The organism is Chryseobacterium sp. c4a (genome assembly GCF_009900745.1).
GTDB lineage: Bacteria > Bacteroidota > Bacteroidia > Flavobacteriales > Weeksellaceae > Chryseobacterium.
Window position 1 is genome coordinate 1 of the sequence record NZ_WXVU01000018.1, and the last position, 57,671, is coordinate 57,671.

Genomic DNA, 57,671 nt, shown 5'->3' on the forward strand with positions numbered 1-57,671 from the left:
ATATTTATACTTATCCACAATGGTGGAATTGTTTTGGGAAAGTTATAAAAGGGCATTTTAAGCATCGTATAACACGGATTTATACCTATTATATATGAGTAATGAGCAATGGGCAATGAAAGTTATACTATATATAATATACATATATATGGTTTCATAAAATATCTGAAAATAGGTTTGGGCTAAAGCCAAAGGAAGAGGCTTGGTGTATGTAAACGGGCTAAAGCCCGTTTCTATTGATGGATGCTCCGTTAAAATGGATTCTACTTATTATATTAAATATGGTAACTATTATATATGCCAACATCTATTCCCTATTCCCTATTCCCTATTCCCTATTCCCTATTACCTATTACCTATTACCTATTACCTATTACCTATTACCTATTACCTATTATTGCTCATCATTTATAATTAACGTTCCCTACCCTAGCCCCGATAGAAACGGTTACCCCGCAGCAAGAGTTGGAGAGCGGGAGGGTTGGAGCATTGGGGAAAAAATGGCGCGAGGAGTATGAGTGGATAGCGGGATTAAGCTCCTCAATACGTTGAAAGGTATGAGCCTGCCAGAATTGGAGAGAAGAAAGTAGAGAAGCAGGAGGTAAAGGTTTGATGCCTGAGGGTTGAAGAGCTAAAGACTTTATTTTGAATAAGAGCAAATTCGAAAAGGAAAATAAAAAAAATTCCGTAAGAATCCTTTCTTGTAGGTTTCTTACGGAATGATTGTAAAACCGAAGTTTATATTTTTAGTTCAGAACGTAGGATGTTCCGTCTCTTCCATCTTTTAATTCTATCCCTTCGGCAAGCAGTTTATCTCTGATTTGGTCTGAAAGTTCGAAGTTTTTGGATTTTCTTGCCTGATTTCTCAATTCGATTAAAACTTTTAAAGTCTGATCCAATTTTTCATTATTGTTTTCCTCTACAGTTTGTAATCCCAAGACATCAAAGATAAAGGCATTCAATGTTGACTTTAAATCTTCAAGATCTGCTGTTGAGATTGTTTCTTTCCCATCATTTAAAGCGAAAATGTATTTTACAGCTTCAAATAAGTGAGCGATCAGAATTGGAGAGTTGAAATCATCTGTTAATGCATCATAACATTTATTTTTCCATTCTGTAAGACTGAATTCTGATTGCTTATTATCATCAGGAGTAATGTTGTTCAACACTTTTACAGCTTCCATCAATCTGATAAATCCTTTTTCGCTGGCCATCATTGCATCATTGGAAATGTCTAGAACACTTCTATAATGTGCCTGTAAGAAACAGAAACGTACAATTGACGGGTGGAAAGATTTTTCAAAGAAATCATTATCACCTGTTACCAACTGCATGGGAAGAATATAGTTCCCTGTGGATTTACTCATACGTTGAGAATTCATTGTCAACATATTAGCATGCATCCAGTAATGTACCGGAGCTGCTCCGTTGCAAGCTTTTCCTTGAGCAATTTCACATTCGTGGTGTGGGAATTTCAAGTCCATTCCTCCGCCGTGAATGTCAAAAGTTTCACCTAAATATTTAGTACTCATTGCAGTACACTCTAAGTGCCATCCTGGGAAACCTTCTCCCCAAGGAGAGTTCCATCTCATGATGTGCGCTGGAGATGCTTTTTTCCAAAGCGCGAAATCCTGTGGATTCTTTTTCTCCCCTTGCCCGTCAAGATCACGAGTGTTTGCAAAAAGCTCTTCTATATTACGTTTTGATAGTTCGCCGTAGTTCAGTCCTCTTTTATTGTATTCAAATACATCGAAGTATACTGAACCGTTGCTTTCGTAAGCGAAACCTGTATCGATTAATTTCTGAGTAAGCTCAATCTGTTCTACAATGTGTCCTGTTGCTGTAGGCTCGATATTAGGAGGAAGAAGATTAAACATCTCAAGAACTTTATGAAAATCCACGGTGTACTTTTGTACAATTTCCATAGGTTCCAATTTTTCAAGACGAGTTTGCTTAACAAATCTATCGTTATTTACATCTCCGTCGTCAGTAAGGTGACCAGCATCCGTAATGTTTCTTACATACCTTACTTTATAACCTAAATGCATTAGGGTACGGTAGATAAAATCGAAAGAAAGGAAAGTTCTTACGTTCCCTAAATGCACATTACTGTACACCGTCGGTCCGCAGACGTACATTCCTACATTTCCTTCTAAGATGGGTTTGAATATTTCTTTTTCCGCTGTAAGCGAGTTGTATATTTTTAGTTGCATTTATTTTTTATTAAAAGATTCAATAGTTTTAAGATTCAAAAATTAGTTAAAATAAAGATCTGTCACAACAGATAATTGTCGTGATAAAAATTTTATGTGAAACTTTTTTAAATTTTATCATAATTAAATCGATTCTAAATGATGCTGCAAATGATCTACATAATCCTGGATCAGAAACTCGAGTGTAAATCTCTGAGGTTCTGTTTTTGTTGTATCACAAGTTCTCTGTAATGCTTCATCAGGAATATTTTCAACGATATGAACAATCTGGTAGTTCAAGGCTTTCCAAAGACTGATTATCTCAGCAGTTGGAACATTCTGATAGTTCTGAGCCTTTACCCAAGCGTTCTGATCGTATACGATATTCTCGTTCTCTTTATATTGAGTGACTACAAATCTACGGATATTTGTAAAAGCACTGTCACAAAGATGGCCAATAATTTCTTTTTTTGACCATTTTTCCGGTGTTGCTTTGTAAGTCCACTCTTCTTCAGAAATGGTCTGGTATCTCTGAAGTTCAGCATCTATAATATTTTTAAGGATCTGGTAGTTCATGGTGTTAGTCTAGTTTCGCATGGCTTCCTACATAATGTAAGAATTCCTGCCTTGTAATTGGGTTCGTTCTGAAAATTCCACTTAATTCTGCTGTAATAGTAGAACTTGCAGTGTCTTTAATCCCTCTGCAGTTTACACAAAGATGTTTTGCATCGATGATACAAGCTACATTTTTTGTTCCTAATGCTTCTTTCAGAGCTTCTACAATCTGCATAGTCAGTCTTTCCTGAACTTGTGGTCTTTTTGCGTAGTAATCTACAATTCTGTTAATTTTTGAAAGACCAATTACTTCTCCATTGGAAATATAAGCAACGTGCGCTCTTCCTATAATGGGTAAAAAGTGGTGTTCACAAAAAGAGTATACTGTGATATCTTTTTCCACCAACATCTGGCGGTATTTATATTTATTGGAAAATGTAGAGATTCCCGGTTTGTTTTCCGGAAGAAGTCCGCCGAAAATTTCGTTCACATACATTTTGGCTACACGTTTTGGTGAGTCTTTCAGGGAATCATCGGTCATATCCAGGCCTAAAGTTTCCATGATTTCTCCAAAAAGCTCAGTAATTTTTTCTATTTTTTCCTGTGGCGATTTATCAAAAGCATCTTCCCTTATAGGCGTATGTTCTTTTCCAGTGAAAATATCATCGTCGTTATCAGTAAAATCAACCATTTTTATTATTTTGCAGCAAAAATACGGATAATATTGTTTCATCTATTTGTTCCGAAAAGTTTTTATTGATTTTTTGGATCGTCAAAAACCTCTATAATCTCCATATTTATTGGATATTTTTTGAATAGTAGAATTTTGGCCAGTATAAAAAGTATTATCTTTTATAACCTGCTCTGATTAAAAACTATATGATTATTGTCGAAGAAGTACACAACAAAGACCATAAAAGGGAATTTCTGGAATTTCCCGCACAACTTTATCAACACGACAAAAATTATATACGTCCTTTAGACAAGCATATTGAGGAGATTTTTGATCCATCAAAAAATAAGTTCTTTAAGAATGGAGAATGCAAAAGGTTTTTATTTAAAAAAGGTAATAAGACTGTTGGAAAAGTAGCTGTATTCATCAACAATTGTTATGAACAGAAGCAACCTACCGGAGGTTTCGGGTTTTTCGACTGTATCAAGGATCAGGAAACGGCTAATTTCATTTTTGATCATTGTAAAAACTGGCTTCAGGAAAAAGGAATGGAAGCGATGGATGGCCCTATTAATTTCGGAGAGCGGGATAAGTTTTGGGGACTTTTAATAGAAGGCTTTATAGAGCCTTTGTATGGAATGAATTATAATTTCCCTTACTATAAGGAGCTGTTTGAGAATTATGGATTTCAAGTCTATTTTGAGCAGCTTTGTTTTACCAGACCTGTATTTGCTGAAGTTTCACGCGTTTTTACCATTGCTCACGAGAAGAATAGAAGAAATCCGGCTATTTCGGCCCAACCTATGAAAAAGAATAACCTTCCCAAGTTTGCTAAGGACTTTACAGAGGTTTATAATAAAGCTTGGGCTGCTCATGGGGAAGGAAAGCAATTGGAGGAAGGCAAAGTTTTGAAAATGTTCAACACCATGAAACCCATTATGAATGAACATATCTCATGGTTTGTATATGAAAATGATCAACCTATTGCGATGTGGATCAATCTTCCGGATCTCAATCAGTGGTTTAAATACCTCAACGGAAAATTTGGAGTTCTGGAGAAAATTAAGTTTTTATTTTTAAAACGATTTAAAAAGAATGAAAAAATGGTTGGGCTTGTGTTCGGTGTGGTTCCGGAATGGCAAAGAAAAGGGATCGACGGGTATATGATCTGGGAAGGTACCCAACATTTGAGAAAGCATACTGATTTTACAATTACTGAACTTCAGTGGATTGGTGATTTTAATCCAAAGATGATTAAGATTGCAGAAACGCTGGATACTACTGTGACGAGGAAGCTAGCGACTTACCGATATTTATTTGATCGGAATAAGGAGTTTGAGAGGCATGTGATTCTTTAGAGTAAGGAAGAAGGAGGCTGGAAGATGGGAGTTATTGAACTGGGATAATTGACTAAAGGTTTAGTTTACATTTTTATATATTTAAGGGAGTGAAAGTGGAATCAACTTCGTTGATTCTTTCTAAGTGCGTGTATAGCCTACTGCTTTTTTCTTGATGTATTCTATTTTTGATTGAAATTTTTCTCTATATAATTCTGGTAAAATAAAAAGCCCTGTCGTTTAAGACAAGGCTACTTTCATTTTTGGTACTTTTATTAGAATAGCTCACCGGCTACTTTTTTAATATTATCACTTTTCCCCATAGAATAAAAGTGTAAAACAGGAACTCCGAAATCCAGAAGTTCTTTGCACTGGGCAATGGCCCATTCTATTCCGATCTGCTTGACTGCTTCATTATTTTTTGCGTTTTCCACTTCAGTGATCAACTCTTCCGGAAGATCTATTTTGAATACCTGAGGTAAGATTTTCAGGTGTTTCTTAGTTGCGATTGGCTTAATTCCCGGGATAATTGGAACGGTAATTCCCATCTCCCTTGCTTTCTGAACGAATTCTATGTACTTTTTATTGTCAAAGAACATTTGGGTTACAATATAATCTGCTCCGGCATCTACTTTTTGCTTTAACCATTTTAGGTCGTAATTCATAGAAGGTGCTTCCATGTGTTTTTCAGGATAACCCGCTACTCCGATGCAGAATTTATTCAGTTCATCACAAACCTGTTCTTCATTGTGGAGATATTTTCCTCTTCCCAGATTGTTGATCTGGTTCACAAGATCCATGGCACTGGCATGCCCACCCTGAGTAGGTTCAAAATACTGATGCCCTTTCATCGCATCTCCTCTTAATGCCATTACATTTTCAATACCAAGATACATACAGTCTACCAAAAGATATTCTGTCTCTTCTTTGGTAAAACCTCCGCATAATAAATGTGGAACTGTATCTACATTATATTTATGTTGAATGGCTGCGCAAATTCCAAGAGTTCCGGGACGCATTCTTGTGATACGGCGCTCCATCAGTCCATTTCCTTTATCAAGATAGATGTATTCTTCTCTTGAAGTGGTAACATCAATGAATGGCGGCTTGAATTCCATCAACGGATCAATATTCGTGTATAGATCTTCAATACCAATTCCCTTTTGTGGCGGAACAACTTCTAAGGAGAATAAAGTTTTTCCATTTGCATTTTTAATGTGTTCTGTTATCTTCATATCAATTTTAATCTGCTAAATTTGGTGACAACCATTTTTTCGCTTCCTGGATGCTACAACTTCTTCTGTCAGCATAATCCTTAAGCTGGTCTTCTGTAATTTTTCCTAATCCGAAGTACTTTGCATGTGGACTTCCGAAATAATACCCTGAAACGGATGCTGTTGGGAACATGGCCAAGCTTTCTGTAAGGAAAACACCTGTATTTTCTTCTACTTTTAAAAGATCCCAGATGGTTTTCTTTTCCAAATGGTCTGGGCAAGCCGGGTATCCTGGTGCAGGACGAATTCCTTTATATTTTTCTGCAATCAGTTCTTCGTTGCTTAATTCTTCCTGAACGGCATAGCCCCAATATTCTGTTCTTACTTTTTTATGTAAAAATTCAGCATAAGCTTCTGCAAAACGGTCTGCTAGAGCCTTTACCATGATGGCATTGTAATCATCATTAGCTTTTTCATATTCTTCTGCCAGCTCATCTGTACCGAAACCTGTGGTTACACAAAATGCACCCATATAGTCTGTCTTCCCTGAACTTTGTGGTGCTATGAAGTCGCTTAATGCTAAATAATCTTTTCCTTTTGACCTTTGAGCCTGCTGTCTTAGGGTTAAAAACTTAGCCTGTTCATTATTATTTTCATCAAGAATCAGAATATCATCGGTTTCATTTGAATTGGCTTTAAAAATTCCGAAGATTGCTTTTGCAGTCAATAGTTTTTCGTCCAGAATTCTATTTAAAATAATCTGTGCATCTTTGAAAAGTTCTGTAGCCTGTACGCCTACCACCTCATCTTCTAAAATATTCGGATATTTCCCATGGAGATCCCAGCTTCTGAAGAATGGTGACCAGTCGACGAAAGGTAACAGTTCTCTCAAATCCTGGTTTTCAATTACAGTGATTCCTAAGTTATTCGGAGTGAAGATTTCTTCGTTTTCCCAATCTATTTTGAATTTACTTTCTCTTGCTTCTTCAATGGAGACATAATCTTTATCCACCTGTCTGTTCAGGAACTTTTCTCTAAAATCTGAGTAGTCGTTCTTCAGATCAGAAACATATTCTTTATTTCTGTCTCCCAATAACGAACTCACCACATTTACTGCTCTTGAAGCATCGTTAACGTGAACTACTGCGTTTTTATATTTTAAATCGATTTTCACTGCGGTGTGTGCCTTTGAAGTCGTTGCACCACCGATCAATAAAGGAAAATCTAAATTTTGTCTTTCTAATTCTGAAGCGATGTACACCATTTCATCTAAACTTGGTGTAATCAAGCCGCTTAATCCAATAACATCTACTTTTTCTGCGATGGCAGTTTGGATAATCTTTTCAGCTGGAACCATTACCCCAAGGTCAACAATTTCATAGTTGTTACAACCTAAAACTACACTTACAATGTTCTTTCCGATATCGTGAACGTCTCCTTTTACGGTTGCCATCAGGATTTTTCCGTTTGCTGGTCTTGATCCGTCTTTTTCAGCTTCAATGAAAGGTTGTAAATAGGCTACTGCTTTTTTCATTACCCTTGCAGATTTTACCACTTGTGGCAGGAACATTTTTCCGCTTCCGAATAAATCTCCTACTACTCCCATACCGGTCATCAAGTTTACTTCAATAACATGAAGTGGTCTTTCCGCTTGTAGTCTGGCTTCTTCTACATCTTCTTCAATAAAACGGTCAATTCCTTTTACCAGCGCATAAGTAATTCTTTCCTGTAATGGGTTGTTTCTCCATTCCAGATCTTCAGTCTTTTCTTTTTTGACTGATTTATGTTTTTCGGAATAATCGAGAAGTCTTTCTGTGGCATCTTCTCTTCGGTCAAGGATTACATCTTCTACAAGTTCCAGCAATTCTTTATTAATCTCATCGTAAACCTCCAACATGGCAGGGTTTACAATACCGATATTCATTCCGGCCTGAATCGCGTGATAAAGGAATACGGAGTGCATGGCTTCTCTTACCGTATCATTTCCACGGAATGAGAAAGAAACGTTGCTTACTCCTCCACTTACGGATGCATAAGGAAGATTTTGTCTTACCCAACGTGTCGCTTCAATAAAATCGATAGCATTTTTTCTGTGCTCATCCATTCCTGTAGCTACCGGGAAGATATTTAAGTCGAAAATGATATCTTCTGCCGGAAATCCGATCTGGTTTACCAGGATATCATAAGATCGTTTTGAAATTTCGATTCTTCGTTCAAGATTGTCAGCCTGCCCTACCTCATCAAATGCCATTACAATCACTGCTGCGCCATATCTTTTGATGGCTTTGGCGTGTTTGATAAATTCTTCCTCACCTTCTTTTAAGCTGATAGAGTTTACCACACATTTCCCTTGTGCCACCTGAAGACCTGCTTCCAGAATTTCCCATTTGGAAGAGTCTACCATGATTGGGATTCTTGCGATATCCGGTTCTGAGGCAATTAAGTTCAGAAATTTAATCATCGATGCTTTTCCATCGATCAAACCGTCATCAAAGTTGACATCAAGAATTTGTGCTCCTCCTTCAACCTGATGGCGGGCAATGTCTAATGCTTCAGAGAATTTTTCCTCTTTGATTAGTCTTAAAAACTTTTTGGATCCGGCAACGTTAGTTCTTTCACCCACATTGATGAAATTACTTTCCGGCGTTATGATAAGAGGCTCAAGGCCTGATAATCTTAAATATTTCATTTTATTCTTCTAAAATATAGTAGGCATTATTTGCATTCTGCCTCAATAAATCCCTGTGCTTACTTAAAGCGGTAAACAGAGGAAACCTTTTGTATGCCAAGCCATGTTCTTTAGCAAATTCTTCTATCTCTTCTGTGATCTCATTGTAATACATATAACTGTAATTGGGAAAAAGGTGATGAGCCACATGGAAATTAAAGTTCCCTAATACATTTCTTACCAACCAGTTATTTTCTTTTAAATCATTGGTCACCTCAAACTGGTGATGAAGCCAGCTGAATGGGAGACCATTATCTTTATCCAATCTTGGAAAGGCATTATCAGGAAGTGGATGCAAAGGCAATAAAACAAACAGTGCAAAAATACTTGCTGCAATTACCTGTAAAAACCAAGCTCCTAAAGCCAACCCAATGGATACTTTAAAGAACACAACAGGAACTACAATCTGATAAAAAAAGTAAAACAGCTTATAACTCACCATTTTCACTTTTTCAACGACTGGGATTCTTCCCTGCGTTTTCAAAATCACTCTTTCCTTGTCAAAGAAGTCTCTGAAATCTCTTATGAACATCCAATTGAACAGATACAACGGATATACTAAAAAGAAAAACCTATGCTGGTACTTCTGTACTCCTTTTGCCTTAATCCAAGGCACTATTAATAGCAAACCACTCTGCTCAATATCGGTATCCCAGCCATCCACATTCGGATAAGCATGGTGACTTGCGATATGTCTTTTTTTCCAGATATAGGAATTGGCTCCTATGAAATCAAAAATGTGCAGCACCATCCCATTCAGTCTTTTACTTTTAAAGATGTTGTTATGGGCTGCTTCGTGAATCAGATTTAAATAAATTAAAACCAGAGAAATTCCCATTAAAATAAAACTCAGAATATATATCCAATGTCTTTCAGCATTTAATACGGCGAAGAAATATAAACCTACATACATCAGTGGCAGAAGAATCGCTTTAATCTGAATATAGATATCTCTGTTTTCAGGAATGGCTTCTACCCGTTGGTTCACTTTCTTTCTCAGTTCATTAAATAACTTGGCATCATCTGAATCTTTTAAGTAACTCGGCTTTTCCATTATATTAAATTTTGTGGTTTACTTAAAGTTAATATTTATATCCCAGCCTACATTCTTGATTTTAATTAAAAAAATCTATCTAATTACACAAATTCCTTCAATTTCCTAGGTTCATATTTTTCTACAAGCTCTGCAATCGCCTTGATATGTTCAGGAGTTGTACCGCAGCATCCGCCGATAATATTGATCAATCCTTTTTCTGCATACTCTTTGATCTGTCTTGCCATATCTTCCGGAGTTTCATCATATTTCCCAAAAGCATTTGGCAATCCTGCATTCGGATAGGCTGAAACATAGAATTCTGAATTATGAGCCAGGGTTTCCAGATAAGGAGTTAACTGATCTGCCCCTAGAGCACAATTAAAACCAACGCTTAATAAATTCAAATGAGAAACAGAGATCAAAAAGGCTTCTGCAGTCTGTCCGCTTAATGTTCTTCCGGAAGCATCGGTAATGGTTCCTGAAACCATGATTGGAATTTTAATTCCTCTTTCTTCCTGAAGCTCATCAATAGCAAACAAAGCAGCCTTAGCATTCAGGGTATCAAAGATGGTTTCAACCAACAGAATATCTGATCCGCCGTCTAATAATGCTTCACACTGTTGTTTGTAAGCAACTCTCAGTTCTTCAAAAGTAATGGCTCTGTATCCCGGATCATTTACATCAGGACTTAAACTAGCTGTTCTGTTGGTAGGCCCAATTGATCCTGCTACGAATCTTGGTTTATCCGGAGTTTTGGCGGTATATTCATCACAAGCTTTTCTAGCGATTTTTGCAGATTCATAGTTCAGATCATAGACCAATTCTTCCATGTGATAATCTGCCATGGCAATGGTAGTTCCGGAAAATGTATTGGTTTCAATGATATCCGCTCCTGCTTCCAGGTATTTTTTGTGCACTTCTTCAATCGCCTGAGGTTGCGTCAGGGAAAGCAAATCATTATTTCCTTTTACCGGGTGTTCCCAGTCTTTGAAACGTTCACCACGGTAGTCTTCTTCTTCAAATTTGTATCGCTGAAGCATGGTTCCCATCGCTCCGTCCAGAACGAGGATGCGTTCTTTGAGGGCTTTGTTTAGTGATTCTATATTTGTCATCTCTTTTATAGTTGTTGAGTGAGACTGATAGTTTGATAGTTGGTTGATAGGACTTCGTTCTATCTTGGGTTAAATCGCCCCTTTGGGGCTTTTTATGATTAATCTAAGGCTTGTTTTAAGTCTGCGATGATATCATCTACATTTTCTAAACCTACTGAGCATCGAACTAATCCTGCTGTGATTCCTACTTCGTTTCTTTCTTCATCTGACAGTTTGGAGTGCGTTGTAGATGCCGGGTGAGTAACGATCGTTCTTGTATCACCTAGGTTTGCAGAAAGTGAGCACATCTGGATTTTATCAAGGAAATTTCTTCCTCCTTCAATTCCTCCTTTTATTTCAAAAGCAACAATATTTCCACCCAATTTCATCTGCTTTTTAGCTACTTCATAGTTTGGATGGGATTTCAGGAATGGATATTTTACCAGTTCCACATTAGGATGGCTTTCTAAAAACTCTGCTACTTTCAATGCATTCTCACAGTGTTTTTCTACACGGATTGCCAATGTTTCAAGGCTTTTCGATAATACCCATGCATTAAAAGGAGATAATGCAGGCCCAGTATTTCTTGCGAAAAGATAGATTTCTCTGATCAGGTCTTCTCTTCCTACTGCGATTCCTCCCAATACTCTTCCCTGTCCGTCGATCAACTTCGTTGCCGAATGTACAACAACATCCGCACCATATTTTATTGGCTGCTGAAGATAAGGCGTTGCAAAACAGTTATCTACAATAAAAATCAGGTTATGCTTCTTAGCAATTTGTCCGAAAAACTCCAGATCCAGAATTTCAATGGCCGGATTGGTAGGCGTTTCAAGATATAGGATCTTTGTATTCGGTTTTATATATTGTTCTACATTCTCAGCATCTTCTGCTTTGAAATAAGTTGTTTCAATATTCCATTTCGGGAAATATTTTGTGAATAAAGTGTGGGTAGATCCGAAAACCGACTGGCAGCTTACAATATGATCTCCGGCACTTAACAAAGCTGCAAATGTAGAATAGATAGCGGCCATTCCCGTTGCAAAGGCATATCCGGCTTCTGCTCCTTCCATTTTTGCAATCTTCTCTGTAAACTCAGATACATTCGGGTTAGAGAAACGGCTGTACAGGTTTTTAGGTTTTTCTTCAGCAAAACTTGCTCTCATATCTTCAGCATCCTGAAAAATAAAGCTGGAGGTAAGATATAGCGGCGTGGAATGCTCATCAAACTGAGATCTCTCCGTTTGGGTTCTTATTGCTGATGTTTCGAAATTTTCCATATAGTTTTAATTTGTCAATTTACCAATGTATCAATCTAACAGTTTAACAATGAGATTCTTCGCTTTGTTCAGAATGACAATAACCAACATTGGTAAACTGTTACATTGCTAGATTGTTACATTAATTTTATTTTGTTTCACTTAGTCTTAAAATATCACCGAATACTCCTCTTGCAGTTACTTGTGCTCCGGCTCCGGCTCCCATAATTACGATTGGGTTTTCACCATAACTTTCTGTATAGATTTCAAAAATGGAATCTGATCCTTTCAACTGTCCTAAAGCTGATGTTGCAGGAACAGAAATAAGTTTTACATCCAACTCGCCTTTGTCTTTCTGTAGATCTCCATGTAAGTCTCCTACATATCTCAACACATGACCAGGTTCTTGATCTTCTTTGATCTTCTGGTATTCTTCATCCAGCTCCTCTAATCTTGAAAGGAATTCAGATTTTGAAACTTCAAGTAAGCTTTCCGGAACAAGGTTTTGGATGTTAATATCTTCGAATTCATTAATCAGGTCTAATTCTCTAGCCAAGATCAATAGTTTTCTTGCTACGTCATTTCCTGATAAATCTTCTCTTGGATCTGGTTCTGTGTATCCTTTTTCCAGAGCTTCGTTGATAATTGTGGAAAACTTATCATCTCTCAAAGAGAAGTTATTGAAAACATAACTCAATGTTCCGGAGAATACTCCTTTAATTCTTGTGATATTTTCTCCTGAAAGGTGTAATAATTTGATGGTATCAATTAACGGAAGACCAGCTCCTACATTGGTTTCATACAGATAACGTCTGTTGTTTTTGCTCAACGTATATCTTAGTTTTCTATATTCTTCAATAGGAAGAGTATTAAAAATTTTATTGGAAGAAACTAAGTCGAAACCGTTTTCTGCTAATGCATGGTAGTTTTTAACAAAATCTTTACTTGCTGTGTTATCTACTACGATTAGGTTTTCCAATTGATTGTCATTGGAGAAATTAATTAATTCCTGAACATCTGACGAATGTTCTGCTGTTAAGACCTCATCTGTCCAATTGTTATCAAACCCTTTTTTATTGAATGCTATTTTCTTTGAATTAGCAACAGCCACAACTTTAAGGTCTATTTTCTTACGTCTTTTAATCTCTTCTGAAGATTCAAGAACTTGTTCGATTAATGTTTTCCCTACATTTCCATGACCGATAATAGCCAGATGAACGGTCTTTGGATTTTTGAAGATCTCAGATTCTATGATGTTTCTTGTTTTTTCATCCTGTGAAGATGTCACTACAATGTTTACTCTGTTTTCACCTGCCACTTTATTTAAAAGCAATGGGAAAACATTGTTTCTCGCCAGTTCTGCAAATACTTTGTTGGAATCCTCTGCGACAAAACCGATTACAGAAACATTGTTGATGCTGTATATTTGGGATACTTTCCCTGATATTCTTTCTGCTTCAAATTCATCAATAAGACAAGCTACTGCTTTTTCAGCATCATTTTCGTGAACCAAAATAGAGATTCCGTTTTCTATGGCTTGCTGAGAGATTACTCCTACGCTGATACGCGCTAAAGTAAGTGCTTTAAAAATTCGTCCGTCAATCCCAATTTCTCCTAAGAAATCTTCTCCTTCAAATTTGACGATTGATCTGTTCTTCAAAAATTTTATTTCGTTAGCATTTTTCATTACTCTATAAAATGTTTTTTATGATATTATTTAATTGTTGATATTCCATTAGGAAGGCATCATGCCCGTGTATAGATTGGATCTCGTGATAAGAGATATTCTCCTTTTTCTTTTTCAGCTTTTCAAAACACATTCGGATTTCAGAAGCTGGGAAGAATAAATCTGTATCTACGGAGATCATGTGCATTCGTGCTTCTATGCGCTCCAGAGCTGTTTCATCAGTATTTATATTCATGAGCAAATGGTTCATCAGCTTGTATGCTTGTAAACTAAACCTTTCGTTTAGCGCATTACCATGATAAACCAACCAATCTTCTGATTCTAAGCGTTGCTTTTCCTGATTGTATTTATTTTGAAATCTGTCGTTAAGCGATTCCGGAGTTCTATAGCACAACATGGCATGGATTCTCGCTTTTTGCAATGGCTCATCTTTATCATTCAATAAAAATTTCTGAACCAGACATTGCGCATGCAGCCAGTCATGAGTTCTGTAATCACAAGCAATAGGAATAAAAATTTCAGCCAGCTTTGGTTGTTTTGCTAGCATCTCCCATGCAATTCCTCCTCCAAGGGAGCCTCCAATAATGGCGTATAAATTTGTAATATGTAAAGCTTCTAATCCTTTCAGAAATATATTGGCTATATCTGAAGGCGTGAAGTCTTCATAGTCTTCAATTAAAAAATGATCGTATCCGTTTCCGGGAATGTTGAAACACAGAACGGTGTACTTTTCAGTATCAACAATCTGGCCCTTGCTTACCAATTGTTTCCACCAGCCTTTTTCTCCGGATACTGTTGAGTTTCCGGTAAGAGCATGATTGATTAAAATGATGGGAGCTGTAAACAGGTCTTTCCCGAAAAGCTCATAGCTTAACGAGATATTGTATTCCTTTTGGGAATAAGTTTGATACGAAAGATTAATATAGTTTAGTTCTGTTTTCAATTCTATTAAATTTTAATACAATTGAAAATGCCACAGGAAATGGCTGAAAAGAACTTCAGTAAGTTATCTGTCCAAAATTTCTTTGGTAGAACGTAGCACCTTCTTTGCTTGCGCAAAGGGTTGCTAAGGTTTCATAGGGTCTAATCCCTCAACCTTTCTTGATAACATTTTCAATATTTGAATGAACGAATGGTGCAAAGGTAGTTCTTTTCTTTTAAAATCAAAAAAAAATTAATTTAATATTTAAAAAAGCTCTTAAACACAAGTCTTTCAAGGGTATATTAATTATTCTTCAGACAAAAACAATTGGAATTATTTTACAAAAAAACTACCTTCGTATGGAAAAATGATGATATATGATCGCCGAAAAAGAAAGATTACAAGATACCAAATGGAAAAACTGGGGACCTTATGTAAGCAACCGGCAATGGGGAAATGTACGGGAAGATTATAGCCCGAATGGAAATGCATGGAACTACACCAATCATAATAATGCTGAAAGCTATACCTACCGCTGGGGAGAAGAAGGTATTGCAGGGATTTCCGATGTAAAGCAACTTTTCTGCTTTGCTCTTTCGTTCTGGAATAAAAGGGACAAAATTGTTAAAGAACGTTTCTTTGGCCTGAGCAATCCTCAGGGAAATCATGGTGAAGACATCAAAGAAATTTTCTATTATCTGGATAATACCCCTACTCATAGCTATATGAAGATGGTATATAAGTATCCAATCAATGAATTCCCTTATGATGAGCTTGTAGCTGAAAACGGAAGACGGAGCAAACAGGAGCCGGAATATGAAATTTTTGACACTGGAATTTTTGATAATGATGCGTATTTCGATATTTTTATTGAATACTGTAAAGCTGATCATAATGACATTCTGGTGAGGGTAACCATTTGTAACCGAAGCCAGCAAGATGCCCCCATTGTAGTAGCTCCTACAGCTTGGTTCAGAAACAACTGGAAATGGGGATACAATACTTACAAAGCAGAAATGCATGCTTCCTATGACGGAAGCATTAATATTGAACACGACAGTATTTCTATCAAGAAATTTTACTCCAGAAGGGATAATACCCAAAGAGTATTTTGTGAAAATGAAACCAACACCCCAAAGCTTTATGGTGCTCCTCAGGCAGAAAATACATACTTTAAAGATGGAATCAACGATTTTATCATTCATCAAAGCAATACGGTAAATCCTGAAAAAAGAGGAACAAAAGCTTCTTTCTTAATTGATGAAATAATCGGTGCCGGGCAATCTGAAATTTTTGAATTCAGACTTTGTCCCGAGGCAACTGCCGAACCTTTTGAGAATTTTGATGAAATTTTTACAACAAGACAGGCTGAAGCAGAAGAATTTTATAATGAAATTCAAAACGATACCACCAACGAAGATGAAAGGAATGTTCAAAGACAAGCCTTTGCCGGACTTCTGTGGAATAAGCAGTTTTATCACTACAATATCGGAAAATGGCTCAAGGGTGATCCGAATTTTGAAGCTCCAAGAAACTTTAATGAGTATGTAAGAAATACAGAGTGGAATCACCTTCACAATAAGGATATTATTTCTATGCCTGATAAGTGGGAATATCCTTGGTATGCAACCTGGGATCTTGCTTTTCATTGTGTCCCTTTATCCATCATTGATGCTGAATTTGCTAAAGGACAGCTATTACTTTTAACTAAAGAGTGGTATATGCATCCTAACGGGCAGCTTCCGGCCTACGAATGGAATATGAGTGATGTGAACCCGCCAGTACATGCGTGGTCTTGCTTCAGAGTTTTCAAAATTGATGAAAAGAGCAATGGAAAGCCTGACTTATTATTCCTTGAAAAGGTTTTTCAGAAACTTCTTCTGAATTTCACCTGGTGGGTGAACCGAAAGGATAAAAACGGAAAGAATATTTTTGGTGGCGGTTTCCTTGGACTGGATAATATCGGAGCTTTTGACCGAAATATGGTTTTAGAGGATGGACAACATCTTGAACAGGCAGACGGAACAAGCTGGATGGCTATGTATGCCTTAAACATGATGCGAATTGCCATGGAATTGGCTCAGTATTACCAAGTGTACGAAGATATGGCCATCAAATTCTTTGAACATTATCTTTATATCGCAGAAGCCATGGAAAACCTGGGTGAAGGAACGAAAGGTCTTTGGAATGAAGAAGATGGTTTTTTCTATGATGTACTTCAGCTTGGAAATGGAAACAGTGTTTCTTTGCGTTTGAGAAGTATTGTTGGATTAATTCCATTATTTGCTGTAGAAATTGTAGATCACCGCCTTCTGGAAAAGATGCCCAACTTCAAAACCAGAATGGAATGGATCTTAAAAAATAAACCTGAACTTACCAAACTGGTCTCTCATTGGGATGAGGAAGGCCAGGGAAGAAAACACCTGATGAGTATCCTTCGTAAAAACAGACTGACAAAGGTATTAACGAGAATGCTTGATGAAAAAGAGTTCTTAAGCTCCTACGGAATCCGGGCTATGTCTAAAGTATATGAGGAAAATCCTTTTGTATTCTCTGTTCATGGCAATGAAAATGTAGTGTATTATACTCCTGCAGAAAGCGATAGTAGAATGTTTGGCGGAAACAGCAATTGGCGTGGTCCCATCTGGTTTCCTATCAATTTCCTGATTGTGGAAAGTTTACAGCGCTTTCATTATTACTACGGAAACAGTCTGAAAGTAGAGCTCCCAACCGGAAGTGGTGAGAAGAAAAACCTGGATGAAGTGGCTCAGAATATCAGTAAAAGACTTTGTTCAATATTTTTAAAGGATGAACATGGACAACGTGCCTTCAATGGCGGAAATCCTAAGTTTAATTATGATGAACATTTTAGAGATTACATTACATTCTTTGAATATTTCCATGGAGATAACGGACGTGGTGTAGGAGCTTCTCATCAAACAGGATGGACTGCTACAGTCGCTAAGCTTATAAAACCAAGATTGACATTTTAAAGATATAACCAATAATAGATGCCGGATGTTTCATTCGGCATTTTTATTCTAAAAAACTTCAAGAAAATAAGAACCAGCGAATTACAATGGATAAAATTTCAAAATATTAACAAGGTCCATTTCATAATTCCCATTATTTTATTAGATTTACCTGATTAAAAAAACATAACAAATATGAAAACAAAATTATTTTTGTTTGCCTCCCTTGTATGCACACTAGGGATGCAAGCACAGATCGTCAATATTCCTGACACATCCTTAAAATCAATTCTTCTATCATCATCTTCGGGTAATACTATTGCCAAAAACCTGAACGGGAATTATTTTGCCATCGACAGTAATAATGATGGACAGATACAGCAAAGCGAGGCAGATCAGGTAGGTTCATTGGAAATCATTAATCTTGATCCCAACGCAACAGGGAATAATCCCATCCAGAATTATCAAGGTATTTTATCTTTTACTCATATTAAAAATATAAAAATTGATTACTGGAATGTTCCATCTAATCCATTCACCATCAGCAACCTTTCTACTTTGGAGAATTTAGAGGTTTCTTTTAATAATTCTGATCCTGGGAATGCTTCAATAAGCAATTGCATTAATTTAAAAAATCTTTCTATAAAAGGAATTCCTCTTCAGAATTTCACAAACAATCCTTCTCTTAAAAACTTAAATATCGGATTTACTTCTAACAGTTATCAGAGTATACTATCAACTATTGAAGGCTTATCTCTTCTGGAAACTTTGACGCTGGAAGGGAATTTCTATGCTTCCGGAGCAACATCCGGAACTTTAAATCTAAGTAATCATCCATCTTTAACACAAGTTACTATCAATTCTTTAGGGCTGTCTTCTCTTAATGTAAGCCATTCTAATATGTTGAATGCTGTTAATATCAATATGGGAGATACATTTCCCGGTTCCTCACCTAAGTATTTCGGAACTTTGAATATAAGTGCCTGCCCTCTCATTACAAACCTAAACATTAACGAAAACTCCAATATAACAGGTCTTATTGCTGAGGCTTCACCTAATTTGCAAAGCATTGAGTGCCATTCTAAATATTTAGGAACTTTAAATATCAATAATTCTACAGGTCTACATTCCGTAAAACTTGCCGGGAATGAAGTCGTGCTCATGAATAATACTCCTTCTCTAAAGGATATTAAAATCACCAAATATGCAGGAACATCTTTCGATGCTACTAATGCAGTAAATCTTGAAAGCCTGGAATTAGGATATTTTGATTATACCACAGCTCCTATCAATCTTTATGGAAATCTTCAGAGTTTAACTATTAATAATAATTTGAAGCTGAAAAAACTTATTGTTGATAATCATACCTTAACTCAGTTTACTATTAATGGATTACCTCAATTAGAGACTCTATCTATCAGCGCAGGATATTTTAATCCTAACAGCACTCCTGTTCCTGATTTTAATACAGAATTCCTGCAATCGGTAAATATTCAGAATTGCCCTGCACTTACTGCTGCTTCTTTTAACGGGCAGAAAGGGTTAAAATCCGTTGTGATCAAAAACTGTCCTGTTTTGCAGGACTTTAATCACAGTAGTTCTATCAATAATTTCACAAATGCTCCTGTATGGGCTTTAAATAGTTTGGAAATGGAAGACTGTGGCTCTCTTCAGTCAGTCAATGTAAGTTATAATAAATTAAACCATTTAAAAATTAAAAATTGCCAGAATCTACAGTCTATTGATGTCAAAAGAAATGAATTGACGGCCTATGAATTAATCAATACAAACAATCTTAAAAATTTAAAATTAACAGGAAATAAATTCACCAATCTGGATATCTCCACAATACCAAGTGTTGTATCATTAGATGGAGCATTTAATTCGTTACAAAGCATTACCGGAACTTCGTCCAATCTTAAAAATTTAGGAATTTTTAGCAATAACCTCACCCATTTGAATATCCATAACTTCCCTAATCTGGATTCACTGATTATCGGAAGAAATCGAATGGTAGATGTAGATTTCAGGGGGCATGCCAAAATCAGAATGATCTATGAGCATGATCCTGATTATGCCTACAGTAATCTGAATCTCCCTTATGCTAATACACCTAATTATACTAAAACATTTAATGTAAATAATTGTACCCAATTACAATTAGTGGCTTTTTCATCATCCTCGTTGGAAAAAATATATGCCAAAAACGGGACTAACGAATCGCTATCTCTTCCTTATAACGCATCCAATCTCCAATATATTTGTTGTGATGCCAGCCAAATCCAAAATGTACAGGACGAGCTTGATATGGGAGGTATAACAGGATGTACTGTAAACAGCGATTGCCCTACTGATAATCTAGTATTGGCAACTTCTACTGTACAGGAAAAAATCTCTACCCAAATATCACCTAATCCTACAAAAGGAAACGTTTCCATTCACTCTGCTCAAAAAATATCATCCATAGAAATCTATGACGGACTTGGAAAAATGATTCAAAAGCAAGCAGGCATCAATGCTCAACATACTCAGCTTTCTATTCATCATCTAACTTCAGGAGTATATATGATAAAGATTATCACTGATAAGGAAATCTTTATAAAGAAAATAATTAAAAATTAATGATGTAAAAAAACCGGATGTTTCATTCGGTTTTTTTTGGTACATATCTTTTTGCCTCGATTGCAAGAATGGTAGAATAGGTGGTTCAAAAAACATTTCATCATTTAGACAAAATCATTTTACATCCGTAACAAAATAAAAAATGAGACCCTCAAGCCTCACTATAGATTTAGATCTTTTCTCCGTTTACCCATACTTCGTACCCGATTTCTACATTCGGTTCTAGTGTTTTGGATACGGAACAGTATTTTTCAAAAGATAATTCTGCAGCTTTTAAAGCTTTCTTAGGATCGATTTCTCCTTCTAAAAGAAATTTCACCTGCATAGATTTAAAAGGTTTTGCATCATCTACCTGAACCCTCTCTCCTTCTACTTCTGCCTGAAAGCTTTTGATTTCCTGACGTTGCTTTTTTAAAATTGAAACTACATCTATCCCACTGCATCCGGCTACAGCCATCAATACACTCTCCATTGGAGAAACCCCTTTAGCTCCCGGCTGCGTAGTATTATCCAGAAGAATGGAATTCCCTTGACTATTTGTACATTCAAATAAGAAATCGTCGTTGATTCTATTAAGTGTTATTTTCATTGTTGCTTATTGCTTGTTACAAAATTATAAAATTCCTCTGGCTTTTATCTCCAAATATTTATTGATAACGTCGATATTCAAATTCTCAGGAAGTGTATAGACTGTATAAATACCGTATTTACGGAGTTCCTGAATAATCAGCTTCTTTTCAAATTCAAATTTTTCAGCCACGATCTCATCATAGATTTCCTGCATATTTTCAGGATTTTTATGGATCAAAGTCTGCAATTCTGAGTTTTTAAAGAATACAATTACCAATAAGTGATTTTTAGCAATTCCTCGAAGATATTTCAACTGACGGTTTAATCCATCCAGCGTTTCAAAGTTGGTAAATAACAAAATCAGACTTCTCTGGTTGATGGAATATTTTACATCCTGATACAACCTGTTGAAATCACTTTCAAAGAAATCAGTTTTGATATTATAAAGTGATTCTGATATTTTTTTAAGCTGTCCGGTTTTATTTTCAGCAGCAATTTTATTTTCAGCCTTTTTAGAAAAAGTCATCATTCCAGCGCGGTCTCCTTTTCTAAGAATAATATGAGACAAAGCCATTGTTGCATTAATAGAGTAATCCAAAAGACTCAGTCCTTTGAAAGGCATCTTCATGGTTCTTCCTTTATCAATCAGCATGAAAATACGCTGTGATTTTTCATCCTGAAATTGGTTTACCATCAAACGATTGGCTTTGGATGTTGCTTTCCAGTTGATTGTTCTGATATCATCTCCCGGCACATACTCTTTAATCTGTTCAAACTCCATGGTATGCCCCAACTTTCTGACCTTTTTAATTCCACCTAGTAGAAATTCACTCTGCAAAGCCATCAATTCATATTTTCTTAAATGAATAAATGATGGGTATGACGGCAACATCGCATCTTTCTGGAAATTGAATCTCTTAGAAACCAAGCCCAGTGGCGACGATGCATACACATTCAGACTTCCAAAATGATATTCTCCTCTTTCTTTAGGTTCCAAGCTATATTGAAAGAAAGTATTCGCTCCGGAATTGATTGTCTTTTCTATCAAAAAATCTCTTTTCTGAAATTGAAATGGTATTTCATCAATGACTTTAGCTCTGATCTTAAAACTATAGTTATTTTTAATATCAATCTTCACAAAGTTCTCGTCACCATTGGAAAGCTTTTCCGGTAATATTCTTTGTGCCTGGACAGCATCTTTTTGATTAAAAACCAGCAGATAATCAACCATAACTGCGAGAAAACAAATCAATAAAGTAATATGGGCTACCCACATCAGCACAGGAAAGAAAAATGCCAGAACATACAGGATTCCCACTCCGATGAGTGTAAAAAAGAAACGTGTATTGATGTATAAGTTTTTCATTGTTTAGGTGGCAGGTAGCAGTTTATCGTTTTAGGCAGACATTCATTAACTTCATGTTAAGAGTAATTATTGTAAGGAGTTAATTAAACCGTTCAACATTGGTATTTCAATAATTTCCTATTACCTATCTTGGAATCTCTATTCCTTCTAAAATTTGACGGATAATTTCATCAGCAGTAAGACCTTCCATTTCTCTTTCCGGAGAAACGATTACTCTGTGTCTTAAAACAGCATAACTTGCTTCTTTAATATCTTCCGGCGTGACAAAGTCTCTGCCTCTCAATGCAGCAAAAGCTTTAGAAGCAGTGAGAAGTGCTAATGACGCTCTTGGTGAAGCTCCAAGATATAGAAACTGGTTTTCTCTGGTATTGATAATAATCTTAGCGATATATTCCATCAGTTGGGCTTCAACAATAATTTCCTTTACCAGATGTTGATAGCTTTTCAGTTGCTCTGCTGTGATCACATGATGTACACCTTCTGTTTTATCTTCTTTCTTGCTTTCATGCTGATTTTTAATGATCGCAATTTCTTGCTCAAGGTTAGGATATCCTACATTAATTTTAAACAAGAAACGGTCTAGCTGCGCTTCAGGAAGTCTATATGTTCCTTCATGCTCAATTGGGTTTTGGGTAGCTACCACCAAGAATGGCTCCTCCATAATATAACGGGTTCCATCCATCGTGATCTGCCTTTCTTCCATTACTTCAAATAAAGCAGCCTGGGTTTTGGCTGGCGATCTGTTGATCTCATCAATTAATATAAAGTTGGAGAAGATAGGCCCTTTTTTAAATTCAAATTCAGAGTTTTTCACACTGAAAACTGAAGTTCCCAGAATATCGGAAGGCATCAAATCGGGTGTAAACTGGATTCTGCTAAAACCAACATCAACTGTTTTAGCTAATAGTTTTGCTGTAATCGTTTTGGCAACTCCGGGAACACCTTCTATCAAAACGTGTCCATTGGAAAGTAATGCTGCCAGTAAATGTTCTATCATTTTCTCCTGCCCCACAATTACTTTGCCTATTTCGGTTTTTACTTTATCCAGGCTTGCACGAAGCTCAATCATATCAATTCTTGACTGAAACTGGGCTTCGTTTTTATTGAGATCGATAGAAGGTTGATTTTCTATGTTTGGGTTATCAAGATTTTCCATAATTTTTTTCTTTTGTTTTGATAGGACTTCGTTCTATCTTTGGCTAAATCGTCCCTTTGGGACTATTATTTTAGTATTTCGTCTAGTAATTTATTGATTCTTGCCAGATCTTCTTTCATTACACTGGCATAAGGATCTTGGGCTTTTTTAATCAGAGTAATAGCCTCATTAATCATTTCTATAGGTTTCCCTGTTTTCAACTGCAGCTTTTTAGTAAATTCTTCATCCAGAGTCTGAGTATCAATGAGAAGATCCAGTCTTACTTTATTCAGAAAATATTGGGCTTTTTTGGCCATCATATCATGAAAATCTCCTTCCTGAAGGTAGAGATTTCCTATACTTTTTACAAAATCCAGGGATGTATTCCTCAATGGCTCTATAACAGGTACTATTCTCTGCTTCCTTTTTGCATTAAAGAATATAAAAAGAATAAGCCCGCCAAGAAATACCCACCAGGCATATTTCAAAGCTGGATTTCCTAATACAAATCGCATGAAAAAACGAGAAACATTCGTATGATTCTCCACAAACCAAATCGTCTCTCTATCCTGCAAATAAGAAAACACATCCTCCGCATATTTTATATTCCCAGGTTTTAGTAAATAATAATTGGTGAGAAAAAGGGGTTCACTATGGATATAAAAATTTCCTTTTCCAAATTTTACTTTAATAAAGTTTGCCTGATCTGTATTTTTCTTCTCTATTGTTTTCCCAAGAACTTCTACGCCCGGTTTGATGAAAGAAAACCCTTTTCCTGAAGGAAATTTATCTAATTGGATAAAGTCATTCTGGTATTTCTTATCTGTAAACTTCAATACATTTTCGTCCTCGAAAGAAATCTCTGAGCTATGAAATCCAATGCTGTCTGCAATTTCTTTAGGCATAAAACTCATGATCAACATCGCATCTGAGCCCTTTGAAACCTGATCCATAATTTTCTTCCAGGATTCTGTATCAATATCGGTTTCAATAACAACAATATTATGGGCTTCTTTTTTATGCTGGCTATAATATTCGTAAGGAACCTGCTCGATCTTCTTCAGATGAGTTTTAAAAAGATCTTTAGCTTCATTATCAAATACAAACAGTCCAAATGGTGATTTTTCATTGACATCAAAATTCTTACGCCAATCGGTTGTTTCTTTTTTATTCACATCAAGCAATGCCAAAATAACCATCACAACGATGAAGATCACAGCATATATTCTGAAAGTCTTATTCATGGTTAGTTGGATTATGGTTTAAATACCTGATATTGATTTTTAAATTTCTGATAGCTCTGCTCGTCAATATTGAACTCTCCATACCATACGTAATCGAAAATGTAAGAAAGATCAGAAAATTCACTTTTTAGATGGGGAACTTTTAATTCTGCGACATAGTCTTTATTTGTTTTTTCAGGATTCCAGTTAATCAGTTTTTTATCACTCAACTTTTTAAGAATAAATAAGAACTGATAACGAACTGCTGAACGATAATCTCCTGTAAGTTCAAACCTGGCAATGCTCTCAGGAAAGTTTATTTCATGGATATTTTCATGCAATTCTTCTACATTCAGATTCAACTTTTTATTCTTTTTACCAAAAATAAAATTCCCATCTTTTCCAAGAATATATTTAATGATAAAATAAAGAAGGAACCCAACCAAAATGATCGCAAAAAGGCGAATAACCACTCCTGTAAACTCAGAGGATTTTGTAAAAACCGTATCTCCAAAAATACTACGCAAAATACGATCTACCTTCTTTAGAAGTTTTTGCCAGAATGATTCTCTGGGTTTTGAGACTGAATAATCAAATTCATTTCCTTTATATCTTGACGGAACATTTTGCTTAAACTCTTTAGGATACACTGAGTTGTCTGAAACCGGATTCTTCACCAATACAGAATCTGCACGCAGCATATTATGATAATGCCCAGTCGTATAAAGTGAGTCTTCCATATACCCATCATCCTGAGCTTTTACAAAGCCAAGGGAGAATAAAAACAATATGAAAAAAAGAATTCTACTCATTGATTCCAATAGTATCTATTTCCTCAAGTTCTACTTTTTGATGAAGGTCTGTTCTACTATCATAGTACATTAATCCAGCATTTACATACAACAGATTAGAAAGGAAGAATGAAAGCAGCATTGAGATTCCATAAAATACAAAAAATGCAATCCCAAAACCTCCTGTAAAAGGATCTTGCTCAAAATTTCCATCCGGAGATGTTGTCAACATCGAACCATAAAAAAAGATCATTGGGATATATGTAAATACTGAACTTGCTATAGATATTATAATAAACATTACAAACGATGCAGCCCAGTATTTCCAGTATGGAGATTTCTCACTTCCATTAGGATAAGAAAACTGTGAACGGATAGAATAGCTCAAACTTTCCATAAACCCTCTTCCTGAATTAAAATAATCGTACATCAAAAATGTAACGACATTAAATATGGTAGGATACACCAGCATTACAATAAAAATCCCGATAATAACAAAGATCAGAAGATAAGAAAACCCTAACACAAATAAAGATAAAGGTGCTACAATAAACGTCATTCCAAGACACAGCTTAGCAATTTTACCTAAGTTCTTTTTGAAGTCTCCTAAAATCTCATCTGTTTTTATACTTTTTGCTCCCTGTGCTATTCTTTTCAGGTAAAAAATGGGATAAAGATAATTGATAATAGCCAATAGCATAAAAAGTAGAAATGTTATGATTCCCACAACAATCAGTACTCCTGAATTATTGTCAAAATATTGATCAAAATAATAGCTATCACCATTGATATTGGAACCGAAAATTTGAGAAAAAAGTTCTCTATATCCAAAAATAAAGACTGTTACCATTAAAATTAACAGTAAGCCATTGATCAGAATATAATTTTTAAAATAATTCTTTCCGTATAATTTGAAAAAGTTGAAACTATCACTGATGAAAGTTCCAAAGTCTCTTTTTTTATAAAATTGTATCATTAACGTGTTTATTAGTTTTTTTATTGACAATGGATGGATATACAAAATAGTAGAATCCTATAACAGCCAGAGATCCCAGAATAATGATCAAATTTAGGATTACAGGCATTCTCAAAGCATGTCTTGTCACATATCCTTCAATAATTCCAGCACAGATAGTAAAAGGAACAGTGCTTAAAAATATTTTAAAAGAATCTTTAAATCCTTTTTTAAAAGAATTAAATCTCGAAAAGGTTCTTGGAAACAGAATAGATGCTCCTAAAATCAATCCACACATAGCTTCTACTACCATAGCAAAGATTTCAAAAACCCCATGAAGCCAAATTCCTCTTGCACTGTCTTTTAAAGCTCCGTAATCATAGAAAAAATACTGAAAAGACCCCAGCATTACACTATTGGAAAGTAAAGCAAATAGGGTTCCTACTCCTCCTGCAATTCCGTAAATGTATAATTTAGCTCCAACCTGAATATTATTGAAAATAATTCCGATAGTTGTTCCCCAAGTTGTACCACTCTGATACACCCCTACTGCATTATTCTTTTTAATATTTTCGATCGTTTCATTTACATAGCTTTCTCCAAGAATAATATTAACAAATTCTTTGTCATAAGCTGCAGAAATTACTCCTATTAAAGTAAAAAGCACAAAAAATAAAAAGGCATATAACAGATACCTCCGATACTGATACACAAGTAACGGAACCTCAGTTTTAAAGAAATAAACCAATCTGTTCTCCTCTACTCTTTTGGTTTTATAAATCTTTTGGAAGATTTGTGAAGAAAGGTGATTCAGATAAACAGTTGTATTGCTTTTAGGATAATAGGTCTGAGCAAAAGAAAGATCATTGATCAGGTTAATATACAATGAAGACAGGTCATCAGGATTTTTTTTAATTTTCCCATCAATAACCTGTTCTATTCCCAACCATTTTTCTTTATTTTGTTTAATGAAATAAACTTCTCTCATAATTGTAAAGGCTAAAATAATAAAAATTATGTCTCAGATCGCGATAAATACCTCACAAAATGTAAATATTAACTTCAATACTGCAAGTGTTGGAGAAAGAATGCTTGCATTTATCATTGATCTCCTGATAAGGGTTGCATACATCCTAGTTGTCCTTTATTTATTTTTCAATATTTTTGATTTGGGATATTTATTGAACGGTTTAGACAGCTGGTCAGTGATGGCAGTATATATCATTCTTACCTTTCCCACCTATATTTATCCTGTTGTTTTAGAAAGTTTAATGGAGGGGCAAACTCCGGGAAAAAAACTGATGAAGATCCGAGTGGTAAAAATCGATGGATACCAGGCTAGTTTTGGGGATTATCTTATCCGTTGGGTATTCAGACTTATAGATGTCTCTTTTGCCGGCGTAGTAGGTTTAATTTCAATGATTGTTTCCAAAAATAATCAGCGCTTAGGAGATATTGCTTCTGGTACAGCGGTAATTTCGCTAAAAAATAACATCAATATTTCTCATACTATTTTAGAGAATATCAACGAAGATTATGTACCCTCATTTCCTCAGGTTATTGCTTTGAGTGATAACGACATGAGAATCATCAAGGATAATTATACCAAAGCTTTAAAAGTAGATGACCGACAAATCATCAGTAAACTTTCCGATAAGATCAAAAGTATTCTGAAACTGGAAATAGATCCGACCAAGATGACGGAAAGACAATTTATTAATGTTATTATCAAAGACTATAATTATTACACAGGGAAGGATAATTAATACAATTGTCAATACCCGCTTTTGTTTCATAAGTAAATAGTAAATAAGAAAACTATTGCCCAGAATACATTTTATCAGTCCTCATAATTTTCGTATCTTTAATAATAATAAACCCTCTATCATGAAATTTGAAAACAACAGATCAGGAAATGGCGGAGTTCTTACTCTGAATAATGATGTAAAAGAAGTAGGAAGATTAACCTATACCATTTTTCCTGAGGATCAAAAACTGATCATTTCTTTTGTGCTGGTTCATCCTGAATTTGAAGGACGAGGAATGGGAAAATTCTTAGTAGAAGAGGCCATCAAATTTGCAAGAGAAAATAGCTGGAACGTTTATCCGCACTGTTCCTATGCTAGAGCAGTGATGATGAGAATGAATGATGTAGAGGATATTTTCTTAAAGAATTAATACTTCATTCACCAGAATTTCTTCAATATTATCTGGATAATCAACCTTCAGATGATGATCGGATGCAACCCATTCCATAATTTCCTGAAGTTGTAACACTTTAGAATTCGGAATTCCCATTTTATCCAAAGCACAAGCATTACATTCCTGTTCATATTGATTATGAATAGGAATCACAAACAGTTTTTTATCCATAAAAAGGGCTTCTGCGGGAGTTTCAAAACCTGCATTACAAAGAATACCCTCGCAGCCTTCAAAATATTTCAGATATTGAGTTTCATCGATTGGAAATACTTCTACATTTTTTACTTTAACCTGTACTTTACTATATTTTGAAAATACCTTCCACTCTACCGGAATCTTTCTTAAAACCTTAATGATGTTTTCATCGGCAAAACTTGGAAGATAGACAAGATAATACCCTTTCTTATATGGATTAAGGTTTCGGATTTTTCTTCGGATTACAGGCTTTTTAATTTGGGAATGATAATTTTCAAAATGAAAACCAATCTTTCTTTCACTAGGAACGTAGTATTTCAAAATCATTTCTCCCAGAAAATCTTTTTTATCAGGTTTGGGAGTTTCGGAAAAACTCATAGATGCCTGATGGCTAAGTTCAATCATAGGAAGTTTCTTCAGCTTAGAAGCCCATCCCGTTAAAGGTTCATAATCATTGATGATTAAATCATATTGAGATAGCTCTAAATTCTTGATTGTTTTGGCAGCATCAATAAATTTATTATCCGTAAACGTTTTACGATAGGATAAACCGCCTGTTTTGTTATAAAGAAGAGAAATACCTCTATATTGAAAATTAATGTCAAAATCAGCCTTTAATTGCGATTGGTGCCCACTAATAAGTGTATCTACCGAAGCATATTTTTTGAGTATCGGAATAATCTCCTGTGCTCTAGCTACGTGCCCGTTCCCGGTACCCTGAAATGCATACAGAATTTTCATTAAGTAAAATTAGTTACGATTTTTAAAAGCTCGGAATTATCCATCTCCTGAATTTCTTCTACTTCATCATCTTTCAATAAATGTTTATGGTCGTCGTAATAAAAAATCTTCCATTCTTTATTATGATATTCCAAAGCGGACAGATTTTCGATCCAGTCACCAGAGTTCAGATATGTACAAGATCCTTTTTTATTGACAACTTCCCGAATTTGCGGTTGATGAATATGTCCGCAAACCACATAGTCATAATGATTATCAATGGCCAATTCGGAAGCTGTAAGTTCAAAGTCACCAATGTACTTCACTGCTTTTTTCACATTATTTTTAATTTTTTTTGAAAATGAATATTTTTCTTTACCCATTTTCTCTAAAAACCAATTCACTACATTATTGATGATGATTAAAAGGTCGTATCCTTTTCCGCCAAGTTTGGCAATCCATTTAGAATGTTGGACTGATGCATCGAAAACATCGCCATGAAAGATCCAGGTTTTCTTCTGATCAATTGTCAGACAGATTTTATTACAAACTTTGAGTTTTCCCAATTCAAAGTCAGTAAACTTACGGAACATTTCATCATGATTACCTGTAATATAATAAACATCCGTATTCTTAGTAGCAAATGAAAGGATCTTTCGGATCACTTTCAAGTGAGGTTTAGGGAAGTAAGACTTTTTGAATTGCCAGATATCAATGATATCACCATTCAAAACCAAAGTTTTAGGCTGTATAGAATTGAGGTATCTCAGCAATTCCTTAGCCTTACATCCATAAGTTCCCAAATGAACATCCGATATGACAACTAACTCAACGTTTCTTTTCATCCGTATATTTTTCAGCTTTTAATTTGCCGGATGGAACGCCTTCTATTTCTTCAGTATCAAAAAACATCAAGGCGTTTCATAGTTTTTTACAAAGAAACTAATTGAAAGTTAACTGTATATGAATGCTATATTATTTTTTATAAAGAGTTCATTAGCTCTTCTGTGATCTCCATGTTGTGATAAACATTCTGAACATCGTCATCATCTTCGAAACGCTCAAGCATTTTCATATTGGCTTTGAACTGCTCTTCGTTGACTTCTTTTGTATTATTTGGAATTCTTTGCAATTCTGCACTTTTTGCTTCAATTCCAAGTTCATCCAATTTGTGAGATAAAGAACCGAAATCTTCAAAAGCTGTAGTAATCATTACTTCCTCTTCGTCCTTTTCTACATCTTCAGCCCCACCATCAATCATTTCCATTTCGAAATCATCCCATTCCATTTTAACCTGAGCTAAATCGATTGTAAAAATTCCTTTTCTGTCGAAGATAAATGCTAGTTCACCATTTTTACCAAGGTTCCCATCAAATTTATTAAAAATAGCTCTTACATTCGCTACAGTTCTTGTTGTATTGTTTGTAGTACATTCTACAAAAAAGGCAACACCACCTTGTCCATAACCTTCATAGGTAACTTCTTCGTAGTTTTCAGCATCTGCACCACTCGCTTTTTTAATCGCTCTTTCTACATTATCCTTGGGCATGTTTGCCCCTTTCGCGTTTTGGATACATCTTCTCAATGCCGGGTTAGCTTCAGGATCTGTTCCCCCTGCTTTTACTGCTAATGCAATATCTTTACCTATTTTAGAGAAAGTTTTGGCCATTTTATCCCATCTGGCCATTTTAGAAGCTTTTCTATATTCAAATGCTCTTCCCATTTTTAATTTTTAAATTTCAACAAAATTACTTAAAAGTCTACAAAAAAAAAATACCTCCAAAAAAATTGGAGGTATTCATTATTTAGAAAAATTAATTATTTTTTCTTTTTAGCAGCAGCTTTTTTCTTAGCTGGAGCTTTACCTTTTTTCACTACAGTCTTCTTCACTACTACGTCTAGATCAGATTTCTTAAGTGCATCCCAAGCAGCACCGTTGATAGCTTCAACAACTACTTTTCTGTCAACCATTCTGTCAGCGTCAGAAGCTTTTGCAGGAACTTGAGCATCTCTAGAACCAACACCAGTTGATTTTAATTGGTTACCGTCAACTCCTCTAGCTTCAAGAGCACCTACTACAGAAGCAGCTCTTTCTCTTGAAAGTTTCAAGTTGTAAGCAGCAGCACCTTTAGCATCAGTGTGACCTGTTACTAAGAAAGTACCATCCTTAGATTCTTTAATAATTCTAGCAGCCTCATCTAGCTTAGTGTTAGATTCTGGTCTGATAGTAGCTTTGTTAAAGTTGAACAAGATACCTTTAAGAGCACCTGTAGCATCTTTAGCAATTACGTCTTTTGGTTTAGGACATCCGTTGTATTCTGGAAGACCTGGAACTGTAGGACAAGCATCGTCTTTATCAAGGATACCGTCACCGTCTGTATCTGGCCAAGGACAACCTTTGTTTTCAGCAGGACCTGCTACTGTAGGACAAGCATCATCTTTATCGATAACACCGTCACCGTCTGTATCTGGCCAAGGACAACCGTTGTTTTCAACTGGACCAGCTACATCTGGACATTGATCGTCTTTATCTGGAACTCCGTCACCGTCTGTATCAGGACATCCTTGGAATTCTGGAAGACCTGGTGTATCTGGACAAAGATCGTCTTTATCTAGGATACCATCCTTATCTCTATCTCTGTTTCCGAATCTGAATAAGATAGATGCAGAAGCTTGCCAGAAGTTAGCAACTGTAGACTTATCACCTGGAGTTGATACATAATCTCCTTGGATACCAAGACCGAAGTTTTTAGTTACCCAGAAGTTAGCACCAGCACCAGTAGCTACTGTAAAATGGTTAGCTTTACCAGCCTCGTTACCATCTTTTCCGTTAGGAACAGCTCTATCTAATACATTACCATTAGCATCAAGACCATTTTGTGGGAAAGATTGCCCAGTATAGTCATGTCTAAGGTAGTTAGCACCAACTCTTAAATATGGATCAAACCAAGATTCTTCGTTCCATAAAAGACCAGCACCGTGAGCCTGGAAACCAAGACCTGTCATTAGGAAAAATTCTTTCCCCATGTTGAATCTTTTGTTTTCAACATTTCCAACAGAAGTTTGCCAGTCAATAACTAAACCTTTACCAACGTTTCTAGCAACTGTTAACTTAGATAGTGGAGGTGTAATAGAATAACTGTTCATGTTGAACAGGTTCTTTGTCAAATTTTTCGCAGAGAACGTGTTACCGAATGAAGATCTTGCTGCTACGTGGTTTTCAGCGTGAGCACCAACTCCGATTAACCACGGATTGTTGGTAGTCTGTGCGAAAACAGTAGAGGCAACGGTAAGCGCCAATGCTGAAATTCCTAATTTTAGATTTTTCATAGAATTAAATGATTAAATAATTGATAATGCAAAATAAATATAATTTTTCTTTATATACAAAGTTTTTCAAATGATTTTTAACTTTTCTTTAATATTCTGTCCAGGTTCCGCTTATTTTCTCTATCTTTAATGGCCTCTCTTTTATCGAAAAGCTTTTTCCCTCTACCCAGCGCTATCAGCACCTTTGCTTTCCCTCGATCAGTGATATATAATTTCAAAGGTATAATCGTGTTTCCTGCATCTTTTAACTTTTTTTCAAGTTTTTGCAATTCTTTTTTGTGCAAGAGCAATTTCCGTTCCCTTTTTGTTTTATGATTGTAAAAAGTTCCTAATTTATACTCATCAATCATCATGTTGATGATGTATAATTCCCCATCAATAAACTGACAGAACGATTCTGTGATAGATGCTTTGGAAGAGCGTAAAGATTTTATTTCCGTACCCGTTAAAACCATACCTGCTTCGTATTCTTCAAGAATTTCATACTCAAAACGTGCTCTTTTATTTAATATGTTAACTGTTTTCTCAATCTTCATCATTTTAAAATTTCGTTAATGAAATATATAAAAAATACCATACATTTAAAAACTTGACTATTATATTATTACAAAATACCCAAATTCTTTTCGTATTTTTGCGCCAAATTTACAAAACTATATGTTAACAGTATCTAACTTATCTTTACAATTCGGGAAAAGAGTTCTTTTTGACGAGGTAAATATTATGTTTACCAAAGGAAATTGCTACGGAATTATCGGAGCAAACGGAGCAGGAAAGTCTACATTCCTTAAAATATTAACAGGAAAGCAGGATCCTACAACAGGTCATGTATCTCTGGAACCTGGGAAAAGAATGTCAGTTTTGGAGCAGGATCACTTTGCTTATGATCAGTTTACTGTTCTTGAAGCTGTATTAAGAGGTAATAAAAAATTATTTGAGATAAAGGAGGAAATGGATGCGTTATACGCTAAAGAAGATTTCTCCGATGAAGATGGAATTAAAGCAGGTGAACTAGGTGTAATCTATGATGAAATGGGTGGATGGACTGCAGAATCTGATGCACAAACCATGCTTTCTAACGTTGGAATCAGTGATGATATGCACTGGCAATTGATGAGTGAACTTGAGAACAAAGACAAAGTAAAGGTTCTTTTGGCTCAGGCACTTTTCGGTAATCCTGATGTATTGATTCTGGATGAGCCTACCAATGACCTTGACATTGATACAATCTCTTGGTTAGAGGATTTCCTTGCTGATTATGAAAACACAGTAATCGTGGTATCTCACGACCGTCACTTCTTAGATACAGTGTGTACGCACATTGGTGACCTAGATTATTCTAAACTTAATCTTTATACAGGTAACTATTCTTTCTGGTATCAGGCATCTCAATTAGCGACAAGACAAAGAGCTCAGGCTAACAAGAAAGCTGAAGAGAAGAAAAAAGAGCTTCAGGACTTCATCGCAAGATTCAGTTCTAACGTTGCTAAGGCTAAACAGGCTACAGCAAGAAAGAAAATGATCGACAAATTAAATATTGACGATATTAAGCCTTCTTCAAGAAGATACCCTGCTATTATTTTCGAAATGGAAAGAGAAGCAGGAGATCAGATCCTAGATGTAAAAGGTCTTGAAAAAACAAAAGACGGAGAATTATTATTCTCTAATATTGATTTAAATCTTAAAAAGGGAGATAAAGTAGCTGTACTTTCTAAAAACTCTTTAGCAATCACAGAATTTTTCGAAATTTTGGCTGGAAATGTTGAAGCAGACAAAGGAACTGTTGCTTGGGGAGTTACTACGAACCAGTCTCACATGCCTTTAGATAACACCAACTTCTTCCAGGAAGATTTAAGTTTGGTTGATTGGTTAAGACAATTCACTAAAAATGATGAGGAGCGTCACGAAGAATTCGTAAGAGGATTCTTAGGAAGAATGCTTTTCTCTGGTGACGAGGCATTAAAATCTTGTAAAGTACTTTCCGGAGGTGAAAAAATGAGATGTATGTTCAGTAGAATGATGCTTCAGAAAGCTAACGTTCTTTTACTTGACGAACCTACCAACCACTTAGACCTTGAAAGTATCACGACATTGAACAACTCATTGTCTAACTTCAAAGGGAATCTTTTATTAGCATCTCATGACCACGAAATGTTGTCAACTGTCTGTAACAGAATCATCGAACTGACTCCTAACGGAATTATCGATAGAGAAATGACTTACGACGAGTACCTAGCTGATAAAAAAGTAAAGGAATTAAGAGAAAAAATGTATTCTTAATCTGATACATGTACTGAAATATAAAAATACCTCAAAGCAATGCTTTGAGGTATTTTCGTTTAAACAATAAATAAAATAATTATTTTGTAAGTTTTGTTGTTGGAAGAGCAACAGTTCCCGGATCTTTCCATAATCCGTCTTTTTCTGCTCTCTTTTTAATAGCCTGAGCTCTTTTCTCACTATCCGGGTGAGAATTGAACATTTTTTCAAAGCCGGATTGTGTATTTCCTTGCGATAACAAAGCCAATTTCTTGAAAGCAGTATACGCTCCTACAACATCATATTTATTAGCTTTCATAAAGTCATAAGAATAGGTATCTGCTTCTGATTCCTGCTTTTTACTGTGAGCAGCATCCAAAAATTCGTTTGCCATTTTCCCGATCTGGCTATCGTTAAGAGTAGCTACTGCACCAGACGCTGATGAAGCTGCATCTAATGCTGCTGCCTTTAAATAAGCAGATTTCATAGCATCTTTTGTATCTTCATTTTTAACGTGACCGATTTCGTGGCCAATTACAGCCAATAATTCGTTATCTGTCATGATATCCATCAAAGAAGAGAATACACGTACACTTCCGTCTGCACAAGCAAAAGCGTTGATATCTTTTACTTTATATACTTTATAGTTCAAATTCAGACCGTCTTGTGTTTTGTGTTTTCCAAACAATTTGTTCAATCTTACAGTATAAGGATCTTTTGGCCCTGCTACCTGATTGTTTTTATCCATCCAATCTACTGATTCTTTGGATAATTTAATAGCATCTTCGTTGGTAAATGTTAAAGCTTTTGCACCTTTTGAAACAACCCCGGCAGCTTTTCCGAGATTAAATTGTGCATTCATTGAATTCATTGCGCCTAAAAAAGTAAGGCATACGATAATTTTTTTCATAGTCATTTAAATTTGGAGCACGAAGGTAATCAATTTTTAACAATTATTAAGTCAAAACTTAGGACTCTATCCATTCAAAATGCTATTTTTTTTCCTTATTTTTGTGAACATGAGTCAAAAATGGATTTACAAGCCCGAACCCGATGAGGAAGTTGTGGACGGACTAAGTTCGTCACTTGGTTTTGGTACTTTTGAATCTAAGCTTCTCGTTCTAAGAGGAATTGACAATTATCAAAAGGCGAGAGAATTTTTCAAACCAAACCTTAACGATATACACAGTCCATTTTTAATGGCAGATATGCAAAAGGCTGTAGAGCGTATTGCTACTGCAATTGAAAATGGCGAAAAAATATTGGTATATGGTGATTATGACGTGGATGGAACCACCGCAGTTGCTTTAATGTACCTTTACCTCAGCAAAATTGTTGAGAAAAAATATCTTGATTACTATATTCCGGACAGAAATTCTGAAGGATATGGAATATCTACTGAAGGAATTGATTTTGCTAAAGAAAATGGTTTTTCATTAATCATTGCACTGGACTGCGGAATCAAGGCTCTTGATATGATTAATTATGCTTCTGAATTGGGGATAGATTTTATTATCTGTGATCACCACCTTCCCGGTGAAGAAATTCCTAATGCAGCAGCTGTACTTGACCCTAAAAGAAGTGACTGCAGATATCCGTTCAAGGAACTTTCCGGATGTGGTGTAGGTTTCAAGCTTTGCCAGGGACTTAATACTATTTATAAAATTCCTGATGCTGAGTTATTTGAGCTCACTGATCTTTTGGCTATTTCCATCGCAGCTGATATTGTTTCGATGACTGGTGAAAACAGAGTTCTTGCGAAAATGGGATTGAAAACTCTTAGAAAGACAAGAAATCTCGGATTAAGGCTTTTAATTCCGGAGGATAAGCTATCTCATTTTGAAATTTCAAATATTGTTTTTGAAATTGCTCCTAAAATAAATGCTGCCGGAAGAATTTCTCATGGAAAAGCGGCTGTTGAACTTATGGTTTCTGACAACCTTAAACATGCGAATCAGATCGTTAGTGATATCATGAACCTCAACGATGAAAGACGAGAATTGGATATGAATTCTACCCTTTCGGCCTTGAACCAGATTATAGAGTCTCAGCAGGAAACAAAGCATACAACCATTGTTTATCATCCTGAATGGAATAAAGGTGTAATCGGAATTGTTGCATCAAGACTTATTGAAACTTATTATAAACCTACATTGGTATTTACTGATGGGAATAATGGTGAAATGGTAGCTTCTGCAAGATCTGTATCTGATTTCGATGTGCACGAAGCGCTTGATATGTGTTCTGAATATTTTCTTAAATTCGGAGGGCATCACGCTGCTGCAGGGCTTTCAATGGAAAAGGAAAAGTTTGAAGCTTTCAAGCTAAAGTTTGAGAAAATTGTTTCGGAAAAAATTCAGGAACATCAGAAAGAACCATCCATTACGATTGATTGTGAAATAAATATTGATGACATAAACAGAGAGTTTATCAATTTCCATAGAAAACTAGCTCCTTTTGGCCCACACAATATGAAACCTATCTTCACTCTGACAGATCAAAGGCTTTCAGGCTATGTAAAAACAATGGGTAAAGATAACAATCACCTGAAATTTTATATCAGACAGGAATCTAATGGAAGAAATATTGAATGTGTCGGCTTCAAACTGGGACAGTTTGTAGAAGATTTTAAAAATAAAAATTTTGATCTTGCTTTTACCCTTGAAGAAAATCATTGGAAGGGTAATGTGACTCATTATCTGAATATAAAGGATGTTAAGTTCAGGGATTAACTGATGTCCTACAGGATTTTGGTTTCTAAGCTTTAGACTTTGTAAAGTAAAAACCCAATCTTCCAATTATAATTAAATACAACACTCCCCTACTACACTCATATGAAAAAAATCGGTCTATTTTTCGGATCTTTTAACCCGATCCATATCGGGCATCTTATTTTAGCGAATTATATTCTGGAAAATTCAGATATGGATGAGCTATGGTTTGTAGTGAGTCCACAGAATCCTTTTAAAGACAAAAAATCGTTATTAAAGGATCACAACAGGTTGGATATGGTACAGCTTGCAGTGAAAAATTATCCAAATATGCGAGCTTCCAATGTAGAATTTTCTCTTCCGAAGCCAAGCTATACAATTGATACGCTTACTTATCTTCATGAAAAACATCCTGACTATTCTTTTAGTCTTATTATGGGTGAGGATAATCTGGACAGTCTTCATAAATGGAAAAATTCTGATGCATTGATCAAAAATCATCATATTATTGTTTATCCAAGAGTATTTGAAGGGGAAAAGAAAGATTCTGAATATCTTCAGCATGAAAATATTTCTATAATAAAAGCTCCTGTGATTGAACTTTCTGCTACTGAGATCCGTAATATGATTAAAGAGGGAAAGAATGTAAGGCCAATGTTACCGCCTGAAGTTTTTGAGTATTTGGATGGAAGTAATTTTTATCAGTAATTTTGTAAAACCAGAAATTAGAGGGCAAAAATGAGAAGTCAGAGAAAGTCTCTTACTTTTTAGCTTTCAACTTATGCTTATATACATGAACTTCATCGAAAAATTCTTCTCAAAATATTCTCAGGAAAAACTTATTAAATGGTTTAAACAGATTTGTCTTGCAGAGGCTATTTCATGTGTTTTATTGTATTGTGTTGCTATGATCTGGATTCGATATGATGAAAATCTCTATTCTATTATTTTCATAAGTGTTGTTGGTAGTTTACACGGATTATTTTTCACACTTTATCTTTTACTTTGTCTCCCTGCCAGAAAAATTTATAACTGGGATGATGAAGATTTTGTATTTGCATTATTAGCTGCATTTTTCCCTTTCGCTACGGTATGGGTAGATAAAAAGCTGGCTCAATTCGACAGAGAATAAAATTATTTTTCATAAAATTTCATGTTTTGCTGTAACAAAATTCTTGTTACAGTTGTCTTATTATACAGAAAGGTCAGGCAAACAATTTTTCAAAGTAAATTTTTAACATCTGAAAATCAATACTTTAAAATTATTATATATTATTTTTAAGTACTTTGTATTGCATGATACTAAATTTATTATATATCTTTGTAATGTTAAATAACAAACCATACAAGCTATTAATTAAAAAATAATAATCATGAAAACTCAAATTCTCATTGCAGCTCTATTTTTCAGCGGACTGATTACAGCTCAACAGAAAAAAGATAGTTTAAAAGTAAATGCTATTGAGGCAGTCAATATCAAGAAACAGGTTTTCAAAAAACAAGGAGACCGTCTTGTATATGATGTAGCAGCTTCTCCTATTGCTAAAGGCACTAATACATTTAACCTTTTAAAACAAACACCTATGATTTCCAGCATTGATGGTAAAACATTGAAAATTCTTGGAAAATCTGATGCTGTTATTTACATCAATAACAAAAAAACGAATATGGATTCTGAAGCATTGATTGAAATGCTGAAGTCTACTCCATCGGAAGATATTCAGAAAATTGAAGTGATTACCGTTCCCGGAAGTGAGTTTCAGGTGGAATCTAAGGAAGGTGTGATCAATATTGTGATGAAAAAGAGCAAAAACAATGGCTATAATGGGACTTTGAAAATGCAAAATGAGCAGGCGTATTATAACAATCCATCGGCAGGTGCTTCTTTCAATTTCAGACAGGGAAAATGGTCAGGAAATTCCAATTTCAGAATGGGCAGCTGGACAGAAAGACAAAGATATACTCTGTCTAACGGAGATTCTACTTTTAGAAATGAATCTTATGGATCTAATGATGATCCCAATAAAAACTTCGGTGGCGGATTCAATCTTGATTATGAGATCAGCAAAAAACAAAGCTTAGGACTGTCTTATAATATGAGATACAACAAAAGTTTCGATTCTGTTCTGGATATGATGAACTGGCAAAATGGACAATTATCCAATAGAACGATCAATAATGAAGATGCTCAAACCAGAAATCACTCTTTTAATCTGAACTATGAAATAAAAACAGACTCTATAGGAAGTAAATTAACCTCGAATGTTTCTTATTTATGGTTTAACAGAGACAAAGTAAGTTTCAATGAGAGTATTCCTTTAGATGTTCAGCCTTTAAGTGAAGCGTATAAAAAGAGATATTCAGCATTGCACCAGTCGGTACCTCAAATAATCAATAATTATGCAGCCAATATAGATTATCTGAAAAAGACTACCAAAGGAGCAACATGGTTAATGGGAGTTAGTTATAATTATACCAATACAGATAATGATACCAGACAAGACAAATTAATCGGTGATGAATTTGTAATCGATACTAAACAAACCAATCATTTCATTTATAAGGAAAATATTTTAGGAATTTATTTAAACTATGAAAGAAAGCTAAGTGAAAAGCTATCCGGAAAAATTGGAGCCCGCTATGAAATGACCAGAAGTACCGGAGATATTCTTGGAAAAACCGGGTTTGAAAGAAATTATAATAATCTGCTTCCTTATCTGAATTTAAATTACGCTATCAATGCAGATCATAACCTGAGCTATACTTTCTCCAGTAGAGTTAGAAGACCAAGGTTTTGGGAACTTAACCCATCCAGAACCTATTTTACTCCTACCAATTATACTCAGAATAATCCTTTTGTATTGGCTGCTAAATTCTATAATCAAGAGTTGAATTACATGTACAAAAATGCATTCTATGCCAACCTTAGTTATACCATGGTAGAGGATGCTTCTGCTTCTGATCTGCTTCCTTTACAAGGAATCTTAACGGCTCCAAAGAGAGATGAAAATGGTAATATCATATATGATGATAAGGGAAATATGATCATGGAAAAGACTCGATTTCTTAGATACATAAGAACAAATTATGGAAAAAACAGAGAATTGAGCTTAACACTTGGGATGAACAAATCCTGGTTTAAAGATATCTGGACAACCAATTATTCTGTAAACCTTGGATATAATACCTACACTGGAGGTGTATGGCAAGATCCTACTTCCCAGCTAGGCCCATACGAAACAGAAGATCTGGAACCTTATATCATTGATGTAAAAAACTACAATATGTCTTTAACACTCAATAATATTGTTCGTCTTTCTTCTAAAAAAGACTGGTTCTTAGGGGTGAACTACTTTTTCGCAAGTAAAGTCGCTATGGAAGGAGGTACAATCGGGGTAAGACAAAGTTTTGATATCAGCCTGAAAAAAATAATAGGTGATTGGACGGTTGTTGCGGAAGTGAATGACTTATTCAATCAAAGTTTTTACAGACTTAACAGTGTACAGCCAAATGGTACCTATAACAACATCACCAATTTTAATTATCCAAGATTGCTGAATATCGGAGTAACCTACAACTTCGGAAATCAGAAACTGAAAAAAGCAAGGGAAATGAAATCAGCAAATGATGCTGTAAAATCAAGAACCTAAACGATAAAAACTTATCTCTCTTAACCACTCTTAAAAAAACAAACATGAAACGTATACTTTTGTCAATAGCCATCATATTCGGAAGCTGTGCATTTGCTCAGGAAAAGAAATCTGATTCGACAAAGACTAAAAATATAGAAGGGGTTACCATCACTAAACAGGTTTTCAAAAAGCAAAGTGACCGCCTGGTGTATGATGTTGCTTCTTCGCCGGTAGCAAAAGGAAATACAACTTTTGACCTTCTGAAACAAACCCCTTTATTGTCTTCAACGGATGATAAAACATTAAAGATTGCAGGAAAAAATAATGTATTAATCTACATCAACGGGAGAAAATCCAATATGGATGCAGAATCACTGGCTCAATTCCTGAAAAACACTCCGGCTGAAAATATTCAGAAAATTGAAGTAATTACCGTTCCGGGAAGTGAATATCAGGTAGAGTCTTCGGATGGAATCATTAACATCGTTTTAAAGAAAAAAATGAGTGATGGTCTTAACGGGAATATGAGATTCTCCAATACTCAAGGTAAATACAATGCAAGCCAAGCCAGCTTCTCTGCCAATTACAGAAAAGATAAATTAGGAATAAGTGCCAGCCTTAGCGGCGGTGAAAATATAGAAGCACAAACCTACACCCTGAAAAATAGCAGTGAGGGAGCTTCCAATGAATCTACCGGTGATATTGACGATCCAAACAAAAATATTGGTGGTTATCTGAATATTGACTATCAATTAAATGATAAGAGCAACTTAGCATTATCCTGGAACACATGGGCCAACAAGAGCTACAATTCAACAGTTAACCTCTTCAATACCATTATTAATAGCAATAATCCAAGCTATACATGGTCTAAAAACAAAGAGGATTCAAGAAGTTACAATAACTCACTCAATTTAAATTATGAATTAAAAACAGATTCTTTAGGCAGTAAACTGAATCTAAACGCAGCGTATCTGAATTATAAAAGATTTCAGTATACCAATAATATGACCTACCACTCCAACATCAACAGAGATGTATTAGGAGAGAGTACGCAATTGTTGCAGGATCTGCCACAGATCATTAACAATTTCTCCGGAATGGCAGATTATATTCAGAAGTTTAAGAATGACCTAACGATTTCTGTAGGTGGAAATTATAATAAAACCAAAACAGATAACGATACTAAGAATGATTCTTATAATTTCGATACAGCAACTCCTGATTCTAAACCTAATCATTTTATTTATGATGAAAATATTTATGGTTTTTACATCACTGCTGAGAAGAAATTTTCAGATAAGTTCTCAGGAAAAGTGGGAACGAGATATGAGATTACCAACAGTTTAGGAACATCTGATAAACCATCTTCAGAAGATCTTAGACGAATTGAAAGAAATTACAATAATCTTCTTCCTTATTTAAGCCTGAACTATACAATTAATGATAAAAATAATATCTCCTATTCATTTTCAAGCAGAATGAGAAGGCCAAGTTTTTGGGAAATAAATCCGGTAAAGAATAAACTAACGGATAACAATTATACTCAAAACAACCCTTTTGTAAAAGCTTCTTCTACTTATAATCAAGAGTTGATGTATATGTATAAGAATTCATATTTTGTAGTTTTAAATCATTCTTATATTAAAGATGCAATCACCCAGGTACCTTTACAAGGTTACCCTCAACATCCGGATGGAACAATAGGTGAAAACCTTGCTTTACGATATATCAGAACCAATTTTGGAGATAAACAGGAAATGTCTGCCATGGTAGGAATCCAAAAATCTTTCTTTAAACAATACTGGACTACCAACTCTAGCATTGGTTTTCAACATAACAGAAACAACGGAAGCCTTGATGTAGATCCTACCACAGGAGACCGATTCATAGATAAGAATGGTAAGCCTTTCATCTACGTCAATAATATCAATTCTACCAGTATTTTGATCCAAACCAACAATACAATTCGTCTTGATAAAGCAAAAACATGGTTTCTTGGGGTTAACTTCTTCTACATAGACAAACAGCAGATAGAACTAGGTATGCTGCGAAGCTTATCAAGTTTAGACCTTAGCATCAAGAAAAACTGGAACGACTGGACTTTTGCACTGAATGTAAATGATGTTCTAAGAACCAATATTGTAGTGATTGATGATTATCAAGCTAATGGAAACTACAATTATGTTCATCAGAATCAGTACAAAAGAAATTTAACGGTGAGCCTTACTTACAATTTCGGAAATAAAAAACTGAAAAAAGTAAGAGATATTGAAGGAGCTTCCGATTCTATAAAGAGCAGAACAAGATAAAAGCAAACTGTCTTCACATTTAATCAATTATATTTTTTATTCAAACCTGTTGATTCTTCAGCAGGTTTTTTATCTTTAATTGTATGAAAAAGAGTATCGTATTTAGCATCAGTTGTATCTTCCTGTTTCTTTTGACAGCGTGTACCAAGAACAAGATTGATCTTACCAACAATATTCGCTTTAATAAAGAGCAGAACATTCATTATGGAGATAGTCCAGATCAGGTGCTGGATCTTTATGAGCCCAATAAAAAGCCTTCAGAGGAAAAAGAGGTCTTTATCATGATTCATGGTGGTGGCTGGCGTGGTGGGGATAAATCTCAACTTAGCTTATTCATGTTTTCTATGATGGAGAGGTATCCGGATCATATTTTTATCAATATGAATTACAGACTGGCTTCTACCGCTCAATATGGTATTCCCAATCAGACGGATGATATTAAAAAGGTCATTACATTTCTGAAAAAGAAACTCAACTATACGCCTAAGCTGATTCTTTTAGGAAATAGTGCTGGTGGCCATTTATCTATGCTGTATGCGTATCATTTTGATACTGATAAAAAGGTAAAAGCAGTGATCAATATTGTAGGCCCTGCTGATCTTTCTGATTCCGGATTTAAAAGCTATGAAGAGTATTCTTTTATAGAGCAACATCTTATTGATCCTAAAACGTTACCTACCGAAGTCTCAGTCATCAATTTTACGAGTCCGGTGCATTGGATCAACAATGCCTCTCCTCCTACTCTTTCTTACTATGGGAAAACAGATCGTGTTGTTCCTTTAAGCCAAAATAAAATCCTCGACTCTGCTCTGAACAAAAATAATGTCATTCATGAGTCTTATGAATTCAATGGCGGGCATCTTGATTGGAATAAACCACCCAATGCCGCTTTCCTTATTGATAAAATTGAAATCTTCCTGAAATACATTGATACAAAACAGCACGCTTTAAATAATTAAAGCGTGCTGTTTTGTATATCTTTATTTACTATTCAGACTTTACGACTTCTGTTCTTTCAGACATTCCATTGGCATTGAAAGCTTCAATCTGGAAATAATAAGCATCTGTTCTGTCTGCTCCTGTAAAGAAATATTCGTTCTTTCCATATACCATGATGCTTCCGTATAGTTTATCAGGAGATTTTCCCCAATAAATTACATATCCGTCTGCTTCAGGATTTTGCTGCCATTTCATCCAAATGCTTCTTCTTTCACCATACTTTTTAGGATCAGCTCTTAATGGGACAAAACCGTCTACTTTTTTAGGCTTTTCTCCTGCTCCTTTTCCGAATACTCTGAAACCACTTAATGCAAATTTACCTGTTGGCATTTTTAGATTTTCCATTTTAAGGAATCTTGCCGTTGCTGGTTTTTCAAGCTCAATATAATCATGCGGAACATCTTTTGTGTTTTTGCTTTTATCCACAATGACGTTCCATTTTTTACCATCATTGGATCCATAGATCTTGTATTGATGCACCTTGCCAAAAGTTTTTCCCATAAATTCTGCATCCTGGTCTGCATAGTTGATTTGAATAGCATTGATTGTGGAAACTTCTCCAAGATCAGTCTGAAACCACTCTCCTGCATTTCCGGTTTTGGCACTCCAATAGGTTTTAATATCTTCATCTACAACAAAGTTAGGCTGGTAGCTTCCCAGCGTAGATGACACTTGAACAGGTTTATTATAATTCAGTAACATCCATCCGGCAAAAAGACCTTTTGAAAAGTCTTTTCCTTGTGCATACTTTGGAAGATAGGTAGGATAATCTCCGTACGCTGTGTTGGTATACATCACATCATCCTTATCAAATCCTGCCGGCCATATTCCCAGTCTTCTTTCAAAATTATTTTTTGTGGAAATAAAAATAGTAGAAACATGCCACCAGTTTTTATAATTGTCTTCAAAGGTAGCGCCATGTCCGGCTCCTCTCGCAAATCCTCCCGGTTTATAAGAAAACGGATTATACTGCTGATATTCGAAGCCTTCTAAAGGATTTTTACTTACATATACTCCATCTGAATATCCGCTGAACTCTGTTGCCGGTGCACCATATTGCATATAATATTTTCCATTGTGCTTAGTCATCCAGGCTCCTTCCACAAAAGGCTGAAGAAATACATTATCATTATATTCCCCAAACCTTTCCCATCCGTGATCTTCCGGTTTCAGCTTAATAATCGGCTTTACAAACCCCTCGGACTGAAGGTTTTTAACTTTTACTTCTGTGCCCAACAAAGGCCATTCGTTGCTGGAGCCCCAATACAGATAGAGTTTATTTTTATCTTCATCATAATGAAATGCAGGATCCCATGCTCCTACCTTTAAAGTATCCACTGCAATTTTCCAATCATCCTGGGTTGGATTTGTACTTTTCCAAATGGGAAAATCCTGTTCCCACGTAGAGCCATACACATACAATGTATCTTTCATTGCCCATACTGCCGGAGCATTGAGATCGTGGATATATTTATTATCTCTGAGAAATTTCCTTTTGACAAACTTCCAGTCCAGCATATCATCACTATACCAATATCCTTCTTGATTCGTAGAGAAAAGGAAAAGTTTATTTTTAAAATTCACAATTACCGGATCTGCTGTAGCACGATGTTTTCCTTGTTTTGAAAAAACTTCAAAAGGAGTATATCCATAGTCTATATTGATCGGATTACAAAATGTTTTCTGTTGTCCACTTACAAAGATTCCCAGGAGAATTGCTAAAGATAAAAAGTATTGTCTCATTTTCAGATTTTAAACATTCCTGACAAAGTTAACTAACTTTTTTCGGTCTTCTCCAGATAAATCCACTCAAAAGATAATGAGTAAGTTGAGGAACAACAAATAAGGTATAAAAAAACGTTGTAAAATTTAATAAGATTTTTTAGTTAATTTGATACTTTACCTATCTTTTAAACAATTCATCCAATTGGCTTTAATATATCTAAAATAACTTATGAAATCTACAATAATTATGCTCTTATCGATGAAAAAACGATTAGGATACTTTTTGTTTCCTCCAGATAAAGCCATCCAAAAGATAATGGGTGAGTTGAGGAACCACCAATAAGGGAACTAAAAACTGAAGGAAGTTTTCTGGAACAGCTAAATCCAGAGAAAAGTGTTCGTTCCACACAAGCGTTTCCCATAAAAACTCTTCCAATAAAGCTAGTCCTAAAATAATCCCTACAAATAAAAAGATCCCTGAAAATGGCTTAAAAATCTGCATCCAATTCAACTGTTGATGATCTTTTTGTCTAATCTCACGGATATAGATCAAAGCGATATAAGGTATTCCATGAGAAACAACATTCAGGAAGGTAAAAAGCAGATCATTATTAAAATAGACGATTCCAAAATACCAAGAAAGGAAAGTTCCTGTAATCAATGCTGTTTTAGGAATATTGATGGTTTTAGTTTTAATAGCTTCAATTACGGTCTTGATGATCCAAACTGTGATAATCAGAATATACAAAATTGTAATACTTCCAATATAATCCGGTACGTTTTTAAGCCATTCAAATTCATGATCCACAAACCAGGTAAAGGCACGTGGGGTCTGAAACCAATACAACATCGGAAAAACAGTAGCAGCATATACCGCAACCTCATCTATTTTCTTACTCCAGTTATCAGGTTCAAAGCGGGCATAAATTCTCATAAAGCCATATTGCTGGCGAATAAAATGAAAAACAGCAATCAATGCTAGTACAGACCAAAATAATAAACTTCCAAACTGAAATAAAGCAATTCCTAGGCACCAGCTTATCATAGGAACTCCAAAATACAGTAGTTTTCTTTTTTGCACTTCAGCCTTTACAAAATACGTTTTAAACAACGTGGAATACACATGAGCCACATCTACAAAGACAATCAGGAAAAGCCATGTATAAAAGGAATAATGATTCTCCAACTCCTGAATCTGCTTCTGAAAAAGAAAAATAATTAACAATACCAGAAAAGGTGGGGATAAAATAAACCACCAATCTGTTTTTGCATTATGTATCCAAGGTTGTTTCATCTGTAGATAGCTATTTGTTTTTTAAAGGTCATCTGGGACTAGTAATCTCTTTTCTTGAGATCATGGAAGCTTTAAAGCATTTGTGCTGCTGTTCTTATTCCCTGATAAAAAGCTTCTTCAAAAATAGAAATTCCCGACAGATCGGAATGAGCAAAGAATATTTTTCCATCAATTGGTTCTTGTGCTGCTTTTGTTTTTTCTCCAAAAATCTGATGGGGAATAGGCGCAATCATTGCATGACCAATTTTATGAAACTGCATTTCCTTAATAAAATCCTCAATCATCGGATGGGCTTTCTTTAGATCTTCTAAAACTAAGTTTTTAAGTTCTGCTTCTTTCATGGAATACAATTTCTTTCTTGCTTTTTTGCAATCGCCCGTTGAGAAGCTTTTATAGTAAGTAATGACTTTTTCACCCATGATTTGATTAATATTTTGATGCTGATCATAAATATATCCTAATCCTGAAGATCCATAGATCACATTATCCCAGGCAAGCTCTTCGTCACCTCCAAATTCATTATCCAGAGTAATGGTTGTTAAAAGCCATGGAACATAATGAAATGATGATGCTTTTTTGGTATCAAAAATTCTTTCATTGACAAATTGCGGTGTTCCCAACAAGACTTTATCCGCAATGATCTTTTTCGTTTTTTTCTGAATATTATCAAAACTTAAAACTTCTACCTTATCATCTATCTTAATATCAAAAACTAAACTCTTAGTTAAAGATTTTTCTTTTGTATATCCTGATAGATAATGCGTTAGCCTCGCATTTCCTTCCGGCCATGTGAATACCTGATCTTTATATTTTTGGCTCCAGTTATTTTTTCTGCCTGCAAAATAATGGATTCCGGCCCATGCGGAAACGTAATCAATTCCTAATCCATAATCGTCCCTACAAGAATAATCTAAGAGCCAAAGAAGTTCTTCAGATTTGAAGTTCTGTTGTTTTAGCCAGTCTTTAAAAAGAAGTTTTTCCAGGTTTATTACCTCATCTTCCTTACTGGAATCATGAACAGGAATTGCAAACCAATAGTTACCTTGAGTATCTTTCTTTTGACGAAAAGCATTCATCATGGTAAAGAAACGATCAAATTCTTTTTGTACTTCTGTTGAAATTCCTTTTTGAGGAACAATATCATTCTGCCAGGAGTTTTTATAGAAAAGTCTTTCCTGTTGTGGAAAAGTCATCTGATATTCATCTAAAATAGGTTCTCCACTTTCTTCTGTTCCTTGGCAGATGCCACATTCTGTAAGAAATTCTATAATCTCTGTATTTTCTTTATTAGGTAAAGGCAAATAATGAGCACCCAGCGGGAATTTCGAATACTTATTCTCTCCATTGGATGAATTTCCACCCAAATGGTCTTCCATTTCCAATAAAAGGTAATCTTCCTCACCATGCTGGCTAAAATATCTGCAGGCAGAAAGTCCGGAGATTCCACCACCTACCACAAGAAACTTAGTGTGGATAACTTCAGAAAATTGTGGAAAATCCTTTGCCCATAGTTTATGCCCTAAAACATGGTTGGTTCCTGTTATTCTCAACAACAAAGATTTTACCTTCTTCCCACAATATTGCAGGAAGGGAAGCATCAGGCTACCTAGCAATAAGGTTTTCAGAAACTCTTTTCTACTGAACTTTTCCCCACTCTTCATCAAAATAACGAACTAATATCTGGTTATCCAGACGGTTAACTTCTACATCATTCACTTTCATATCTTTATTAAAATAAGATATTTGCGAGAAATCATAATCGTAATATTTTAAGCCAGGAAGCCTTCTGTAAATCTTGTTGTTGATAGGTTCATATGAGGCCATTGAAAATCCCCATTCTCCAAACGAAGGAACATAGGTATGATAAGCCGATGTAAAAGGAAAAATCTGATTAAGTGTTTTCTCTATACACCAGAAAGATTTCGGGGCAAAATAAGGCGAAGTTGTTTGTACCACAATTTTAGTATCTGGAGTGGTTAATCTTTCGAGTTCTTTGTAAAACTGTAGAGAATACAGCTTTCCTAAGCTGTAATTGGATGGATCCGGAAAATCGATAATAATGACATCAAACTTCTTTTTGTTTTCTTTTACCCAGATATAAGCATCTTTGTTGATAACTTTCACCTTTGGGCTGGATAAAGAGTTTTGATTCAGTCTTCGCATGGTTTCATTCGTTTTGAAAAAATCCGTCATTTCTCCATCCAGATCAACAAGCTGAACTTTTTTCACCTCGTTATATTTCAATACTTCACGAACAGCAAAACCATCACCTCCACCAAGAATCAGGACATTGTTAATATTTTTGGCCATCGACATTGCCGGATGTACCAATGCTTCATGATAGCGATACTCATCCGTTGAGGAAAACTGTAGGTTATTATTCAGATACAGTCTGAATTCACGGTTATTTCTAGTTAAAACAATTCTTTGATACGGAGAACTCTTTGTATAAACAATATTTTCACCGTAAAGCTTTTCCTCAGAATAAGACAGGATCTTATCTGAAAAAATGAAAAGCCCTACCAGCAGAATAAATGCTGCCATTGATTTTACCCTTAGTGAGAAAGGTTTTGATAATTCCTTTTTAAGGTAAAAGCATAAAAATATGGCAATCGAAATATTGATTAGACCAAAGAACAGGGGTGTTTTTACAATTCCCAATTGTGGAATTAAAACCAAAGGAAAAAGAATAGATGCCAGCAAAGCTCCGATATAATCAAAAGCAAAGACATTTGAAACTAAATCTTTAAACTGAACACGATCTTTTAAAATATTCATTAAGAGCGGAATTTCCACGCCTACCAAACATCCTGTAAAAAAGACAAAAAGATAGAGAACGCTCTCAAAATGCGCCAAAGTGTTAAACAAAACAAAGAGCACTACAGAGCTTATCCCACCCACAATTCCAACCAGGATTTCTATCTCTACGAATTTATCGATGAGATTTCCCTTAATGAATTTGGCCAGATAGGAGCCTACTCCCATAGAAAACAGGTAAACTCCAATGATAAAGGAAAACTGCTTCACTGAGTCTCCTAAAAGGTAACTTGCCAATGCTCCCGCTACCAATTCATAAATCAATCCACATGTAGCAATCACAAATACCGAAAACAGTAAAAGCAGCTCAAGAGGAATCCTCTTCTTATCCATGAATTGCTGCGCTTATAATCATTGAAATTCCGATGATAAAAGCTCCAAAAACAATAGCCAATGCAATGTTTTTATTTTGAGCGATTTCGTGCCATGTCTTTTCTGGTGTTAGTTTTTCAATAATAAAATAGCACACCAATAAAATAGCAATCCCTAAAAATGAATAAAGAACTGAGTTGAATATAGGTAATAGATTAATGTTGTCCATAGTTATATATTTTTATTTGTGATAATATCTGTAAAATCCTGCTCTGGAATGACTCCTTGTGGTGCCATCACGATAGTTTTCTGTTTTAGCACAGTCACAGAACTGATTTCCTGTAAACGTTAGATAAACAAACCAGCCCAGAAAAAAACCGCCAATGCTAAACAGCAGCCAGTTTGTTCTGATATAATTGATAATTTTTTTCATGGCTTAATAGTTAGAATAAGGTGAATTGGAACTATTGTTCCATTTATTTACTTCAAAAACACGTCCCATCCAATAGCTTATTCCGGCAAATAGTAATAGGCAGGCTAATACAATCCCAAAATTCCAGAAGGAAACTGGCAGCCAGGTGGCTTTAATATTCACAGACGGATTCTTATCATAATTTCCCTGTGAATAGCCATACTCCTGTGGCATATTGATAAGCATGGAATCTAATTTTTCTTCACTTTTTATATCGTTTTGAAGGCCGGTTCTTAATATGATATCATTTTTCAGTGTTTCTTTGTCTCCATACGAATTGATTGTTTGATCTTTATCATTTTTCAAGAAGTAACTCCCTACTTCATTTTTAATAATAGAAAAATCAGCATTTCCCGGTCTGTACCCAGATTTAAAAGGATCTTTAGTACCGCCTTCTTTTTCAGCTGAAATGAGGAAATGATAAGTTCCTGCCGGAATACCACATAAGTTGAACTCTTCCGTCTGGCTTCCTTCACTCCAGCTTTCACCTCCTTCAAATCCGGAATATTTCTCAATATCTTTAGAAGCATAGATAACCTCATTCGTTTTTTCATTCACAAGGCTCAATCCAATATTAGCCCATGAGTTATCCACATCAGAAAATGCATGTACTTTTAAGGGTGCCGAGCCGCCAGAAAGGGTGAAGCTTTTGCTTACCATTTCTTTATCATTCACATCAGAAAAATTAATGCTCTGCTCAAAGACAGTCTGATTACTTCTTGAAATCACAACATACAATTGCAGGATACATATCAATAGTGCTGCAATAGCCAGAATATTGGTACTCTGTTTTATATTGATCCAAAATGGCTGAACGATGCCTGTACCTATTCGATAAGGCATTTGACTGATTCCGAATGCTTTTTTTATTGTATTTCCTGAAATATGATTTCCTCTGAAGAATTGAACCGATTTTCCATATTCTTCCTTGGAGATCATTTCGGTTCCGTTTACGTATTCTTTATAGGTAGCTAGTCCAAATGAAAGATTCTCTTCAAAAAATCCGGTAGCTGCATGAATGGTACAGGGTGTAGTTTCATACCATCTGTAATTTTTGCCTCCAAATTCCGCATAGTACTGAAAATCTTTAATGTCAAAATCTAACTTGTTGGGATTTACCTGATGAAGAAACACCCAGTGTCCGTCACTTTCACTTAGGTAAACATTGTTTCCCACACGGTCTTTTAAGGAATATTCCCGCCAAAAAGTTTTTTTGCCATACTTTTTAATGACAATATTCATTACCCAGTACTCTGTACCGTAGAGAATTCCCTTATGTCCAACTTCCAAGACAACATTTTCCACAGGTTTATTAACAACCTTTCTCTGGGTGGTTTTTCCTACGATAATAAGACTCTTACAATGGCTGCAAATAAATTCTTCAATGGCAAAATCTATAGCCAGTTGATTATTATGAGTCTTACAAATGGGACAAATGTGATCCATTTTCTATCTGTAAATTTTGTGTTTCTGAATGGTTTTAGCTTTAAAATATTGAACAACCTCATCAGCAATCTCTTCTACTTTTGCGGTGTTGTCCTGGGTATAATTACAGAGAAAAACATCAAAAGTAAGCTGCTTAAATTCCGGCCATGTATGAATACAAAGATGCGATTCTTTAAGGCAAACAGCTGATGTAAAACTCTGATTTTCAAAAATGTGATTGGTAACTCCTACAATCTCTACCTTTTTAGTTTTCAGAATGCTTTCTGTAAAAGCAAGAAAACCTTTACTGTCTAATAACAAATCTTCTGACTCTGTTTCCAAAGTCAGAAGAATATGTAAACCTTTATTTGATAATGGGTTCAATTAATTTTTTTCGTAAATATATTATTTTTTTGGAAGAAAAACTTCTGCAAGCATACATCTTGCGCTTCCGCCTCCATTTACTTCGATCGTATTTAAATCTGAATAAATAATTTCACAATACTTTTCGATAGCTGCTACTTGCTCTGAAGTTAAAGATTGATAAGCGGTCTGGCTCATCACAAGGAATTTTTCACCTTCTTTATTTTGAACCTGAAGCATATTTCCCGCAAATTGCTGCATTTGTTCTTCTGAAATCTCAACGATTTCTTTTCCTGAATTCTTGATGGTTTCGATCACTTTTTCTCTTTCAAGCTCATCATCAATACAATCAAGACAGATTACAACAAATTTATCTGCCACACACATCATTACATTGGTATGGTAAATAGGAAGTCTTTCTGTGCCTACCGTCTGATAAGAGTGGAAAACCACTGGTGTAAAACCATATTTTTCACAAAATTCTCTGAATAGATTTTCATCCAATCTCAAAGAAACGGAACCATAAGCAATTTTGTTATCATGATCAAAGATCATACTTCCTGTTCCCTCCAGGAAATGTCCCTGAGTTTCCGGAAATGACCAATCATCAATTTCAGTAATTTCAAAACCTTGATCTTTGATGCTTTCAAGAATATCATCTCTTCTCTCCACTCTTCTGTTGGATGCGAACATCGGATATAAAACCACTTTTCCATCTTTATGGAAACTTACCCAGTTGTTCGGGAAAATAGAATCCGGAGTATGAGGATCTAATGTATCTTTTATCGTAATAACATTGATTCCTTTTCCTCTCAGTTTTCCCACGAAAGTATTGAATTCCGCCAAAGCTTTTGATTGAATATCGGAACCTGTCTGCTCTACCTGAAAGTAATTGTTTTTTGCAGTTTCTGCATTGTAACCGAATGCAATCGGTTCTATCATTAATACGGTATCTGTTGTTTGCATTTTTTTTAATTAAAAGATTGAAAAATTAAAAGATTGAAAGATTAAAACTCTCTCACTTTCAAACACTAAAACTTTCTCACTCAATTATTCTCTTACAAGCGGCATTGTAGAGCATCTCAATAAACCACCCATTTTAGAGATTTCTCTGTAAGGAATTTCTTCAACGGTCATTCCCCACACATCTCTTAGGTGATTGTTCATTCTGGTAAATGCTTTATCTGAAACTACAACATCCGGAGATATAGAGAAGATATTCGGGAACATTTCAAACATTTCTTCATCGTTGATGTGGAAGCAGTTTTCTTCTCCGAAAATATCGATGATCAAACGGTAGTCGCTTTCGTCTACGAATCCGTTTTTGTAGATAATACATTTATCTTCTCCTACTGGATTAAAAGTACAATCCAGGTGTAGGATTCCCTCAAACGGAACTTTATCATTTTTCTTCAGTTCAAGATCGATGATTCTTTTCTTTGGGAAGTATTCTTTTAAAATTTCAATGGCATACTCGTTGGTTCTTGCCGTTTTATAGTTTCTGTAATCTTCGCTGAAGCAGGTTCCAATGAAAATGAAATCATTCCAGACAATAACATCACCACCTTCGATATGGGCTGTTTCCGGAAGATTAATAATTTTTCTCCAAGCTACTTTTTCAAAGACACTTTTGTATGCCTCCTGCTCGTCTGCTCTGTCTGCAATCACGTTGGAAATAATCATCTTATCATCAATTACAAAAGCTACGTCTCTTGAAAAGACCTGATTGTAATCTTTAATGATGCTTGGGCGAAGTACTTCAACGTCATACTTTTTTAAAACCGCTTCAAAAGCGTTCATTTCATTAATGATATCCTCTTCTTTAGGATAAATGTTGTGTTCGATTGAGTAATATGACTTTGCGTCATAACTTTCCTCTAGTGTGGGAACAGCTCCCAATGAATTAGGTTGGCCTAGAACTACTGATCTCAACCTACCCGTTTCGTTTTTAATGTTTAGTCTCATAAAGATTTATGCAATACTACAAATATAAGTAAAGGTCTCTATCTAGAAAACTTTTGGATTATTTTCTCCATGAAATTCAGTGCCCTTTCCAAACACTCTACAGCAAAATTCTCCTTCTATTAGACCAACTACAGCAAACTGCATACAAAAACATCTACAACCTACTATATTTCATCTACATAAGAACAAAAAAATAGATTTTTTTATAATTTAATATCCTATATTAGTGATATAATTTTTGCGAAAATTATATTTATTAAAACTTAACTATTAACATCAAAAACAAAATTATGAACAAGAACATTCAAGTGCTAAAAAAAGCACAAAAATTAGGTAGAGATCAACAAAAATCAGTAATTGGAGGAGCAATAGCAGCCAGAAGATGCTGCGAGTGGGATGATGTCACTGGAAAATGTTTCATCTGGACATGTGACAGATGCATGTGCCCATAAAAACATCCAAGGCCGTTCCACAGATTGTGAAACGGCTTTTTTATTATTTTATCTTCCAACCTACTCACCATCAAAGTCTCCCTATTCATGTTCCATGAGCGACAATACATTTTTTTTGTTTTATGTTAAAACATTAGCAAAACTTCACCTTTTTCATTACAACTCACTACATTTCACACATATAATAGTAAATTTTCCTTTTTAAAATTAAATAATTTCATATATTAGTGATATAATTTCCATGGAATTATATTGTTTAAAACTTAACTATTAACATCAAAAAATCAAAATCATGAACAAAAGTAATTCAGTGCTTAAAAACGCTAAAAAACTAGGAAGAGAGGAACAAAAATCAGTAATAGGAGGAGCTGGCCCTACTAAACCAAGATACTGCTGTGAGTGGAATCCAAATGGTAGCTGCAGAATCTGGACATGTGGTAACTGTGTTTGCCCATAAAATAATAAACCTGCTTCTCAAGCAGGTTTTCTTTTATCTCGCCCTCACCTCCTCTTCTGTTTTCTGTACTTCTTTCATCTGAAACTTTGAGCTTCCAAAATTATAACTCAACGAAAAAACAAACCGGCTGCTGTCCCACCAATGGGTAAAACGATTATCCATAATCTGTTTATGTCTGAACTCCAATTGTTGTTCGTAAGAATCAAAGATGTTATTAAATCCTATTTTGGTATTGAGTTTATTATCCAACCATGATTTTTGAACTGATAGATCTACCATATATCTTGGCTTAATAATATAAAGGCTGTTCCCTGTTTTGGATTCATAACTTGTAAATAGGTTTATTGTATATCCTTTGGGAAGGGAAAAAACCTGATTTAATCTCATTTCATAGCTATAAATATTTAAAGCAAAAACTTCATCCAAATAGGGCATAAATTCATAATTATAATATCCGGCAATCTGGCTAGTTATATTCCACCATTTTGTAATTTTCATTGGAAAGCTGGTTTCAACAATGGCAAAATTGCGATAAGGAAGATTTGTTCCAAGATATTCAAGAACATTTGTTTTGGGATTATACAAAGGATAGCGGGTCATTACTTCTTTCTCTTTTCCAATGGTAAAGCTTGTCATCCAATTTTTGTATCGAAAAGCGGCTTTAATCTGACTGGTAAAAGAGGGCTGCAAATAAGGATTTCCTATCCAGTAATTTAACGGACTGAAATAATATCGGAATGGATTGAGCTGTGAAAATACAGGTCTTGTCATTTTCCTGCTGTAAGAAAGAGAGAGGTCGCTCGATTTACTGAACGTATAATTGACACTTAAAGATGGTAGCCATTCCAGATAGTTTCTTTTCACCAAAGAATCAACTGTAACAGCATCAGAAGTACTCATAGTCTCTTCAAGTCTTAATCCTGCATTGATCTTGAAGTCTCCAAACTTTTGGCTATAGGTTAAATATCCTGCCCATATTCTTTCTTTATAGGAAAACATATTGCTTCTTATCGGATCAAAAACAAACTTATTCCCTGATGATAAGGTATCATATCTGATATTATTACGAGTATCTGAGCTGCTATATTTAATTCCAGCACCAATATCCGCATTACCAATTTTCTGTGAGATATCTGCCTGAACAATATAGATGTTAATTTTATTTAGAAGATCCGATTTCCAATAGGATAAAAGACCTGCTGTTCCTTTATCTTTATTGATGAAATCATCCTGTTGTTTATTTTTGATCGACAGGTAATTTCCTGAAGCATTAAGTTTAAATCCTTTATTTTGAAAAGAGTAATCAACTGTTACGCCATAGTTATCCTGTTTATATTCTGAAGGATTTTCACTGGTAGTATTAAAAACTTCCTGAGTTTCGCTTTTATCAGTAGCATAAAGTGATCCGTTGCGGATACGGCTATTGCTTCTAAAATTTCCTCTAAGATTGAACCCTAATTTATTTTTATAATTTAATTTAAAATCTGCTCCAGTCTGAAGGCTATAGACTTTTCCATACTCTTTCTGATAGGTATTAGTCTTCATAATATCAGTATTCGCCAAGTGTTGCAAGGCATGATATCTATATATTGAAACTCCATCATTAAGTCCTGCCTGAAGATGGTATGTTACTTTTCTTGTGTTGTAAGAGAGACTCAATGTATTTTCCTTATAATTGAATCGGTTTACATATATATTCCC

At 35.2% G+C, this 57,671-nt stretch carries 48 protein-coding genes and 1 riboswitch (1 of these 49 running past the window's edge); of the genes, 14 read left to right on the forward strand and 34 right to left on the reverse strand.

The window, feature by feature from the left end; translation table 11 throughout:
• The first annotated feature begins 281 nt into the window (after positions 1-281).
• A complete protein-coding gene (locus tag GTR01_RS19615; RefSeq protein ID WP_160139450.1) occupies positions 282-518 on the forward strand; it encodes a hypothetical protein in 237 nt (78 codons plus the stop codon).
• 228 nt (positions 519-746) lie between these two features.
• Here the strand turns inward: GTR01_RS19615 and cysS are convergent, their stop codons facing one another.
• The 3 genes from cysS to folE all read right to left on the reverse strand — a co-directional run bounded on the left by cysS (position 747) and on the right by folE (position 3,438).
• Positions 747-2,213, reverse strand: coding sequence for a cysteine--tRNA ligase (gene cysS, locus GTR01_RS19620; protein ID WP_160139451.1), 1,467 nt, complete (start codon positions 2,211-2,213; stop codon positions 747-749).
• A gap of 123 nt (positions 2,214-2,336) precedes the next feature.
• Positions 2,337-2,768: a DinB family protein gene (locus GTR01_RS19625; RefSeq protein WP_160139452.1), complete on the reverse strand. Its 432-nt coding sequence runs from the start codon at positions 2,766-2,768 to the stop codon at positions 2,337-2,339.
• 4 nt (positions 2,769-2,772) lie between these two features.
• Positions 2,773-3,438: a GTP cyclohydrolase I FolE gene (gene folE, locus GTR01_RS19630; protein ID WP_045490962.1), complete on the reverse strand. Its 666-nt coding sequence runs from the start codon at positions 3,436-3,438 to the stop codon at positions 2,773-2,775.
• Positions 3,439-3,626: 188 nt separating this feature from the next.
• Between folE and GTR01_RS19635 the strand changes: the two genes are divergently transcribed.
• Positions 3,627-4,778, forward strand: coding sequence for a hypothetical protein (locus GTR01_RS19635; RefSeq protein ID WP_160139453.1), 1,152 nt, complete (start codon positions 3,627-3,629; stop codon positions 4,776-4,778).
• 254 nt (positions 4,779-5,032) lie between these two features.
• Here the strand turns inward: GTR01_RS19635 and metF are convergent, their stop codons facing one another.
• From metF to GTR01_RS19670, 7 genes are all read right to left on the reverse strand, one after another.
• Positions 5,033-5,992 (reverse strand): methylenetetrahydrofolate reductase [NAD(P)H], encoded by a 960-nt coding sequence (gene metF, locus GTR01_RS19640; protein ID WP_160139454.1) that lies wholly within the window; start codon positions 5,990-5,992, stop codon positions 5,033-5,035.
• A 7-nt stretch (positions 5,993-5,999) separates the two neighbouring features.
• Positions 6,000-8,660, reverse strand: a complete 2,661-nt coding sequence (gene metH, locus GTR01_RS19645; RefSeq protein ID WP_160139455.1) for a methionine synthase — start codon at positions 8,658-8,660, stop codon at positions 6,000-6,002.
• 1 nt (position 8,661) lies between these two features.
• Positions 8,662-9,753, reverse strand: a complete 1,092-nt coding sequence (locus tag GTR01_RS19650) for a fatty acid desaturase family protein (RefSeq protein WP_160139456.1) — start codon at positions 9,751-9,753, stop codon at positions 8,662-8,664.
• Positions 9,754-9,836: 83 nt separating this feature from the next.
• Complete coding sequence (locus GTR01_RS19655; RefSeq protein ID WP_068940187.1) at positions 9,837-10,847, reverse strand: homocysteine S-methyltransferase family protein; 1,011 nt, start codon at positions 10,845-10,847, stop codon at positions 9,837-9,839.
• Positions 10,848-10,945: 98 nt separating this feature from the next.
• A complete protein-coding gene (locus GTR01_RS19660; protein ID WP_160139457.1) occupies positions 10,946-12,106 on the reverse strand; it encodes an O-succinylhomoserine sulfhydrylase in 1,161 nt (386 codons plus the stop codon).
• 127 nt (positions 12,107-12,233) lie between these two features.
• The gene (locus GTR01_RS19665) at positions 12,234-13,772 is read right to left on the reverse strand and encodes an ACT domain-containing protein (protein ID WP_160139458.1); all 1,539 of its coding nucleotides are present in this window, start codon (positions 13,770-13,772) and stop codon (positions 12,234-12,236) included.
• Positions 13,773-13,776: 4 nt separating this feature from the next.
• Positions 13,777-14,715 (reverse strand): alpha/beta fold hydrolase, encoded by a 939-nt coding sequence (locus tag GTR01_RS19670; protein WP_160139459.1) that lies wholly within the window; start codon positions 14,713-14,715, stop codon positions 13,777-13,779.
• Between the two features lie 60 nt (positions 14,716-14,775).
• Positions 14,776-14,883, reverse strand: a riboswitch (SAM riboswitch).
• 188 nt (positions 14,884-15,071) lie between these two features.
• Here GTR01_RS19670 and GTR01_RS19675 point away from each other — a divergent pair.
• Both GTR01_RS19675 and GTR01_RS19680 read left to right on the forward strand, forming a co-directional pair.
• Entirely contained in the window at positions 15,072-17,687 is a 2,616-nt protein-coding gene (locus GTR01_RS19675; protein ID WP_160139460.1) for an MGH1-like glycoside hydrolase domain-containing protein, read from the forward strand.
• A 174-nt stretch (positions 17,688-17,861) separates the two neighbouring features.
• Positions 17,862-20,288, forward strand: coding sequence for a T9SS type A sorting domain-containing protein (locus GTR01_RS19680; protein ID WP_160139461.1), 2,427 nt, complete (start codon positions 17,862-17,864; stop codon positions 20,286-20,288).
• A gap of 169 nt (positions 20,289-20,457) precedes the next feature.
• On the opposite strand, the gene GTR01_RS19685 is transcribed toward GTR01_RS19680, so the two are convergent.
• The 7 genes from GTR01_RS19685 to GTR01_RS19715 all read right to left on the reverse strand — a co-directional run bounded on the left by GTR01_RS19685 (position 20,458) and on the right by GTR01_RS19715 (position 27,316).
• Complete coding sequence (locus GTR01_RS19685) at positions 20,458-20,877, reverse strand: OsmC family protein (protein WP_160139462.1); 420 nt, start codon at positions 20,875-20,877, stop codon at positions 20,458-20,460.
• Positions 20,878-20,901: 24 nt separating this feature from the next.
• Positions 20,902-22,224 carry a DUF58 domain-containing protein gene (locus GTR01_RS19690; protein ID WP_160139463.1) on the reverse strand — a complete coding sequence of 441 codons (1,323 nt, stop codon included), beginning with the start codon at positions 22,222-22,224 and terminating at the stop codon, positions 20,902-20,904.
• A 124-nt stretch (positions 22,225-22,348) separates the two neighbouring features.
• Complete coding sequence (locus tag GTR01_RS19695; protein WP_228452292.1) at positions 22,349-23,380, reverse strand: AAA family ATPase; 1,032 nt, start codon at positions 23,378-23,380, stop codon at positions 22,349-22,351.
• 65 nt (positions 23,381-23,445) lie between these two features.
• Complete coding sequence (locus GTR01_RS19700; RefSeq protein ID WP_160139464.1) at positions 23,446-24,603, reverse strand: hypothetical protein; 1,158 nt, start codon at positions 24,601-24,603, stop codon at positions 23,446-23,448.
• Positions 24,604-24,614: 11 nt separating this feature from the next.
• On the reverse strand, positions 24,615-25,394 hold the full coding sequence (locus GTR01_RS19705; protein WP_160139465.1) for a DUF4129 domain-containing protein: 780 nt from the start codon (positions 25,392-25,394) through the stop codon (positions 24,615-24,617).
• Complete coding sequence (locus GTR01_RS19710; protein WP_160139466.1) at positions 25,387-26,349, reverse strand: DUF4013 domain-containing protein; 963 nt, start codon at positions 26,347-26,349, stop codon at positions 25,387-25,389. The genes GTR01_RS19705 and GTR01_RS19710 overlap by 8 nt, the downstream gene beginning before the upstream one ends.
• Entirely contained in the window at positions 26,333-27,316 is a 984-nt protein-coding gene (locus GTR01_RS19715) for a stage II sporulation protein M (RefSeq protein WP_160139467.1), read from the reverse strand. Before GTR01_RS19715 ends, GTR01_RS19710 begins: the two co-directional genes overlap by 17 nt.
• Before the next feature lie 28 nt (positions 27,317-27,344).
• Here GTR01_RS19715 and GTR01_RS19720 point away from each other — a divergent pair, with 28 nt between their 5' ends.
• Complete coding sequence (locus GTR01_RS19720) at positions 27,345-28,094, forward strand: RDD family protein (protein ID WP_160139468.1); 750 nt, start codon at positions 27,345-27,347, stop codon at positions 28,092-28,094.
• 121 nt (positions 28,095-28,215) lie between these two features.
• Positions 28,216-28,506 (forward strand): GNAT family N-acetyltransferase, encoded by a 291-nt coding sequence (locus GTR01_RS19725; RefSeq protein WP_160139469.1) that lies wholly within the window; start codon positions 28,216-28,218, stop codon positions 28,504-28,506.
• Here GTR01_RS19725 and GTR01_RS19730 read toward each other — a convergent pair.
• The 5 genes from GTR01_RS19730 to smpB all read right to left on the reverse strand — a co-directional run bounded on the left by GTR01_RS19730 (position 28,495) and on the right by smpB (position 33,311).
• Complete coding sequence (locus GTR01_RS19730; RefSeq protein WP_160139470.1) at positions 28,495-29,466, reverse strand: glycosyltransferase family protein; 972 nt, start codon at positions 29,464-29,466, stop codon at positions 28,495-28,497. The two genes, GTR01_RS19725 and GTR01_RS19730, sit on opposite strands and share 12 nt — an antisense overlap.
• Positions 29,466-30,290: a UDP-2,3-diacylglucosamine diphosphatase gene (locus GTR01_RS19735; RefSeq protein ID WP_160139471.1), complete on the reverse strand. Its 825-nt coding sequence runs from the start codon at positions 30,288-30,290 to the stop codon at positions 29,466-29,468. The genes GTR01_RS19730 and GTR01_RS19735 overlap by 1 nt, the downstream gene beginning before the upstream one ends.
• A 137-nt stretch (positions 30,291-30,427) precedes the next feature.
• Positions 30,428-31,168 (reverse strand): YebC/PmpR family DNA-binding transcriptional regulator, encoded by a 741-nt coding sequence (locus GTR01_RS19740; RefSeq protein ID WP_045491025.1) that lies wholly within the window; start codon positions 31,166-31,168, stop codon positions 30,428-30,430.
• Positions 31,169-31,263: 95 nt separating this feature from the next.
• Positions 31,264-32,775: an OmpA family protein gene (locus GTR01_RS19745; protein WP_160139472.1), complete on the reverse strand. Its 1,512-nt coding sequence runs from the start codon at positions 32,773-32,775 to the stop codon at positions 31,264-31,266.
• A gap of 77 nt (positions 32,776-32,852) precedes the next feature.
• Positions 32,853-33,311: an SsrA-binding protein SmpB gene (smpB, locus tag GTR01_RS19750; protein ID WP_047427948.1), complete on the reverse strand. Its 459-nt coding sequence runs from the start codon at positions 33,309-33,311 to the stop codon at positions 32,853-32,855.
• A 121-nt stretch (positions 33,312-33,432) separates the two neighbouring features.
• On the opposite strand from smpB, the gene GTR01_RS19755 reads away from it, so the two are divergent.
• Complete coding sequence (locus GTR01_RS19755) at positions 33,433-35,055, forward strand: ABC-F family ATP-binding cassette domain-containing protein (RefSeq protein ID WP_160139473.1); 1,623 nt, start codon at positions 33,433-33,435, stop codon at positions 35,053-35,055.
• A gap of 79 nt (positions 35,056-35,134) precedes the next feature.
• On the opposite strand, the gene GTR01_RS19760 is transcribed toward GTR01_RS19755, so the two are convergent.
• A complete protein-coding gene (locus GTR01_RS19760) occupies positions 35,135-35,944 on the reverse strand; it encodes a M48 family metallopeptidase (RefSeq protein ID WP_160139474.1) in 810 nt (269 codons plus the stop codon).
• 109 nt (positions 35,945-36,053) lie between these two features.
• Here GTR01_RS19760 and recJ point away from each other — a divergent pair, with 109 nt between their 5' ends.
• The 6 genes from recJ (at position 36,054) to GTR01_RS19790 (ending at position 44,648) form a co-directional block, all read left to right on the forward strand.
• Positions 36,054-37,766 (forward strand): single-stranded-DNA-specific exonuclease RecJ, encoded by a 1,713-nt coding sequence (gene recJ / locus GTR01_RS19765; protein ID WP_160139475.1) that lies wholly within the window; start codon positions 36,054-36,056, stop codon positions 37,764-37,766.
• Positions 37,767-37,868: 102 nt separating this feature from the next.
• Positions 37,869-38,453: a nicotinate (nicotinamide) nucleotide adenylyltransferase gene (nadD, locus tag GTR01_RS19770; RefSeq protein WP_160139476.1), complete on the forward strand. Its 585-nt coding sequence runs from the start codon at positions 37,869-37,871 to the stop codon at positions 38,451-38,453.
• 85 nt (positions 38,454-38,538) lie between these two features.
• The gene (locus tag GTR01_RS19775; protein ID WP_160139477.1) at positions 38,539-38,877 is read left to right on the forward strand and encodes a DUF3817 domain-containing protein; all 339 of its coding nucleotides are present in this window, start codon (positions 38,539-38,541) and stop codon (positions 38,875-38,877) included.
• A 241-nt stretch (positions 38,878-39,118) separates the two neighbouring features.
• Complete coding sequence (locus GTR01_RS19780) at positions 39,119-41,395, forward strand: outer membrane beta-barrel family protein (RefSeq protein ID WP_160139478.1); 2,277 nt, start codon at positions 39,119-39,121, stop codon at positions 41,393-41,395.
• Positions 41,396-41,439: 44 nt separating this feature from the next.
• Entirely contained in the window at positions 41,440-43,689 is a 2,250-nt protein-coding gene (locus tag GTR01_RS19785) for a TonB-dependent receptor domain-containing protein (protein WP_160139479.1), read from the forward strand.
• Between the two features lie 83 nt (positions 43,690-43,772).
• Entirely contained in the window at positions 43,773-44,648 is an 876-nt protein-coding gene (locus GTR01_RS19790) for an alpha/beta hydrolase (RefSeq protein ID WP_160139480.1), read from the forward strand.
• 28 nt (positions 44,649-44,676) lie between these two features.
• Here GTR01_RS19790 and GTR01_RS19795 read toward each other — a convergent pair whose 3' ends face one another.
• From GTR01_RS19795 to GTR01_RS19840, 10 genes are all read right to left on the reverse strand, one after another.
• Positions 44,677-46,431 (reverse strand): discoidin domain-containing protein, encoded by a 1,755-nt coding sequence (locus tag GTR01_RS19795; RefSeq protein ID WP_160139481.1) that lies wholly within the window; start codon positions 46,429-46,431, stop codon positions 44,677-44,679.
• A gap of 253 nt (positions 46,432-46,684) precedes the next feature.
• Complete coding sequence (locus GTR01_RS19800; protein ID WP_160139482.1) at positions 46,685-47,707, reverse strand: hypothetical protein; 1,023 nt, start codon at positions 47,705-47,707, stop codon at positions 46,685-46,687.
• A 71-nt stretch (positions 47,708-47,778) separates the two neighbouring features.
• On the reverse strand, positions 47,779-49,368 hold the full coding sequence (locus GTR01_RS19805) for an NAD(P)-binding protein (protein WP_160139483.1): 1,590 nt from the start codon (positions 49,366-49,368) through the stop codon (positions 47,779-47,781).
• A complete protein-coding gene (locus tag GTR01_RS19810; protein WP_160139484.1) occupies positions 49,343-50,857 on the reverse strand; it encodes a polyamine aminopropyltransferase in 1,515 nt (504 codons plus the stop codon). Before GTR01_RS19810 ends, GTR01_RS19805 begins: the two co-directional genes overlap by 26 nt.
• A complete protein-coding gene (locus tag GTR01_RS19815; RefSeq protein WP_077413617.1) occupies positions 50,850-51,065 on the reverse strand; it encodes a DUF350 domain-containing protein in 216 nt (71 codons plus the stop codon). The genes GTR01_RS19810 and GTR01_RS19815 overlap by 8 nt, the downstream gene beginning before the upstream one ends.
• 12 nt (positions 51,066-51,077) lie before the next feature.
• Complete coding sequence (locus GTR01_RS19820) at positions 51,078-51,269, reverse strand: hypothetical protein (RefSeq protein ID WP_228452293.1); 192 nt, start codon at positions 51,267-51,269, stop codon at positions 51,078-51,080.
• Between the two features lie 3 nt (positions 51,270-51,272).
• Positions 51,273-52,754, reverse strand: coding sequence for a DUF4178 domain-containing protein (locus tag GTR01_RS19825; protein WP_160139485.1), 1,482 nt, complete (start codon positions 52,752-52,754; stop codon positions 51,273-51,275).
• A 3-nt stretch (positions 52,755-52,757) separates the two neighbouring features.
• Complete coding sequence (locus GTR01_RS19830) at positions 52,758-53,117, reverse strand: S-adenosylmethionine decarboxylase family protein (protein ID WP_160139486.1); 360 nt, start codon at positions 53,115-53,117, stop codon at positions 52,758-52,760.
• Between the two features lie 21 nt (positions 53,118-53,138).
• The gene (gene ctlX, locus GTR01_RS19835; protein WP_160139487.1) at positions 53,139-54,062 is read right to left on the reverse strand and encodes a citrulline utilization hydrolase CtlX; all 924 of its coding nucleotides are present in this window, start codon (positions 54,060-54,062) and stop codon (positions 53,139-53,141) included.
• Positions 54,063-54,146: 84 nt separating this feature from the next.
• Positions 54,147-55,061 carry a dimethylarginine dimethylaminohydrolase family protein gene (locus GTR01_RS19840; RefSeq protein ID WP_160139488.1) on the reverse strand — a complete coding sequence of 305 codons (915 nt, stop codon included), beginning with the start codon at positions 55,059-55,061 and terminating at the stop codon, positions 54,147-54,149.
• Positions 55,062-55,805: 744 nt separating this feature from the next.
• Between GTR01_RS19840 and GTR01_RS24535 the strand changes: the two genes are divergently transcribed.
• On the forward strand, positions 55,806-55,970 hold the full coding sequence (locus GTR01_RS24535; protein WP_185155152.1) for a hypothetical protein: 165 nt from the start codon (positions 55,806-55,808) through the stop codon (positions 55,968-55,970).
• Between the two features lie 33 nt (positions 55,971-56,003).
• Here GTR01_RS24535 and GTR01_RS19845 read toward each other — a convergent pair whose 3' ends face one another.
• Positions 56,004-57,671, reverse strand: the 3' portion of a protein-coding gene (locus tag GTR01_RS19845; protein ID WP_160139489.1) for a TonB-dependent receptor domain-containing protein. Its footprint extends 507 nt past the window's final position; only the last 1,668 of its 2,175 coding nucleotides appear in the window; its start codon lies off the right edge, out of view; its stop codon occupies positions 56,004-56,006.

Coding starts and splice junctions, on each gene's coding strand:
- smpB (WP_047427948.1), bottom strand. CDS start 33,311: ATGAAGATTGAGAAAACAGTTAACATATTAAATAAAAGAGCACGTTTT.
- GTR01_RS19695 (WP_228452292.1), bottom strand. CDS start 23,380: ATGGAAAATCTTGATAACCCAAACATAGAAAATCAACCTTCTATCGAT.
- cysS (WP_160139451.1), bottom strand. CDS start 2,213: ATGCAACTAAAAATATACAACTCGCTTACAGCGGAAAAAGAAATATTC.
- GTR01_RS19710 (WP_160139466.1), bottom strand. CDS start 26,349: ATGATACAATTTTATAAAAAAAGAGACTTTGGAACTTTCATCAGTGAT.
- GTR01_RS19760 (WP_160139474.1), bottom strand. CDS start 35,944: ATGAAAAAAATTATCGTATGCCTTACTTTTTTAGGCGCAATGAATTCA.
- GTR01_RS19740 (WP_045491025.1), bottom strand. CDS start 31,168: ATGGGAAGAGCATTTGAATATAGAAAAGCTTCTAAAATGGCCAGATGG.
- GTR01_RS19790 (WP_160139480.1), top strand. CDS start 43,773: ATGAAAAAGAGTATCGTATTTAGCATCAGTTGTATCTTCCTGTTTCTT.
- GTR01_RS19810 (WP_160139484.1), bottom strand. CDS start 50,857: ATGGATAAGAAGAGGATTCCTCTTGAGCTGCTTTTACTGTTTTCGGTA.
- metH (WP_160139455.1), bottom strand. CDS start 8,660: ATGAAATATTTAAGATTATCAGGCCTTGAGCCTCTTATCATAACGCCG.
- GTR01_RS19660 (WP_160139457.1), bottom strand. CDS start 12,106: ATGGAAAATTTCGAAACATCAGCAATAAGAACCCAAACGGAGAGATCT.
- GTR01_RS19720 (WP_160139468.1), top strand. CDS start 27,345: ATGTCTCAGATCGCGATAAATACCTCACAAAATGTAAATATTAACTTC.
- GTR01_RS19680 (WP_160139461.1), top strand. CDS start 17,862: ATGAAAACAAAATTATTTTTGTTTGCCTCCCTTGTATGCACACTAGGG.
- GTR01_RS19635 (WP_160139453.1), top strand. CDS start 3,627: ATGATTATTGTCGAAGAAGTACACAACAAAGACCATAAAAGGGAATTT.
- GTR01_RS19755 (WP_160139473.1), top strand. CDS start 33,433: ATGTTAACAGTATCTAACTTATCTTTACAATTCGGGAAAAGAGTTCTT.
- GTR01_RS19625 (WP_160139452.1), bottom strand. CDS start 2,768: ATGAACTACCAGATCCTTAAAAATATTATAGATGCTGAACTTCAGAGA.
- GTR01_RS19780 (WP_160139478.1), top strand. CDS start 39,119: ATGAAAACTCAAATTCTCATTGCAGCTCTATTTTTCAGCGGACTGATT.
- GTR01_RS19665 (WP_160139458.1), bottom strand. CDS start 13,772: ATGAAAAATGCTAACGAAATAAAATTTTTGAAGAACAGATCAATCGTC.
- GTR01_RS19715 (WP_160139467.1), bottom strand. CDS start 27,316: ATGAGAGAAGTTTATTTCATTAAACAAAATAAAGAAAAATGGTTGGGA.
- GTR01_RS19785 (WP_160139479.1), top strand. CDS start 41,440: ATGAAACGTATACTTTTGTCAATAGCCATCATATTCGGAAGCTGTGCA.
- GTR01_RS19675 (WP_160139460.1), top strand. CDS start 15,072: ATGATCGCCGAAAAAGAAAGATTACAAGATACCAAATGGAAAAACTGG.
- GTR01_RS19800 (WP_160139482.1), bottom strand. CDS start 47,707: ATGAAACAACCTTGGATACATAATGCAAAAACAGATTGGTGGTTTATT.
- GTR01_RS19820 (WP_228452293.1), bottom strand. CDS start 51,269: ATGAAAAAAATTATCAATTATATCAGAACAAACTGGCTGCTGTTTAGC.
- GTR01_RS19775 (WP_160139477.1), top strand. CDS start 38,539: ATGAACTTCATCGAAAAATTCTTCTCAAAATATTCTCAGGAAAAACTT.
- ctlX (WP_160139487.1), bottom strand. CDS start 54,062: ATGCAAACAACAGATACCGTATTAATGATAGAACCGATTGCATTCGGT.
- GTR01_RS24535 (WP_185155152.1), top strand. CDS start 55,806: ATGAACAAAAGTAATTCAGTGCTTAAAAACGCTAAAAAACTAGGAAGA.
- GTR01_RS19690 (WP_160139463.1), bottom strand. CDS start 22,224: ATGAAAAACTTATACATCAATACACGTTTCTTTTTTACACTCATCGGA.
- GTR01_RS19615 (WP_160139450.1), top strand. CDS start 282: ATGGTAACTATTATATATGCCAACATCTATTCCCTATTCCCTATTCCC.
- GTR01_RS19730 (WP_160139470.1), bottom strand. CDS start 29,466: ATGAAAATTCTGTATGCATTTCAGGGTACCGGGAACGGGCACGTAGCT.
- GTR01_RS19825 (WP_160139485.1), bottom strand. CDS start 52,754: ATGGATCACATTTGTCCCATTTGTAAGACTCATAATAATCAACTGGCT.
- GTR01_RS19705 (WP_160139465.1), bottom strand. CDS start 25,394: ATGAGTAGAATTCTTTTTTTCATATTGTTTTTATTCTCCCTTGGCTTT.
- GTR01_RS19725 (WP_160139469.1), top strand. CDS start 28,216: ATGAAATTTGAAAACAACAGATCAGGAAATGGCGGAGTTCTTACTCTG.
- metF (WP_160139454.1), bottom strand. CDS start 5,992: ATGAAGATAACAGAACACATTAAAAATGCAAATGGAAAAACTTTATTC.
- GTR01_RS19685 (WP_160139462.1), bottom strand. CDS start 20,877: ATGAAAATAACACTTAATAGAATCAACGACGATTTCTTATTTGAATGT.
- GTR01_RS19815 (WP_077413617.1), bottom strand. CDS start 51,065: ATGGACAACATTAATCTATTACCTATATTCAACTCAGTTCTTTATTCA.
- GTR01_RS19745 (WP_160139472.1), bottom strand. CDS start 32,775: ATGAAAAATCTAAAATTAGGAATTTCAGCATTGGCGCTTACCGTTGCC.
- GTR01_RS19650 (WP_160139456.1), bottom strand. CDS start 9,753: ATGGAAAAGCCGAGTTACTTAAAAGATTCAGATGATGCCAAGTTATTT.
- GTR01_RS19655 (WP_068940187.1), bottom strand. CDS start 10,847: ATGACAAATATAGAATCACTAAACAAAGCCCTCAAAGAACGCATCCTC.
- folE (WP_045490962.1), bottom strand. CDS start 3,438: ATGGTTGATTTTACTGATAACGACGATGATATTTTCACTGGAAAAGAA.
- GTR01_RS19735 (WP_160139471.1), bottom strand. CDS start 30,290: ATGAAAAGAAACGTTGAGTTAGTTGTCATATCGGATGTTCATTTGGGA.
- GTR01_RS19795 (WP_160139481.1), bottom strand. CDS start 46,431: ATGAGACAATACTTTTTATCTTTAGCAATTCTCCTGGGAATCTTTGTA.
- recJ (WP_160139475.1), top strand. CDS start 36,054: ATGAGTCAAAAATGGATTTACAAGCCCGAACCCGATGAGGAAGTTGTG.
- nadD (WP_160139476.1), top strand. CDS start 37,869: ATGAAAAAAATCGGTCTATTTTTCGGATCTTTTAACCCGATCCATATC.
- GTR01_RS19700 (WP_160139464.1), bottom strand. CDS start 24,603: ATGAATAAGACTTTCAGAATATATGCTGTGATCTTCATCGTTGTGATG.
- GTR01_RS19805 (WP_160139483.1), bottom strand. CDS start 49,368: ATGAAGAGTGGGGAAAAGTTCAGTAGAAAAGAGTTTCTGAAAACCTTA.
- GTR01_RS19840 (WP_160139488.1), bottom strand. CDS start 55,061: ATGAGACTAAACATTAAAAACGAAACGGGTAGGTTGAGATCAGTAGTT.